This is a genomic window from Comamonas sp. 7D-2, assembly GCF_022749555.1.
GTDB classification, from domain to species: Bacteria; Pseudomonadota; Gammaproteobacteria; order Burkholderiales; family Burkholderiaceae_C; genus Comamonas; species Comamonas thiooxydans.
On record NZ_CP094238.1, the window covers coordinates 3,600,438 to 3,658,108 of the forward strand.

The following is a 57,671-nucleotide window of genomic DNA, read 5'->3' on the forward strand; positions in this document are numbered from 1 at the left end:
CGGATGCGCGGGGCGGGGCAAAAATTCGCCCTCGGCGAAACAGCTACGCAAAACGCACGCGAATTTGCGATCACTCGACATTATCAAGTTCCATTCTGCGCGCAGCACAAGCAAGTTTTCCGCGGCTGATGTACTGATTCACCATGCTCAGCGACACCCCCATCCGCTCTGCAATTTCCTTGTTGGGCAACTCATCGAAGATGTACATGCAGAAGGCATCACGACACCGAGGCGGCAGTCCCTCGATAGTGTCAAGATATGCTTGAATGCTCTGAGACGATGCATAGGCATGCTCGGGCTGCAGATGCAGAGGACTCGCAGGCTGATCCCGCTCCTCCAAAGAATCGATATTTTGATGCTGGCGCACATCAGCCCGTCTGTCCATATCGATTTTGGCGCGCAAGGCTACCTGCCTCAGCAATGCACCTGGCTCAAGAATGACCTGCCCCTTCTGCTGCATGGAAAGCACACGGGCATAGCTTTCCTGCGCCAAGTCAGCCGCAGTATCGCGGTCTCTCACTTTGCGCAGGCAGAAATTCAACAGGTCTCTGTAGTAGCGGGTCAGCACGATCCAAAAAGCCAGTAGCAATGAGTGAGGTCGAACGTGCGCGGCGATAAGACAGCCTTGGAGCCCTGGCGCAAAGAGTTGCGATCAACTACACGGCAAAAATTATAAATTGATAATGCGACTTATTCTCAATCAATGTATCCGATGTGATGCGAACTGCGGGTACTGGTCGGTCGTGCCCCCTGTTCGGCTCAATGTCGACCGGCATGCCTGATGAGCACCGACAGCAAACCGCCTCAACCCGCCGTTTGGAGATCTGCGGTGGCCGACTGCTACTGGCCGATGTTGCCAACCGACAGAGACCCGGAACCAGGCTGGTGCCGCGTCAACTACTCCCAAGGTGTCAATGTCAGCAGCCGCTCCACCTCTTTCACTCTTTCATTTACCCAGCCTGCCACTGCTCGATACACAACTTTCAGCCTCTGCGCACCACACGTTTCGATTGCGTGGACGATTGAACAAAAGACCGTTGCATGTCTTGATCCAGACAGAGCACATCCAGGCTGGAGGCGTGTACAGAGCGCAGCGACTTGATGGCTGTGCCTCCAAAAAAAGCAAAGCACAAAGTTGGACTGATCTGAAAAAGCTGGCTCCTGAAGGCAGACGTTCACTAACCGGTAATGAATGAACTACGTGGCCATCAGCTCGGATTACCGATCTGCCGCCATGAAGTTTGACGGCTTGCTCCCGAGCCTCTTGCGAAACATCGTGGAGAAGGCACCCGGGCTGTCATAGCCCAGTTGAAGCGCCACCGTTGTCACCGAATCACCGGTCCCCAGTTTGGACATTGCAAAAAGAAGGCATGCCTGGCTTCTCCACTCTGAAAACGATATTCCGGTTTGCGAGCGAAAGAACCGGCTGAAGGTGCGTTCACTCTGGTGTAGCTGCTGCGCCCAGGCCAGCGGCGACAAGCGCACGTCGGGCTGGTGAAGGAAAGCAATGCATAGAGTCGCCAGTCGTTCATCCCGCGGTAGCGGCGCAAAGAAAGGCAGTGTTTCTGCGCGGCCGACCTCCAGCAGCAAAAGCGACATCAGCACGCCATCGCGACCGCGCTCGTCATACAGCGCTGGCAAGTCGATGGCTTCGATGAGCAGCTGCCGTAGCAGCGGGGACACGGCCAGCACCTCGCAATGCGATTGGCTCCGTGGTACCTCTTCAGGCTCGATGTAGAGGCTTCGAGTGTTGACTCCCACCATCTTCACCCTGTGCGGCTTGCCTGCTGGAATCCACACGCCACAGTGGGGAGGTATCACCCAGGCGCCATCGTCAGTACCGACCTCCATCAATCCGGTCGCGCCATAGAGGAACTGTGCACGGCGATGGCTATGGGTATCCAGAACGGTGCCAGGCGCGTAGTCGGTGCCAATGGCCACAACGGCACGAGGCGTGGCATCGAGGGAGTTCAGTGATTGATTGCGCACAGCAAGACTGCAAAGAGCGAATGGCCGAAATGCAAATATTGTTGACCAAACATCGAAAGCGCGCCACTCCAGAGCAATCTACTGTGATGGCTCCTGCATCAATGGAGTTTTTCGTGTCCTTGTATTTGTTGTTGGCGGTCTGCGGATGTGTGACGGGCGTCACTACCGTTCTCTTTGGTTTCGGTGGCGGATTCGTGGTGGTTCCGCTGCTATACCGCTTGCTGTCTACACCGAACGCCCCAGGCAGCGCAGTGGGGCAGTCAGCCATGCAGATTGCCGTTGCAACATCCACCTGCGTGATGGTCTTCGGTGCGCTCCTCGCAACGTGGCGTCACCAACGGGCAGGAACAGTGGATTGGACGAATGTCAGACCTTTGCTGGGTCCCATTGGCGCGGGGGCCGTACTTGGCGCACTTGCGGCAACCGTTGTTCAAAGCGAATGGCTGCGTTGGGCCTTTGCGGCATATCTGGTGCTGACCATCCTGGACTGCTGGTTGAGGCCTGGGTTTCTTGCTCAGCCCTCAAGAATGCAGCACCGCCCTGGGCCGCTGGCGAATGCACTGTCCGGACTGGTGATCGGCTGGGTTGCTGCACTGCTGGGGGTTGGCGGCAGCGTGATGACCGTTCCCCTGATGCGCCGCCGTGGAATCGAAATGACACAAGCAACCGCCATGGCGAATCCGCTATCACTGCCGGTCGCGCTGGCAGGAACTGGGACTTACATCGTCCTGTCCGCTCAATCTCCTTTACCTCTTGGAGAGTGGCACCTGGGCTATATCGACATACGAGCTGCTGCTGTGCTCGTGGCTGGCTCCTGGATCGGCATCCGTGCAGCATCGCTGTGGATCGGGCGCATTCCAGACCGAGTTCACGCAAAGGTCTATTTAGGACTGTTGATCGCCGTTTTTTTGGCTATGGTGACAACATGACCGTGAGCTACTCTGCCTGCACCCCGAACGTCGGCTTGTGAACGAAAGCTCTATTTCGCCAGAGCCCCTGAAGCAGTCTTCAGCCGACTTGCTGCGCGCATCGAACGTCTGCTGACACAGGCGTCTATAGAACCCGCACTAGCGGCCATTGGCATTCGTTCGGGTGAGAAGCCTGAACGATCTACCAAGAGCCGCATGGGTGATATGGCCTGATGAGGCTTCTGATAGAGGTATGGCTCAGGCAGTAAATCGCTTCAGAATCAACGACGCATTTACACCACCGAAACCAAATCCGTTGAGCATTGCGTGCTCTATTGCATGAGCACGCGCACTCCCGGCGATCAGGTCCAGGCCGTCCGCCAGAGGATCTGGATGCTCCAGATTGAGCACGGGTGGCGCGATCTGGTCGCGCAAGGCCAATACGGTGAAGATCGCAGCAGCTCCGCCAGCAGCACCCAGCATGTGGCCCACGGCTGCTTTGGTAGCCGTGATGGAGGGTCCGTGGCCTGCTCCAAACACTTGACGAATGGCTGCCAGCTCTCCCCGGTCACCCACGGGAGTAGAGGTTGCGTGAGCATTCAGGTGTTGAATATCACGAGCTTGCAACTGTGCCTGTCGCAACGCGGCGCACATCGATCGCGCGGCGCCTGATCCATCCTCGGGCCCGGAGGTGACATGGTATGCATCGGCAGAGGTGCCATAGCCCACGACCTCGGCCAGCGGCCTGACGCCGCGCGCCAATGCATGATCCAGTGCCTCCAGCACCAGCAGGCCTGCACCTTCAGCCATGACAAAGCCGTCCCGTGCCTGATCGAAAGGTCGGGAAGCCTTCGCGGGATCGCCGCCGCAGAAAGTGGTCACTGCTTTTGCCGCAGCAAAACTGCCGAGCGCAACTCGATCAATCGTGGCTTCGCTACCACCGCAGAGCGCCATGTCCGCTTCGTCATTGCGAATCAGACGTGCCGCATCGCCAATGGCCTGGATGCTGGCTGCGCAAGCCGTCACCGGAGCACCCAACGGCCCCTTGAGCTGGTGCCTGATCGACACCTGTCCCGAAGCCAGATTGGCCAGGAACGCCGGTACGGTGAAAGGCGACAAGCGCTGTGGCCCTTTGCCGTCCGTGGTTCGCACCGCTTCAACAATGGTACTGAAGCCGCCCACACCGGAGCCGATGATAGTCGCCGCACGCTCCTGTTGCTCGACGCTTGGATGAAGCCATTGCGCGTGTGCCAGAGCCTGGTCTGCCGCCCCCAATGCAAATGCGATGAAGCGATCCATGCGGCGTAGCTCCTTGGCCGAGATCACGGCTTCAGGGCTCCACCCGGCTTGCGGATCCTGCTCCAGGCCTGGCACCTGCCCGGCGATGGAGACGCCTGTGCCTTCACCCACACCGGCGCTCAAGGCACGTACCCCGGACTGGCCGGCCAGCAGGCGTTGCCAGGCCAGCTCCACATTGCACCCTAGAGGAGAGACCAAGCCCAAACCGGTGATGACTACCCGACGACCCATGCTGCACCTTCCGCTATTGAACCCAGGAACTGAGCCCAACTTTATTGATGATGATCGCAATCATAAATGAGTTTTGATGATGAGTATCATCTAACGTATGAAAGTGAGCAAAGCACAGGCCGCCGAGAACCGCGAAGGAATCGTGGATGCCGCTGCGCGCCTTTATCGAGAAAAGGGCCTGGATGGCGTGGGCGTGGCAGAGATCACACGCGATGCGGGCTTGACACATGGCGGGCTGTACCGACACTTCGAGTCCAAGGATGCTCTCGCACGCGAGGCCTGCCTGCGTGCATTTGAGTGGACCATCACGCCGCTAGACGGACTGGAATCCTCGAAGGCGGATGACGCGCCTGCAACCAGGCTCCGCGCGCTGGTGCATGGCTATCTTTCTGCGACGCATCGCGATCACCCCGGAGAGGGCTGCCCCGCTGCGGCATTGGCAGCAGATGCCGCAAGAGCGGGGCCTGAGATGTCGGAGGTTTTTGCCCAGGGAGTGGAACGCAATATCCAGCGCTTTATGAGCGTGCTCCAAGGTGATGATGCAGCCAAACGTACTCAGACTATCGTGACCCTCAGCAGCATGGTTGGAGCCTTGGTTCTCGCTCGTGCCACGGCAGCGGGCAATCCGGCGCTTTCTGAAGAAATATTGGCAAGCTTGCGGGAGCAGTTAGCCCCGTAGTCGCCCGAATTAGGCATGCGCTCGCACATCTGATGCGCATCTCAATTCAGAGCGTGGTGGCTGTCACGGTCTGGCCCGGGTCACACTGGATATCCAGACCGTTGTAGCACCAGCGCAGGTCGCAGTGCACCACGTCAACACTGCCTTCCTGTGAGCGGGCCGACTGGCGCCGGTGCGGCGCCCTGGGCCATAGCAGAGAGCGGCTTGTGCTGCCGCTGTCATTCAGAGAGCGCCGTATTCGCTCAACTTCTTGCTGAACCTGAAGGTCCACAGTCGCTGCGCGCGATCATTGACCTCATTGGTGGTAAAGCGCAGGCTCGCCGAGCCCTTGGCGCACTTGCCATCGTTCACGATCTTGCCGTCGGCATCCACCATGCACTTGGTGACGTCCGAGCCTTCGATCTCCTTGCCGCTGGCGTCCAGCACGGCCAGCGAGACACCGAAGTCGGTGTCGTTGGTAAGCGCCAAGGTGTAGTCATCGACCAGTGCCAGCCCCTCGGCCTTCTCGGCCACCCAGCCGGTGGCGTTCAAGTTGAAGAGGCGAGTTTTCTTGAGCGCCACTACCTTGGAATAGTCCGAGCCATTGACCGGTTTGCCAGTCAGGCTGCTCTTTTCCAGGTCGGAGCCCAGCGCGGTGATGTCGGTAACGTTGGCCGGAAACTCGATCAGCACCAGATCGTTAAAGACTTTTTTGTCTTTGCCCGTTCCTTGCTCGATGGCGATGAACTTCCCATTGCCCAGCGAGACCACATCACCCAGCTTGGCGTTGCCGGTCTTACCCTGGCTGTACCAGCTGCCGTCCACGGGCAATGCAAACAAACGGGTTTTCTCGGTAGTCGGGTCAAACTCCACCCAGCGCACAAAGCGGGCGTAGTCGCGCACGTTTTCCGACGTGCCGGTCGCATCGGGAACGGCAGCAGTGGTGTAGTCGGCCTTGCCGTCGTTCAGCGGACTTTGCAGGAAACCGTGCAACTTGCCGCTGGCCACATCGATGCTCAGCCCCTCCATGCCACGGTTGGCGCGGCGTTTGGCGAGGATGGCAGGCAGATCGGCCGCGTCAGTACCGGGCTTGTATTTCTTCAGGATGATGCCGGTAGCCGGGTCGATCTTCACGATGAAGGGGCCGTATTCGTCAGAAACCCACAGCACCTTGCGTGCTGCATCCACCACCACGGATTCGGTGTCCAGGCCGAATTCACTGTAGCCCTTGGCCTTGCCAGGATAGGTGAAGGAGTCGTCCAGAACTTGCTCGCCTGTGTTGCCTGTGATGCCCCGTGGCTGCACACGACCATTGGCGTTCTGCGCAGCGCTGAACTTGACCGGCAAGGTCGAGACGAGCCTGGCCCCCTCCTTGTCGAGGGTGATCACGCCGATGGACGGCGTGAAATTGGGCGAAGGAAACACCGTGGAACTGGCGAAGCCCGTGGAGTTGGAGCCGTCGGTGATCTGCGTGACCGGACCGGTGGTGGCGTTCGGGCCGCGATCGGTGATGGCGTAGAACTCAAGCGTGCCGTCGGCGCGCCGGCCCTTCAAGGCCAGGCCCGAGCCATAGGCCGGCAGAAAGCCTTTGGGGAAATCGGCCTTGGTGCCAGGATGGCGGCCTTCGTAGGGGAAATAGAACTTGTCGTCGAACTGCACGTCCTGACGCGTGACGACGGCGCTGATGCTGCCGACGCCGGTGGTCTGCATGACCGCCTCGGAGTTGGCGACCTGGAGCGGGCGGGTATCGGCACAAGCGCTCAGCAAGGCAACCGCGGCGGCGGTCGCAGCCATCAGGCAGGATGAAGAAGTGAGGTGGCGCATGGCGGGTATGGCTTGAGAGGAAAATGGAAGTCCCCAAAAAGCAAGCCCGGCGAGGCGGAGGCCTGCTCGACCTTGGAGACTTCTTTGCGCAAAGAGGCGTCGTGCAGCTCAGAACGAGTGGCTGATGCCGATATCCACGCCAGTCGACCCGGTGTTGGCTACACCTGCAGGGCCGCCGATCAGGCCAATGCTGGCGCCATTCTTGTTGTTGACACGCGCAACCCCGGCGTACATGGAGGTGCGCTTGGAGAAGTCGTAGACATATCCGATCGAATACTTGTCGGTCTTGCCACCGCTGCGCGTGAGGGCCGTGGCGTTACCGCTGAACTTGGCGCTGGCGTACTTGATGCGGAAGCTGCCAGACCCCGCGGGGATGGTTGCGCCCAGGTAGAGGCCGTCCACCTTCCCGGAGGTCGCGCCGCTGACGGGTTTCCACTTCAGGCTGTTGTATCCGCCATTGAGCACGAAACTGCCGAAGTTGTATGAAGCGCCCAGCGCCAAGTCTTCCAGGTCGCTGGTTGCGGCGATGGCGCTGGGCGAAGTCACGGCCGCAGTGCCGTCGATCTTGCCGTAGCCGATACCCACGTTCAGCGGGCCAGAGCGATAGCCCAGGTTACCGCCTATGTATCTGCGGGCCTTGCTTGCGCCAGAGTTGGAGGCATTTTCATCACCAAAGGAAACCGAGAACTGACCGTAGACACCGCCCAGGTTGCGCGGCAGGAAGTAGCCCACGGAGTTGCTGATGCGCGTGCGGTCCACCGTGCCGCTTTGGCTGGCGGCGTTATACGCAGTCTGGCGGATCGTCTGGAACAGGTTGGCCTGCACGCCGGTGGTGGTGTCGGGGCCCCCGAACGCGGTGAAGATGTTGTAGCTGGGGGTGTAGTCGCGACCCAGGCGGATTTCACCCCAGGAATTGTTGATCAGTCCGATAGTGGAACGGCGCTCGAAACCCAGAGAGCCGCTGCTGCCGCCACTACCGGCGTCAGGGCTGAGGCCACCTTCGAGCCAGAACTGAGCCTGGTTGCCGCCGCCGAGGTCTTCAGTGCCGCGAAAGCCGATCAGGCTGGTCTTGCCTTGGCTGGAGTTCAGAGCATTGAGCCTGTTGCTGCCGGACTTGGCACTGGTGATGCCGACGTCCACTACGCCAAAAATGGTGATGGAAGACTGTGCCAGGGCCAGGCTGGAAGAAGAGGCTAGGAATGAGCCAACCACGACTGCCAGAGTACGCGAGCACGTTTTATGATTTTTCATTGGCGAAATACGAACGGAACTTGTCAGAGGAAATGGCGGTGGCTTTCTTGCAACCGCTGCCGGAACTTTAGGCAACACATAAGTACGTTTTGTGACATTTGTACTCTGTGACATGAAAGTAACAGCAGCGGTGCATGCGGAGCGTTAGCTACCGGCAGCTCCTGGCCGGACTGCGACAGTCGCAGATCAACCCGTGGAGGTCGTTCAAGTGTCAATGACCATGCCTGCTATGCAGCGCTTACCGGCTGGTGCCCACATGCACGCTAGCCGGGTGCATAGCAAGAGGCGTCTGAATAAAAACCGACGAGGCACATCCAGCACCTGGAAAGCTCAGCCGGCCGCGCGACTCCCGTCACTGCAGACATGGCTTTCTATCCGCGTGGAATCCAGCGCCCGTCATTCAATGCGGTACAGGCTGCCGAAGCCACCCCCTTGCGCCGGCATGCCGTCGGTGCAGCCAGGCATTGGCAGGCCCTGTCCCCATCCAGCTGCCAAGACCTGCACGTCATGCATAGGATTGGACGCCCTGGCACGCTCATTGCGGATGCGGCAGGTTTCAGGATCAGTGGCGAACAGCCCGCGTGCGAAGACCCGGCCTTGTTCCGCCAGCCTTGCGGTTTTCGAGGCTCGGATTTTCGCAAACGCCTGGAAGACATCGTCCAAGCCGCCACTTGCGCCATCCAGGCACCGGGCCAAATGCCACGCATCTTCCAGTGCCTGGCAGGCACCCTGCCCCGACGTCGGCAACGGCGCATGCGCGGCATCGCCAACCAGCAGCACATTCGCCCTGCTCCATGTATGCAGCGGCTCCAGGTCATGCACCGCAATCAGCCGGATAGCATTTTCGGGCGTGGCACGGACGATTGCCAAGATCGGCTCAGGCCATTGCGCGAACAGCTTCTCGACCTCCTTGCGCAGATCTGCGGTGGGCGTAACCTCGCTGAAGGGCCGTGCCTGCGCCGCAGCCCAATACACCAGCTCGGGGCGAATCGGCACGCAACCAAAGCGCTCGCCCGCCCCCCAGAAATCCTGAATCGCAATATCGTCCACCAGCGCATGCTGCCCCTGCGCCACGCCGATCCAGTTCACGAAGCCCTGATAGACAGGTGTGTTGTCACCCGCGACAAACTTGCGCGCCACTGACCCCATGCGACCGTCGGCGCCAATGAGCAGATCCGGGCGGATGCTCGCACCGTTCTCGAAATAGGCCACGGCCCTGCCATTGGCATCCAGCTCGACGGCCACCGCCCGGTGTCCGAACTCCACCGGTATCCCGGCCCGGGCTGCGTGATCCAGCAGCACCTCCTGCAAGTGCCTGCGCAGCACCGTGTAGGTCGGGTAGCCCATCGTCCGGTCCAGCAAGGCGATATCGAGGCCTCCCAATGCATTGCCCATGGCATCCTTGCGGCGCATTGTCAGCGGCCGACCGCCAATGGCCGCTATGTCTTGCAGCAGCCCCAACTCTTCCAGCACAAAGCTCGCATTGGGCCAGAGCGTCACGCCTGCCCCCATGGTTGCCGGCTCCGTTCGACGCTCATAGACCCGAGGGTTGTAACCCTGCTTGCGCAAAGCCAGCGCCACGCTCAAGCCCGCAATGCCACCGCCAAGTATTCCAATTTCCACGCTGAATCTCTCCTGTCCATACGATGCCCGATATACGGCGCACTGCGTTGTATCGAGCAAAAGGGCATCTTAGATTTCGCCATTGAAGAGAACTAGCATGCAAAATTGGGACGTTTTCATACCTCAAACGGGATAATCAATGCGCGATGCACTCGACCTGAATGCCGTACGCGTTTATACGGCGGTTGTTGATGAGCAAAGCTTTGCCGGCGCATCGCGTCTTTTGGTCATGCCCTCGTCCAACGTCAGTCGCCACGTCGCGTCACTGGAGCGCAGACTCGGTACACGGCTGCTGGAGCGAAGCACCCGCCACCTGCGCATGACGGAAGCCGGTCGATTGCTCTACGAACGTGCCAAGCCCTTGCTCGACACCCTGCTCTCTACGCAGGAAGAGCTTGGCGCGGTGCAGCGCGAACTGCGTGGACCTCTGAAGATCTGCATGCCTGGCGAAGCACCAAAACTGCTGGCCCCCATCCTCGCCGAATTCTGTAGCCTCCATCCGGGGATCGAGCTCGAATGCGATACCCGGATGACCGGACTGGAAGTGCTTCGAGAAGACGTGGACCTTTCCATCGTTTTCCACCGGGGCCATCAGGAGGACAGTGCTTTCATCACCCGCGAACTCGCCACACTGCCCAGCATCGTGGTTGCCGCCCCCTCCTTGCTGGCCAGGACCGGTATGCCACGCCATGTGCGTGAGTTGAAATCCCTGCCCTGCATCACCACCCTCAGCGCGCTGAAGGGCCAACCCTGGCAGTTTCAGGACGCCGCGGGGGAAATCGTCAAGGTGCCGGTCCGCAGCCGCTACCGCGTCAACAGCGGAGAGCTGGCCGTGGCAGGTGCACGGCAAGGCATCGGCTTCGCGATTGTGGCGGCCTATCCCTGCCAGGAAGACCTTGCAACGGGTCGATTGCAGGAAGTGCCATTGGACCTCTGCCCTGCCCGCTGCAATTGCTTGGGGCATACAGCCATCGACATTCCGTGACTGCGCGTGTCCGGGCACTGCTGGAATTGATACAGCTACGGTTAGCCGGATCGGGGAACCCTTCCACGGACCCCAGACCACGTGGGACGGACTAGGACCAAAGTGGCGCACCGGACTCAAAGTCGAGTCTTTCCGAGTGCAAGCAGTCGCTTGGCATGATTTTTTCAATGCCCGCTTCTGCCCAATAGTGTAAGCACACGGATATGCCACGAAGCGGACACCCCGATATGCAGTCCCAGCCGGAGAAATCAGGCTGTCAGCGAAGTCTACAGACTGATGCTACCAGCCTGAGCAGGCTGGCCTGCATCATTGCCACGCAGGCAGTCTAAAAAAGACTATATGCAGTCGTTGCCGATGGTCGAGATTGCTTCAGCCTTGAGGCATCTGGCTCATGTCCATGAACATGATAGATGTGGCCGTCTACGTCCTCGAAGCTGCGGCCATACATGAAGCCGTGGTCTTGCAAGGGGTTCACGTCAGCCTTGCCGCCGTGAGCAGAAGCGGCCTCAACCATGCTGTCGACGGCCGCGCGGTCACCGGCGCTCAGGCACAACATGACTTCGCTGGCAGCATGGGCGTCGACGATAGGTTTCTGGGTGAACGTGGCCCACTTCGAGTGGGTGAGCAGCATCACGTAGATGCTGTCGGAGACGACCATACAGGCGGCGGTATTGTCACTGAACTGCGGGTTGTTGACGGCGCCGATTGCTTCATAGAAGGACTTGGCCTTCGACAGGTCAGCGACGGGCAGGTTGACGAAGATTTTCTGGGACATTTGAGACTTTCAAGGTCTGTGTTGAGAGGGAATCTTCAGGCGTTGGCGAGCGACGCCAACAGCTCGTCCAGGAGCTGCATGCTGGATGTGAGGCCGTCTTCCTGCCCAGAGTGGCGATGGCGTGGCAACCACAGCTTCCCAGTTTCGGAGCGAGTGAACAAGCTATTGATACATCATATCTAGCTGCACCAGTGTCAGCTAACTGCGTTAGCCGTCGTTCATGCCGCAGGCTGACAGTGGCCGCAACCGAGAGTCGCCAGTGATCCAAGGCAGCTATCGACTGTGGATTCAACCGATCGATGCAACGTGCTGGACGACTGCTTCTAACCAGCAAGCGACCGTCTCAGAACCACTCAATGCGGAAATCTGTCCGGCGCCACCTCTCAAGTGAGGCATCCGCTTGTGCTTGTATTAGTCCCGCGAATTGGTGACTGCCGTATTTGCACAGCATCTGTATCGGGAAAATAGGGTAATTCGATTCGTACGCGACCTTGCTGCCATACCGCGATAGGCACCCTGCAAAAAGTGGGCAACCACGGAGGGTAAAGCACAGCAGGTTTGGATAAATCGCCTGCGACTACCCGCCCCAGGGGCCCTGCATCGCAGCGAAGACACTACCCCGTTCAAGTACTTCACCGCGTCTTCAGCAAAGGCATCAATGCAGGAGTAATTGCTCGCGCCTGCACCGAGCTCAGCGGGTCGTACGAGACAACAATATAGGCACCCTCCTCCAGTACATCCGCACGGGCGACGTGGTCGCTGAGTATGCCTACCACCTGCTCAGGTGTAAGTCCGAAGTAGTTGTTGCACTGTTCTCCGGCCCAGTAGTTCACTTGCCTGATGTGAAGGCACTCTTGTCTACGTGGACCGGCTTGAGCCCGGACTTGCATACGCTCTTCATCACTTGATTTCCAGAATTCATCTTCCTCTTCAGCCAGCACATCCATGTCCTCCACCGCAGCGAAGAACGCACCAAAGCTGCGTATGTAGAGGGTAGAGGGGGATCACCTGATCGAAAACATACTGCAGGTCGGCTTCATTTTTTGCAGAATTGAATTCGACAGTCATGTAGTCTTCAAGGTATGGAAGCACCTCTGAATGTCGCCGATACCCCCGGCTTAAAAGTCCAATCTCAAGGCGACTGACCTCCTCGTGAAGTCGATAGCTCACTTCATGGATAGGCCAATCGGGCCGGTCTTCAAATGTGATGACATCCACATTCGCCAGCCCCCAAGATGCAGGAAGCAAAGACAAACTCTGGCATAGCTTTGCGTAGATTTCAGAAGGACTTTCGTCAAAGTCAAATACTCTGCAAACTCTGACGACGTTGGACGTGCTTTTCATTTACTCCGCTGCCGGACATTCATTCCGCTCTGATAGACCGAGTGGCTTCCGAAATTCAATCTACGCTTTTCTGCCGCTCTTTTTGCTCTGGCATCTGCAGGCAAGCACCACTGGGCATACACACCATTGGGGTGCAGCACAGTCGCGGAACGATTCATGCAATGCCTTCTCCGAATTCGGATCGCTGAATCGGAGGGACCGGAACGAAAAACCTCTTCTGTCAGACCGTCTCGAATGAGCCAATACACATTCCCGCAAAGAGTACTGCTGAAGCCCATGGTTCTTTATAAGAAAAATCTGATTTCCCGCAGACAGTTGCCGTGAAAAGCGTGTCTATCTGCTCCCAAGTGGAGGCATCGACGGCATCTGCTAGGGCGCTGTCGCACAACAAGACCCTCTCATCAATGCAGCAACTCTGCAAGAATAAAGAGATATCGCTGCCAATGGTATTAACCACTCCAGAGAAATCCATCACCCGCAAAAAATAGCATTATTCATCAATTAATAAATTAACTTACAAGATATTTCATTTATTTAAAATCATTTAATTATCAATCAATATTCAAAATATCTAAAAATAAGCATTTTCACTGAAAAACACAATATAAATTCTTTTTGAATAATTTCAAAACCACAAAAAAATGGCATCGAAATATTCACATCTGCACCGGTTATAAAAATCAACTTCCATCTCTCTCAGATCTGCTGTCTTCATGGTAGATGCCTTGACCACCATTACCCACGGAAGATACAAATTCCGTATCCGATTCAACTGTGCTCTTTTTTTTCGCATTAACTGATCTCTTGCCTGGAGCAATTATTTCAATACATTGATTAGCGTCAATTCAGAGAACTGCGCAATGCGCTATGGACCATGGAGGCTCTAATGACTGCCAAACGAGAAGTACCGGGTATCCGCAAATATGACGCTCCTGCAGGCGGATGGGGAGCCTTAAAAGCAACAGCGCTAGCTGTACACCAGCAAATGGACGCCGTAGAGGCTCCTATTGTGTTGATGCGAACCAACCAGCCCACGGGCTTCGACTGCCCCGGTTGCGCCTGGCCAGACAAGGAGCACCGCTCAACTTTCCAGTTTTGCGAGAACGGCGCGAAGGCCGTCACCTGGGAAGCGACCAGCAAGCGGGTGACGCCTGAATTCTTCGACCAGCACACTGTGACAGAGCTGCTCAAGCTCAGCGATTACGAACTCGAGAATTTCGGCCGTCTCACGCACCCGATGACCTATAACCCGGCCAAAGACAAGTTCGAGGAGGTAAGTTGGGATACCGCTTTTGAACGGATAGGCCAAGTGCTGCGAGAACTAAGTACGCCAGATCAGGCTGAGTTCTATACATCGGGCCGTGCCTCAAATGAGGCTGCCTACCTATTCCAACTCTTTGCGCGCGAGTTCGGCACCAACAACTTTCCCGATTGCTCCAACATGTGCCATGAAGCCACCAGCGTTGGGCTACCACAGTCCATTGGCATCGGCAAGGGCACGGTCTCGCTAGATGACTTCGAAAAAACCGAGCTCATTATTTCGATGGGCCACAACCCTGGAACAAACCACCCGCGCATGATGGGAACCTTGCACGAGGCCGCACGTCGTGGCGTACCCATCATTGTGTTCAATCCACTGCGCGAACGGGCGCTGGAGCGCTTTGCAGACCCTCAGAACATGATCGAGATGGCCACGTTCAGTTCGACGGCGATTGCATCAACATACTTTCAAGTCAAGGCTGGTGGCGATGCAGCTGCGCTTAAAGGAATCATGAAGGCATTGCTGGAATTGGAAGCAAGCCAAGGCAACGTCATCGACCAAGACTTTATTGCCGAGCACACAGAAAACTTTGATGCACTGGTCGCGGACTTGACCGAAACCAAATGGGAGCTGATTGAAAAGGAGTCGGGCCTCACACAATCTCAGCTTGAGCAGGTCGCGGAAGCCTACGCAAAGTCAAACTCGACGATCATCACCTACGGCATGGGCCTCACTCAGCACAACACCGGCACCTGGAACGTGCGCCTGATCGCCGACTTGCTGCTGATGCGAGGCAATTTTGGCAAGCCTGGCGCAGGCATCTGCCCATTACGTGGACACTCCAACGTGCAGGGAAACCGCACAGTTGGCATCACAGAGAAACCGTCCGAAGAGTTCCTCGGCAAACTCGAGGAAGTCTTTGGCTTCCAACCTCCCCGAGAACATGGGCATGACGCCGTCAAGACCATGCAAGCCATGGTCAGCGGGCATTCAAAGGTATTGATCTGCTTGGGTGGTAATTTCGCGGTTGCCATGCCTGATCCCATACAGGCTTTTCCGGCGATGAAGCAGCTTGACCTCAGCGTTCATCTCGGCACAAAGCTCAACCGCTCCCATCTACTCGTGGGAAAAGAAACTTTCATCTTCCCTGTGATCGGTCGAACCGAGCTGGATGTACAGGCCAGTGGTGGTCAAGCCATCACGGTGGAAGACTCAATGTCGATGGTGCACGCGTCAGCCGGCAAGCTCCGCCCAGCCTCTCAGTTCCTGCGCTCCGAGCCTGCCATCGTAGCTGGTATGGCTGCAGCCACACTCCCTGACAGCAAGGTGGAGTGGCAGAGGCTAGTGGATGATTACGACCGGATCCGCGACTTGATAGAGCGCACCATTCCTGGCTTCGATGACTACAACGAGCGCATCCGCGTCCCAGGCGGCTTTCGTATGCCCTTGCCTCCGACCGAGCGCAAATGGCCGACCCCTTCGGGCAAAGCCATGTTCTCGGTTTTTCCAGGGGTGCGTGAAAACTATCTCCCCTGGGACGACGACGTGCTTCGCCTTATCACGATCCGCAGTCATGACCAGTACAACACCACCATCTACGGCCTCGATGACCGCTATCGAGGCGTCTTTGGGCGGCGTGATGTGCTGTTCATGAATCCAGCTGACATGGCCGCACGTGGCCTCGAGCACGGCGATCTCGTGGAAATCGAAACCATCTCCAAGGATCGCTCACTGCGACTAGGTGGAATTACGGTGATCGAGTATGGCATCGCGCCAGGATCAGTTGCTGCCTACTACCCGGAGGCTAACGTGCTGGTCCCATTGGACTACATCGATGAAGAGTGCGGAACGCCTTCCTACAAGTCGATTCCCGTACGAGTCCTTCGCCAGGAACAGGCACAAGCAGCCTGAGCAGGCTGGAATTAAGTTGAGAACTGCAGTCCTTCCTGAGCGAAGGACTCGGGATGATTTTGCCCTGCATAAGTCAGGAGACCCACCATGGAAATGTTTGACGCCCTTCTGTTGGCCCGACTTCAGTTTGCGTTTACTGTTGCCATTCACATTATTTTTCCCGCAATCAGTATTGGATTAGCCAGTTTTCTGGCGGTCCTTGAGTGGCGCTGGCTGGCCAACGGAAACCGTGTCTACCAAGACATGTTTTTCTTCTGGTCGAAGATCTTCGCAATCAATTTCGGCTTGGGAGTTGTCTCAGGTGTCGTGATGGCCTATGAGTTCGGAACGAACTGGGGTGGCTTCTCGCGCTTTGCCGGCAATATCACCGGGCCGCTCCTGACCTATGAAGTACTCACGGCATTTTTCCTAGAAGCAGGCTTCTTGGGAATCATGCTGTTTGGTTGGCGGCGTGTGAGTCCCCGAGCACACTTCTTCGCCACGCTGATGGTCGCTGTTGGCACTCTGATCTCCACCTTCTGGATTCTGTCGTCGAACAGCTTCATGCATACACCACAAGGTTATGCCATTCGCGACGGCCGGCTGGTGCCTGTTGACTGGTGGTTGGTTATCTTCAATCCATCATTTCCCTATCGCCTTGCACATATGACCATCGCGGCTTTCATCGTTGCCGCATTGATCGTGGTGGCCTGTGGGGCATGGCATCTGCTGCGTGGCCGTCGTGATGATCCCGTCAAACGCAGTTTTTCGATGGGGCTTTGGATCTTGTTGGCGCTCGTCCCTTTTCAAATTCTTGTAGGCGATGCACATGGCCTCAATACACGCGAGCACCAGCCTGCAAAAATTGCCGCAATTGAAGGACTGTGGGAAACCGAAAAAGGCGGCACCTCACTGAACCTCTTCGGCATACCCGACATGCAAGCAGAGGAAACGAAGTACGCCCTCAAGGTACCTCATCTGGGCAGCCTCATCCTCACTCATTCATGGGATGGAGAAATCCGCGGTCTCAAGGAATTCCCACGTGAAGACAGGCCGAACTCACTCATCGTTTTCTGGTCGTTCCGTGTCATGGCAGGGCTGGGAACGCTGATGCTTCTGATGGCCGTGCTGGGGGCAGCACTACGCCGTGGTGGACGCCTGTATGAGTCGAAGGCCTTCCAGCGCTTCACATTCTGCATGGGCCCCTCAGGCTTGATCGCCTTGATCGCTGGCTGGGTCACGACCGAAGTGGGCCGCCAACCCTGGACAGTTTATGGCCTGTTGCGCACTGTCGACTCCGTGTCGCCCATCAGTAGCCAGCAGGTTGGCGTTTCCTTGTTGATCCTGGTGGTCGTGTATTTCCTGGTCTTTGGAGTGGGCGTGTATTACATGCTCAAGCTGATGGCTCAAGGACCACAACCACATGTGGAGCACCTTGACGCCTCCGTGCGCCCAAGCTTGAGCAACCGCGACCAATTCCAGTCCTTCAACTGATCTGGAGCCACATCATGATTGATTTACCCATTGTCTGGGCCGCCATCATTGGCCTGGGTGTTTTCCTTTACGTGGTGCTCGACGGTTTCGACCTTGGCATCGGACTGCTGTTTCCCTTTTTCGAAAAAAAGGAAGAACGACAGGTCATGCTCAACACCGTCGCTCCAGTTTGGGATGGCAATGAGACTTTTCTTGTGCTGGGCGGAGCAGGCCTGTATGGCGCCTTTCCGATCGCCTATTCGGTCTTGCTGCCTGCCAACTACCTGCCATTGATCATGATGGTGGTCGGTTTGCTGTTCCGTGGAGCAGCTTTCGAGCTGCGCTCCAAAGCACGCCGCACCCAACATGCCTGGGACCTCGCCTTCATGGGCGGCTCAGCAATAGCAGCGTTTTGTCAGGGCGTGGTGCTAGGGTCTTTGCTGCAAGGAACCCGCGTCGTTGATGAGCAGTTCGCAGGAGGCCCGTTCGACTGGCTCTCGTCATTCAGTATCTTTTGCGGATTGGGCGTACTCGTGACCTACGCCACACTGGGCTGCGGCTGGCTGATTTACAAGACCGACGGTGAGTTGCAGCGTCGCATGCGCGTTCTCATGCGCCCGCTCGTCGTCGTATTGCTTGTTGTGATGGCGATAGTCAGCATCTGGACGGTTCTCGGCCTTCCTGCGGTGGCAAATCGCTGGCTCGGAAGTGGAATGCTGGGGTGGTTCCTACCAGTTCCAGTGCTTGTCATTGCTTGTACTGCAGGAATTTTCATCTCCATAAAGCGCAGTCATGAGGCACGTCCTTTTCTGTTCACTCTGGCGCTGTGCTTTCTGGGCTACACCGGCTTGATCATCAGCATCTGGCCCAACATCGTTCCTCCGTCACTGAGCATCTGGGCCGCCTCGTCTAGCCCGGAAAGCCAGATATTTGCGCTGGTTGGAACTCTGATCGTGCTGCCCATCATCCTGATCTACAACGCGATGCAGTATCGAGTGTTCCGCGGCAAAGTTCGCCATGGCGATGCTGGATACCACTAAGGATTTTGGAGTCAATGCGCCATGATCGTTCGCCCACCACAAAGCTGGCTGAGGTTGCTGTTCGTCTGGGATCGCTCGGTGCTGCAGTCCATCGTCCCTCAGTTGGCCTTCATCGGCACGGTCAGCTGCGTGGCGGTACTGACGCATGGGCGTATTTTTGGCGAAAAAATTCCGCTAAATACGACGCTGCTGACCTTGTTCGGACTGACTTTGGCGATCTTCCTTAGCTTTCGGAACACGGCCAGCTACGACAGATTCAAAGAGGCGCGCTATTTATGGGGCAACCTTTTGATTGCAGCGCGTCAGTTCACATCGCAGACTCTTTGCTACATCCAAGATCGCGATCAAGTAATCCAGGTAAGCAACCTGCTTTTTGCAGCGGTCTATGCACTCAAGCATGAGCTCAGAAAAACGGATCCATCGGAAGACCTGCGCCGCTTCCTTGACCCGGAGCAGTTCGAAAAATTTTCTGTCAAGGTTTACAAACCCAGCGATCTTCTACACGTGATACGTGCACGCCTGGTTCGACTAAATGCGGCTAAAGAAGTATCGGACACTCAATTCTGGACATTGGATGCTCAGCTCGTCGAGATGGGCAAAGCTGTTGGAGGGTGCGAGCGCATTGCGTCTACACCAATCCCCTTTGCTTACAGCGTGCTTCTGCACCGCACCGTCTACACGTACTGCATTTTGCTGCCATTCGGTCTGGTCGATGCCACGGAGCTGTTCACCCCATTACTGTGCCTTTTTCTCTCCTACACCCTGATCGCATTGGAGGCGATTGCAGGTGAAGTGGCGGAACCCTTTGGCCTGGCTCCGAACGCTTTAGCCCTAGATGCTCTGGCTCGCAATATTGAGCGCTCCGTATGTGAATTGTGTGAGCTTCCATTACCGGAACCAGTCAAGCCTCATCGGGCGTATCAGATAACTTGAACTGCACTCCTGCTCCGGCAGCCAACAGTCATTCCACCGAGATGAATGCGTGATGAATGCCTGACGCAACTTGCAAATTTATGGAGGCGTCATGAATACCCCAATGCTACGAGCACCGACAAACAAAGCAGCCACCGCAGTGACTGATGCGGCAGGACGTCCGCTGCACGATCTGCGTCTATCAGTGATAGACCAATGCAACTTTCGCTGCACATATTGCATGCCTCGCGAAACATTTGGCTCTGACTACCAATTTCTCCCTGCTGACCAACGACTATCCCTCGATGAGATGTTCTCTCTCGCGGAGGCATTTACCGAGCTGGGCATTAAAAAAATCCGGCTGACTGGTGGTGAGCCTTTGTTGCGGCGCGGCATCGAATCACTGATCGAGCGACTAGCTGGATTAAGAACCCTGGATGGTCAACCCATGGAAATTGCACTCACCACAAACGGCGTGCTTCTTTCCGAAAAGGCCCGTGCTCTGCGTGATGCAGGACTCAATCGCGTGACTGTCAGTCTAGATGCGCTCAACGACACCATCTTTCGTCGGATGAGCGACGCAAACATGCCTGTTGCACGTGTCCTGGAAGGTATTGCTGCAGCAAGTGCTGCGGGGCTAGCGCCTGTGAAGGTCAATATGGTGGTCGAGAGGGGCGTGAACGATAGCCAGATCCTGCCGCTGGTGCAATTCTTCAAGGGAACCGGCATCACGCTGCGGTTTATCGAATATATGGACGTAGGAGGAGCATCCGCATGGGCGACAGACAGAGTCGTAACGGCACAAGAAATACGGGCCATCGTGGAGTCCAGATATCCACTTGAGCCATGCAACCAAGGACAGATTAATGGAACCTCCACGAATTTTCAGCATACAGACGGCGGAGGAGAACTGGGCTTCATTGCCAGCGTCTCCCAGCCATTTTGTGGAGACTGCTCCAGAGCACGAGTTTCTTCGGATGGTCAGCTCTATACCTGTCTTTTTGCGACGCAGGGGCTCGACCTGAAACCATGGCTGAAGAACGCCGACAAGGCCGAGAGTTTGCCGGACGTTTTGCGCAAACACTGGAGCTCACGTGACGATCGGTACTCAGAGCTTCGATCAAAACGAGCATCCGGTACACGCGCCTACCCGATTGTTCGCATGTCATTGGTCGGAGGATAAATATGTCTCGAATTCAAATCTGGGTACGCCGACTGTCACAACATCAGTCCGTATGGTTCGTCCTGCTGTGGATCGCTGGTGTAGCCGGCATGGCGTTGCTCGCCTTGCCATTTCATCTACTGGTGATGGCAGCGAAGTCATGAAGAGCGGCAAGGCAGTTTCTCAGCGCATGCAATTGGAGACGATCTTGCTGATGGTCATCAACGCTTGTTCAATTTCACGCGACCATGGACTGCTGTAATTGAGTCGTATGAAGTTTTTATAGCTATTCGTGACCGAGAACATATAGCCAGGTCCGAGGGTGATGTTGCACTCAAGAGCCCGCTGATAGAGGTCCATGCTATCAATCGACGGAGGCAGCTCCACCCAGAGTACGTAGCCGCCTTCCGGATTTGAAGTTCGAGTTCCTTCAGGAAAGAAGCGGTTCACTGCGTGACGCATCAGGCTGGCTTGCTGGGCGTATGTCTTGCGAATGCGCCTGAGGCGGTGATCATAGCCATCGCGCTCCAGGTACTTAGCTATTGCCACCTGGGGGATGGATGCCGTGGTCAACGTATTAAGAAATTTCAGCTTCTCGACCTGGTCACGATAGCGCCCAGGCAAGGCCCAACCAATTCGATAAACCGAGGTAAGAGTCTTGGAAAACGAAGAACAGTGCAGAACCAGACCCTCGGTATCAAATGCCTTGAGCGTACTGGGCGGCTTGTCTCCATAGTAGAGCTCGTTGTACACGCCGTTCTCGATAATGGGCATGTCGAGCTCGGTTGCCAGACGAACCAGCGCTTGCTTCCGCTCGTCAGGCATTCGATAGCCAAGCGGATTCTGAAAATTGGGCATCACCATACATGCGGCGATGGGCAACTCCCGAGCGAGCTGACCTAGTATGTCGACATTGATGCCTTGAACCGGGTCCGTTGGAATTTCCACTACCTTCATGCCCATGCGTTCAATCGCATGCAGCATTGCATAGAAGGTTGGGCTCTCCACCGCGATCAAGTCACCAGGCTTAGCCACGGCTTGCAGGCACAAGTTGATTGCTTCAGTTGCGCCAACAGTAATGATGGCCTCGGTCGGGTCAACAACCAGACCTTGCTCCAAATGTCGACGAACAATCTGCCTCAACAGATGAGGGTGACCGGGAGGCAGAGCATTCTTGAGCTCTCTCAGAGACGCATCTTTTCCCGCCGCAAATGCGTAGCGACTGAGCTTGTCAAAAGGAAAATCTCCCGGGTCTGGGTAGGGTGAGCCCAATGGAACTGCATTGCCCTCAGAGATCGTTCGCAACGTGGACAGAACAAGCCTGCTGACATCAACTGAAGCCGAGATTGCAATTGGCTTGGGACGCTCGAGAGCTTCGGGAATTGTTGTCCCCGAGCCGTGGCGCAGGCTCACGAAAAAACCTGACTGGGGACGGCTCGTGATGAGCCCACGACTCTCAAGCAGCAAATAGGCTCTCAAAACCGTGGTGATGCTGACTTGGCGCAGCTTGCTGGTTTCTCGCACGGACTTGAGACGATCTCCTTCGCGATAGACACCTTTGTGAATCTGCTGCTCTATATCCTTTGCTAGCTTCTCATAGAGCTTCATAGGCTACCTTGAGGTCGTGGGGCATTCGCACTTGCATTGACGCAAAGCCGGCGAATATATCGCGCAACTGTGCTCTTGGATTTGAGCTAATTGTGTGCACTCCTCAGGTCCTACACCAGTGGCATTCTTCTAACCCGCGAAGTAAGAAAAGTGCGCCTACCACCCCTCTTCTGCCGTGCAAGAGGTTCACTGAGCCTGACCTTAAAGCAGCCTTCCCCAACAACAACTGTTCACATGCCTTGAAGCGCTGGACTACACCCTCCAGCAGCTCCTGCTGAGCTCTCGGCGCCACAAGCAAGCCGTCCGAGATCAAGACTGTATGCATGCAGTCTTGGCAACTTGCTCAGAACGCAACCCACAGTCTTATGTTTATTGAACTCGTTAAGAGCATCGCTCTACTGCTGGCGATGTGTTACTTATATGGCCTCGGTGATCGCCTGCATCAACCCATCGCAAAAAAGACCTTCTCCGGGCTGCTTTTTGGAGGAATTTGCGTTGTCGGCATGCATACCCCCCTGGTGCTAGGGCCTGGCGTAGTTATCGACGCTCGCTCGGTAGTACTTGGCATGGCAGGACTCTTCGGCGGCCCCTTTGTGGCAGGTGTCGCGGCAACCATGGCCTCTGTCGCTCGTGTATGGATTGGTGGCGTTGGAGTACCAGTCGGTGTCTCAGTCATTGTTTTGTGCACTGCAATGGGACTCATCTACCGCCGAGTTCACAACGAAGCTCTGCTCAATGTGACACCGCTTAACTTGGCAGGCTTTGGACTATTTATACATTTGGCGTCAGTAGTTGTTCTGCAGTTTCTGCCTCAAGAAACTGCTCAATACTTCAATAAACACTTGGCTGCGCTCTATGTCATTACATTCACCATGGCCACGATCCTTTTTGGACTGCTGCTTCGTGACCTAGAAATCCACCTTTCGGCCCAGCGATCCCTTAAGGAAACCGCGGCACGCCTAAATGCAATTACTCACGCGATCCCTGATGTGCTATTGATATTGGATGAGCAAGGGCGTTATATCGAAGTCATCACGCCGGAAAATACTCCGTCAATGACTGTGTCTGCTCAGATAATTGGCAAACGCATGCATGATGTCATACCCACTCCACAAGCAGACCGCCTGCTGACATTGATTCGTGACACGCTGGTATCTGGTCACATGCACTGTGTCGAATATGAAATTCAGACTAGCCGAGGAAGCCGTCATTTTGAGGGACGCACTCAACCTCTTGGTATTTTGGTCAATGGTTTTAGTACTGTGATCTTCCTCGCACGCGACATCACCGAGCGAAAGCAATCAGAAACGGCGTTGCGTGAATCAGAACTACGCTTCCGATCACTGCTACGTCATGTTCCATCAATCTCTGTGCAAGGATATCGGGATGATGGAACCACAACCTACTGGAACAAGGCTTCAGAACGGCTTTATGGATACTTAGAGCAAGAGGCTCTAGGACGAAATATGCTGGATTTGATCATCCCCACCTCTATGCATGAAGTGGTACGCCAGAACATGCAGCAGATTTTCTCATTCGGACAACCAATCCCTTCCGGGGAGTTTCAATTACAGCATAAAGATGGATCACGAGTTGACGTGTTCTCAAGCCATACGTTAATTGAAGTTCCAGGACAGCCATCGGAGATTTTCTGCATCGATATTGATATAACCAGAAGCAAGGCTGCAGAGAATGAGGCCCGGTATCTGGCATTTTATGATGCGCTCACTGGCCTTCCAAATCGACGTCTGCTAATGGAGCGACTTCAGCAAGCTATCGTCAACAACACAGAGTCAGGACATTCATTAGCCGTGATGTTTGTGGACCTGGACAACTTCAAGACACTCAACGACACACGGGGACATGCGGTGGGTGATTTACTGCTGCAGCACGTAGCCGAGCGTTTGCGCAATGGTGTGCGAGAGCAGGACATCGTGGCTCGTCTTGGTGGCGATGAGTTCGTTGTAATTCTCGAAGACCTCACCGGCAACGCAATTGAAGCTGCAGCCGATGTTCGTCAACTTGGGGAGACCATCCTTGCACAGCTACGCCAGCCTTACTCTCTTGCCAAGCAGAATCATTATTTCTCTGCCAGCATCGGTGCTTCGATACTTGATAATCCCAAAGTATCTCCAGATGAGGTACTTCAGCAAGCCGACATGGCTATGTATCGTGCAAAAGATAAAGGGCGCAATACCTTGTGCTTTTTCAATCCGGAAATGCAACAGGCCATGAATCGACGAGCACTATTAGAGACTGAATTGCATAACGGTTTACGAGAAAGACAATTCAGACTTCTTTATCAGGCGCAGGTTGATAGAGATGGACATGTCATCGGGGCTGAAGTTCTCGTACGCTGGCATCATCCCACCCACGGCCTTGTGGCCCCATCGGAGTTCATTCCAGTCGCAGAAGAATCCGGCCTGATTTTGTCTCTCGGCAACTGGATCATGGAAGAGGCATTGCATCAGCAGGCTCGTTGGCGTCTGGACCCGCAACTTCGGACGTTGAACTTGTCGATCAATGTCAGCTCTCGACAGTTGCTACATGAAAATTTCATCCCTCAAACTATCGCTTTGCTGGAAAAAACAGGGGCCGATCCCAAGCGCATAAAACTAGAAATAACAGAGAGCTTTTTGCTGCAAAGCGTAGATGGGTAATCCCCCCGTAAAACCAACGTCTTGAGAAGTAGAGACCTCCCAAGGAGAATCTCTACTATGAAGAAGTCACGTTTTACAGACAGCCAAATCATCGATGCGCTCAAGCGTGCAGAAGCTGGCTTGGCAGTGCCCGAGCTGTGCCGTGAGCTGGGCATCAGCGCAGCCACGTTCTACAAGTGGCGTGCCAAGTTTGGTGGCATGGATGCATCTTTGATGGCCCGCATGAAGGAGCTCGAAGAAGAGAACCGCCGGCTGCGCAAGATGTACATCGAAGAAAAGCTCAAGGCGGAGGTCGTCTCGGAGGCGCTCGCAAAAAAGTGGTGAGGCCATCTCGCAGACGCGAGATGGCTCAACAAGCAGTGCAACACCGGGGCCTGACGATTCGTGCAGCGTGTCAGGCGTTTCAAATTAGCCAAGCCTGCTACCGCTACAAGGCGCAACGCAACACAGACAATGATGAGATTGCCCAGTGGCTGCTGCGCCTGACGGATAACAATCGCAGTTGGGGCTTTGGGCTGTGCTTTCTTTATTTGCGTAACGTCAGAGGTTTCAAATGGAACCACAAACGGGTCTACCGGATTTACCGCGAGTTGGAGCTCAATCTGCGTATCAAGCCGCGAAAGCGTTTGGAGCGAGCAAAACCTCAGCCATTGGCCGTACCAGAGCGCCCTGGTGCAGTTTGGTCTGCGGACTTCATGCACGACCAGCTTGAAGACGGTCGCAGCTTCAGGCTGCTGAACATCATTGATGACTTCAACCGAGAGGCGCTGGGCATTGAAGTGGACTTCTCGCTGCCTGCGCTGCGTGTCATTAGGGCATTGGAGCAAATCATCCAGTGGCGTGGCAAACCCCAAGTCATTCGCTGTGACAACGGCCCCGAATACATCAGCGCAGTCCTGCAAAACTGGGCGATTGCCAAAGGCATCCGATTGGAATACATCCAGCCTGGCAAGCCTGCACAAAACGCCTATGTCGAACGTTTCAATAGAACGGTTCGCTATGAATGGCTGTCACAGTACCATTGGCGCAATCTTGATGAAGTTCGAGATTACGCCACGCAATGGATGTGGCGGTATAACCATGAACGCCCAAATATGGCATTGGGCGGCATCACCCCCAAACAGCGGCTTGCCATGGCCGCATAGCTCTACTTCTCAGAGCAATGGTTTAAGGGGGGATTACCGATGGAGCTGCGACAACCATGAGCGCGCTTCAAGCCTATGGTCTTGAGTTTTCCCTGGATGATTTTGGCACTGGCTACTCCTCGCTGAGCTATCTCAAACGATTACCACTGTTCGAAATAAAGATCGACCAAGATTTTGTACGCGGAATACTACAAGATGCCAATGATGCGCTGATTGCTCAATCCATCATCAAGCTGGCAATAAGTCTAGGATTGCACGTAATAGCAGAAGGCGTGGAGACCAGTGAACACTATTTAGCCTTGCTCGACTATGGCTGCCCTGCCTTTCAAGGGTATTTTTTTGCACGGCCCATGGCACTGCAAGACTTTGAACTTCATGTTGCAGCAAGCAACGCGAAGCATGTGTGCTGATCCCGGTTGAGTTGACCAACTGTGCTGGTTGCTGCTGACCAGTCTGCTGGTCGTGAACGGCTGAGTTCAGCCAAAAGCGGACTGCAAAACGAAGGACAAGCGGCCACATGAAGCACCTTACATCTCATCCGACTGGCAACCGCACGGTGACATTTTCCTCGATACGCTCATTTTGAAAATGACTCATACCGCAGGCAACACGCGTAACGCTTCGTGTTCAGGGCTCACTCACGTTACCCCAACATCAGGTGCAATTTGCTCTCCCTCCCTTGAAGCCATTGAGGATTTCGCTGGCGATCAACTCCTTGACTGGTAGCTGCCGCAAAGCATTGAGCGCGCCAACAAGGGCCGAGAGCTGTGAGCTCGATATGTGCACTGGCTCATGGAACGCATTTCGTTTCATTTAGCCACTGTTAGCCAAATTTCATGCACTAAAGTCGCCCGTTTAGCTAATTATCGAGAGTCAACTGAGGGTCGATCTGAGCTGGTGCAACCAGCTAGAAGCACTCACACCCTACCCTTGCCGCGCCTCGATTCATATTGATCCAAGTGAAAAAATTCATTGAACCCTTCATTGGGGGATACCGCATGAAAGCGTTTATCCCATTCTGCATTGCCTCGCTGTGCTCCGTAGTATCTGCTCAAACCAGCGTGCCCTCGGGCCGCATAGTCCCGACTCCGATCTACGGCGTCACCGTGGACGATGTGAGCAGGCTTGGCGACATCACGCGCAGCCTATCGTCGCTGGCCTACCGGCCAACCACGCGCATCGTCTTCGATGAGTTCGTGAACCCGGACTACTACCGCAAGCCAGCAGTGGAAATCTCCAAAGTTTCCTATGTGATGGGTGAGATATTGGACTCGTACTACGTCAAGCAGTACAGCGTGGATGCGTACATACAGCGGACTAATCAATACCTCAATGCGTTGTCGGATGTAGTGGATATTTGGGAAGTAGCCAACGAGGTCAACGGCGAGTGGCTGGGGGCCAATGCCGATGTGGTGGCGAAGATGACCAACGCCTACAACATCGTGAAGGCACAGAACAAAACGGCCGCGATCACGCTCTACTACAACCAGGGCTGCTGGTCTCAAGCCTCCAATGAAATGTTCAAGTGGGCCGAGACCAATGTCCCTGCCTACATGAAGCAGGGTCTGGATTACGTCTGGATTTCCTACTATGAGGATGACTGCAATGGACTCAAGCCCAGCTGGCAGCAGGTGTTCGACAAGCTGCGCGTGATGTTCCCCAATTCCAAGATCGGGTTCGGGGAAGTGGGCACCTCACGCAAAACCAAGAAGGCCGAGTACCTGACCCGCTATTACACGATGAAGATCACTACCCCGAATTACGTGGGCGGTCATTTCTGGTGGTACTTCAGGCAGGACATGGTGCCCGTCACCAAGGAGCTGTGGACTACCCTGAATGCGGCGATCAAGGCGGAGCCCCGGTAGGTCAGTGAAGCATCCTCGTTTTCCTGCGCCGCCTAAAAGCAGAGGCCGGGGAAACGTTTGACACGATACGCGGCCGGAGGAATCCGGCCTGGCGATTCATGTGGGCGCTGGTGCTTGTAGCGATGCAGCCAGCCCACGGTCATTGGGCGCACTTCCCGCAACGATTCAAAGACATGGCAGTCGAGCACCTCGGCTCTGCTGGTTCGGTTGAAATGGATGTGCCGGCAACATTGATCATCTGCACCAAATGCTCGCTATCAATGCGCCGACAGCTTCGATCAGGGATTCACTGAGAAGATGATCATCCCTGGCTACCGAGGTCGCTCCCTGGCAGGCTCCTTTCGGCCAGGAGCAGCCGTCCTGCGCGTCGCCGCGAGCGGACGGTCCAGGCTGGTATCAGCCTTTCAAGTACAAAATGCCAATGACTGCAGTTGCCAAATGCTGTCATTGCACCAAGGCTTCCGGGAGGCCTGATCTACACCTCAAAGCTGCCACTCGCGTCTGAAGCATTCCGAGTATCCACTTTTGCATGCATTGAAGTAGAGCTATCGCCAGAGCGGATGTTCATAACAATGCTCTTGTGCATGGACGCCGGGGCTGTCGGCAGCAGATCTGCGAGCCGACGGCAGATAGCCAAAGCGCGCGCGGAAAGTTCGGCAAATCAGGCACGTGATCAGTATCCACATGCCTGGGCAATCTCCGGAACACATCAACGATGTGATGTGCACTAGTCTCATGGCGTAATGCATGCGCACGTCTTTCAGCACACTGCGTCGACGAGCAGCCTGCTATCTGCACCACTGCGGCCTCTGTCGCCAACTTTGCCAAAAACACAATGGGCTCGAATGAGCCCATTGCTTATCTGTCAAAACATATTGAATCAGGGCGCAATTGTGATGCCTTCCAAGCTCAGGACATCAAATCTCAACAAGCCCCATAGCGAAAGGGCCACAGAGCGGAAGCTTCTCACATTGGCCGACAAACATAGTTACTCGCCAATGCGCCGCCTTGAGGCGTACTGCCAATGTAGTGAGGATACGATCCAAGGCGGCACATGGGCTTGGAAGACACAAGGTCAAAGGGCGGCAATGGCTTGCGGCTAGTCAGAAGCAAATCATTAGCCGGCCTCTTATCCTTTTCCACCCAGTCATCAAGCAGACCAATGAAGTCAATGGCACCCGGCGTTCCATAGGACGGTGCATTGGCAGATCCTGCTGGCAAACCTGCCGATGTATGGGGCAATCCAGGCACGGCATAAGCCATGAAGAACTGATCGACTTTCTCCTGTCCCATTTTTGCCACCACTGCATCGTAGTAATCGATGCCAGTCTGGGGACTGTTACCCTTATCCGACAGGTTCTCGCGCATGATCAACTTGCCTCCTCGCGCACGGAACGCGCTGAGACCGGGATCCGTCATATCCATCCATTGCGAAAGCTGCTGCAGTCGGGCTTTATGGTCTTCGGCTTTGAAGTCAAGCGGGTTGTATTGCGCGTCTTTTGTCACGAAGTAGCGAACCAAGCTCCCCCCTACAGAGTAGCTGCGCCCTCCACCCACTGCGTCGGGGTTTGTACCGGGAGCAACCGTGCCTGTAACCCATCGCTCAAATGCACCGTCAACGGCTTCACTACCGTACAGGTATCCTGGATAAGACTGCAGCTGATTGGCCAACGTGAAGGGATAGCGTTGCCCGCCATATGTCCAACGCAGGGTCGCTAGCTGTGCATCTGAAAAGCAGGAATTTCCTTCATCGTTGCCACTGGAACATCTGAGGGATGCAATTGCTGTCTCCGCAAGGGGCCGGCAGGCCTTGTAGTTGCTGACAATCTGATCCTCAATGCCGTCAATAGCATCGCAAGCCTTTCGGACCGTGTCGTGCAAGAGCTGGACCTTGCCACCCAGCCAAGCTCCAGGCGAGCTTTGCACCTGGCCCATGCTTAACTGGAATTGCCATAAGCCCATCAACCGAATAACCGGATCTATGACAACGATTCCATCAAAGTCTGCTGGATAGCGCTGTGCCATCAGCATGCCTTCGCGGCCGCCTTCAGAGCCTCCGATGTAGTAGGCTTTGAGTGCTCTGTGTCCATAGAACCGTTCCGACAACTGCACGCCCACATCACGCGTTTTCTTGTACGCGGCATAGGCATAGTTTGTCAACGCTTCATCATTGAGAGCGAAGGCTCCGGCATCCACGCCGGCTGAAACTTGGTGCCCCGAATCTGTGCCAAGAGTCATATAGCCCCTTGTAAGCGGCAGCGGCGTCTCGGGGCCATCTGCACGGCCTGGCCCAAGCCCGGTCACCAAGGTCCCGTTGAGTCCGCCACCGCCCATTTGCACGCTCTTGCCGTTCCACGAAACGGGCAGGTTAACCTGGGATGTGATCAACGGTGCCGTAGTATCTACAGGACGAATATCGATCAACAACTCACAGTAATCTGGCGTTGCTGCAACCATCGCCGTTCCGGCCGCATTAGGAGCTGCAGACACTGCAGCGCGATACGTTGCCTTAGTGACAACCGCTCCTTGAGTCGGCTCGGCAATACGTGCTGCATCAATCTGAGCACTCTGCAATGCCGCACAGGTCTTGGCTGCGTCCTTTACAACCAGTGGCGTGGGAAATCCCGAACTACTGTCGTCGCCGCCACAGCCCGTCAGCAACAAACTTGCGGCAAGGGAAATCGAGCCCAAGTAAAAGCTGTGAGTTGTTTTCAAAGAAGGCATGTTTTTGATTCGTTGCATGGTGTGTGTCCTGTTCGGCCCGAGACTTAGAACGAATGCTTCAAACCCAGCATCACACCAGTTTGAGAATCTCCCGCGAGTGGGTTGCCTCCCACAGCAGCCGAACTGACGGAAATAGCCAAACGTTTTCCATTGTTTATATGTGCGACCTGGGCATACGCAGCCGTTCGCTTGGAGAGCTTGTAAGTGCCGCGTAGTGCAGTCAGAGTCGAATGATCGCCGCCCTGCGAATAGCGCAGCTGCTGTATTTGCCCGTCAACGGTAACGGCTGTAGACGGACTCCAGGAAAGTCCCACCCAGGCCAGGTTGCTACGTCGAGTGGCGCCATTGGTGAGCGATGCTGCCGCAGCCGCATCGTTGTCACGGCGGATCACACCAGCCCCCAATTTGAGCGAAGGAGTCAGCGAGGCATAGCCATTGACCATGATGCGGCGGTCCTTCATGTCCGAACGCACCAGCCCCGCAAAAGCGCCTGCACCGCCGCGCATCTCGTCAACAGCTAGCGCAGCTCCCCAAGGAGCTGTGTCGTACTTGAGCATGGCAGACCACTGGCGGCAAGCTTGCCTGGCCGTGCTCGATTCCCCTGCGCAATTGGCCCCTGATGGACTGGGACCGGCATTGACCGTATCACGTCCGAAACTATAGGAGCCCCCCAAACTCCAAGCTCCAAAACGGCCGCGGTAGGCCAGCGAATTGTCGGTGCGTGTATTGGGAATGTAGCTGTCCAGGCTGCTGAGTCCGAAGGCATTGGGCCCCAGCAGATCAGCATCGAACAGCGCCCAGTACAGCATGGTGTAGTTCCGTCCCACCGAGGCACTCCCCCAGCCTCCACTCAAGCCGACCCAGGCTTGACGCCCGAAGCCACGACCACCCTGATTGAGGGTTCCGGAATCCACGCCAAATCCCGACTCCAGTGCAAATTCGGCATTCAGGCCACCGCCCAGATCCTCCTTGCCGCGAACGCCCCAGCGCGAGGGCGCCGTACCGGTCAACCCAGGCATTCTCGTCAACGAGCCTCCGCCCTGCACATTGCTCAGGTGCTCAATTCCGGTATCCAGGTGCCCATATAGCGTGACCGAAGAACCGGTCTGTGCCTGCGCCCCCATGGCTGCAGCCAACGATAGCGACGCTAACAACACTGGGCTGAAATGACGGTCCATTTTTTTGTCTCCTGTTGATGTAGTAATAAAAATCAGCACGCCGCAACGTCACACCCGTTTGAGGGGGCTAGATACAGACGTTTGGGAAATGGGAGAAGCCCGCCCGGCTCAGGCGGCGGGACTTCCACAGAACATGACAAAGCGTGCCTCGCGCCGGGCAATCAACCAATGGCCGTCGGCAGTGCGGCAAAAGTGGTCGTTGAACTCACCCAGAAGTTGTCGCTCATGCGCCTTACGACCATGTTCTGTCACTGGCTCCGAGTCGTCGCAAGACCAAAGCAGCACCTGACTATGCGCGCTTGCGGTGTCTGCTCCATGCATTTCGACCAGGATATTGGTGAACAAATGTCGTGTCATGCGGCCGCTTGGGCGCTGCTGATAGGCAGCAGCGATGGCAGTACGTCCATGCAGTGGCTCACCACGGGGGCGCTGCAACACGGCTTCTTCGGCAAACAGCTGTGAGAAGCGCAGGGCATCTCCAGCGTCGGCATAGGCCGCTGCACGTAAAACCAGGTCAATGCAAGCCTGTCGGTTCAACTGCTGCAGGTCGTTGTTCATCACTTGTCTCCTCGGATCGGCCGTCTAAGTTATGCCGTTTTTATTTGGTACCCAAGGATTCCACGAGCCAGCAATTAGAGCCAATGCCACCATCCATTCAATCAATGCGTTTTACTTATGAGGCAATGACACCAAGGACTGTCGTTACGCTAATCTAGGCGGGCCATGAACCTTCCATCTCTATACCCGCCTAGCGTCATTACGCATGAGTCATCGCATTTTCCGGATTTGGCCAGCCAGTTGCGATCCCTGCGAGCCGCACTGACTGTCGTGCGTCAAGGCAGCACCATTCGCGCAGCGCAGGCGATGCACCTATCCCAACCAGCTGTTGCAAGGTCAGTGCTGCAGCTTGAGGAGGCCTGCAGGCTTCCGCTTTTCATTCGCGGTGCACGCGGCATGATGCCGACCGCGCTGGGAAACCAGATGGCTGCACGTATCGAGACAATGCTCCAGCATCTTGGCAGCGGAGCCGCCGAAGCTCAGGCAGCATCCGCCCTCACGGCGCGGCGTTCTTCATTGCCTCACCGCTTCGCAGAAGTGGTGCCACCCGGACATTTGCGAGCCTTGCTCGCTATCGCTCACTGCGGCAGCGAGTCGCAGGCTGCCCAGAAGATTGGCGTCACGCAGCCGTCCATTCATGCCGCGCTGCAAGGGCTGGAGGCCAGCCTTGGCCTGCAGCTGTTTTACAAACTCACCTTCGGAACTCGGCTCACACCGTCGGGAGAAGCTCTGCTGCGGCGTGTCAAGCTGGCCTTGGCGGAAATCAGGGATATGGAAAGCGATATCTCGGCCTGGCATGGCCAGATCAAAGGGCGTGTGGTAGTTGGAGTATTGCCGCTGTCCGTGGGTATTTTCTTGCCCGCTGCCGTGGACAGACTCTCCTCAAGCCACCCCGACATTGAGATCAGCATTGTGGACGGCACCTACGAAAGCCTGATGCAAGGCCTTATGAGTGCAGATATTGATGTCATTGCCGGCGCGCTGCGCGCACAAGTGCCAGAGGATGAGGTTCAGCAGCTTGAGCTGTTCGACGACGACCTGGTTGTCGTCGCCCCCAGCGATCACGACAGCCTGCAGCGTGAGCATCTGACGCTTGAGGATCTGCTGCAATGGCAATGGGTCACGCCATTGCCCAACACGCCGGCAGATAGCGCAATGGTCAGGCTGTTCCGCTCGCACGGACTGGAGCCGCCGCGCAGCAATCTGCGAGCGAGCAGCCCGACCATGACGCTGGCCTTCGTGCTGCAGACCGGCAGGCTGGCCCTGGCCTCGCGTGGACAGGCCATGCGGGACAATCATGGTGGCTTGCTGTCCATCTTGCCCGTGGAGCTGCCCTCTACGCGTCGAGGCATAGGCCTGGCGATACGTGCGCAGGGAACCGCCTCACAGAATCTAGATCTGTTCATTCGGGCCTGCCACCAGACCATGGCGGACCTGCCCGCCTAATTGCTTCCCGCTAGCGGAGCATCCAGTCGGCCAGGGCTTTGGACACTTGCTCAGGCTGCTCCATGGTGCTCATGTGACCACTATCCTCGATCACGACCAGCTCTGCTCCGGGGCATAGCTGCTGCATGCGTTCGTGCCGGGACAAAGGACTCCAGAGGTCCTGCCGCCCACAGACCAGCAAGGTCGGACAGTTCAGCGCCTGCAGGACCGCTGTTGCATCGGGCCGACCCAGCAGAGCATCGATCTGTGCAGCAAAGATGGACGGGGTGAAGCGCGCCACCATGTCCAGGACTTCTTCGAACAGCGGAGTGTCAAGACGGCCGGTGTGAACCATGCCTCGCGCCCATTGGGCGCCCATCTCCCGCATGCCGTTCTCGAGCGCCTTGTCCAGCAACGCCTTTCGTTTGGCACGCTCGCTGGCACCAGCCTCGCCAGCCGCTATGGGCTCCATGCCGGTGTCCAGCAAAGCCAGACGCTCCACACGCTGCGGAGCCATCCTGGCGATTTCCAGTGCCACGCGCCCCCCCATCGAATGTCCGGCCAAGGAAAAGCGCTCTGCGCCTACCTCGCTCAGCACCAGGCGCGCCATTTCCTCAATGGAAGCAGCATGGCCATAGGAAGGGCTGATGCTGTCGGCAAAGGAAAGCGCCTTTCTCTGCTCCTGCCAAACCACTTCGTCACAAAGCAAGCCGGGCAAAAATACGATGCAGGGTTTGCTCATGCAGCGCTCTCCAGAATCAGATGGCCGACGGCCGTGTTCGATGCAGGCACATGGTAGAAACGGTGCGCCGCCTTGGGCAGCGGTGCGGGGCCGCCCACATCGGACATGGCGCCGCGCGCAATCAGCCACATCACCAGCTCGATGCCTTCCGAGCCGGCTTCGCGCACGTAGTCGATATGCGGCATCTGCGCCAGACCGTGGGGGTTCTCGATCAGCAGATCCAGGAACTGGTTGTCCCATTCCTTGTTGATCAGGCCCGCGCGCGCACCCTGCAGCTGGTGGCTCATGCCGCCCGTGCCCCAGATATGGACGTTGATGTCCTGGTCGTAGCTCTCCACGGCCTTGCGGATGGCGCGGCCCAGGTTGAAGCAGCGCTGGCCGGTGGGCACGGGATACTGCACCACGTTCACGGCGAAGGGGATCACCGGGCAGGGCCAGGAGCCGGTCTTGGGGTCCTGCTCGCCGCACATCAGCGACAGAGGCACCGTGAGGCCGTGGTCCACGTCCATCTTGTTGACGATGGTCAGGTCGAAGTCCTGCTGGATCACGGACTGGGCAATGTGGCTGGCCAGGTCGGGATGGCCGACCACCTTGGGCACGGGGCGCGGGCCCCAGCCTTCGTCGGCGGGCTGGAATTCCGCAGCCGTGCCGATGGCGAAGGTTGGAATGCAGTCCAGGCTGAAGGCCGTGGCGTGGTCGTTGTAGACCAGGAAGATCACATCGGGCTTGTTGTCCTTCATCCACTGGCGCGAGAAGTCATAGCCCTTGAACAGGGGCGCCCAATAGGCTTCCTGGGTCTTACCCATGTCCATGGCGGCGCCGATGGCAGGCACATGCGAGGTGAAAATGGATGCGGTGATGCGTGCCATCAGGCTTGCCTCCCTGTTTCATTCAGGAATCTGTTGCCCTCTATGCCGCGCCCGCCTGCAAGCATCATCTGGCGGTAATCTTCTTCGCTCATGCCCGTCATGGTCGACACCATGTTCTGTACGCTGATGCCGTCAGTGGCGCCTATCTTTACGAGAAAGTAAATGTTCCCGCCCAGGTCTATGCAGCGATTGAGATCGCGCGCCAGCACGGCCTGCTTCTGCTCCTCAGTCATCGACCACTCGTCGAGATAGGCTCGCTCGTTGGCGCGAAAGCGCTCGCGGTTCTCCGCCTTCATCAGGCTCATGCAGAACTGGTTGAGCCAATAGCCCCTACGGGACTGCTCTGCGTCAAACACCGTGGTACCAGGCACATCAAGATAAGGTTTGTTCAAAGCCATAGATATCAATTTCTGCAGATTCAAAGATCCAGTACCAGCCGTTCACAGCGGGCCCGTGAGCAGCAAGGAGTGAACTGATCGTCAGCGGCTTGCTCCTCAGCGGTCAGATAAGAATCACGGTGATCAATTTGTCCTGATAGAACGCGCGTCAGGCAAGTGCCGCAAACCCCCTGCTCACAGGAAACCATGATCTCCACACCAACGTCCTGCAAAGCCTGTGTCACGCTCTGACCTACCGCGACAGACACGACACGCCCCGAACTTGCGAGTTGCACTTCGAAAGCAGTGTCCTCGCCGCGAGGGCCAACATTGGCTGCCGCAAAAAACTCCCAATGCAATCGCTTTTCGCTCCAGCGCTGCTGGCGCGCAGCGTCCAGCACTGCGTCGATAAACCCCTGGGGACCGCAAACATAGAGATGCGTGTCCGGCAAGGCATCGGCAAGCACGGCTTCTATGTTCAGGCGCCGGGAAGCATCGCCCTCGTCAAAGTACAGTTGCACCTGGTCAGCGAAGGCAGAGTCCACAATACGCTGCTGAAAAGCCATGCGCTGCCTGGAACGACCTGCGTAGTGCATGCGAAAGGAGGCACCAAGTACCGAAAGCCGCTCCGCCATGCACAGGATGGGCGTCACGCCTATGCCCCCGGCCAAGAGCAAGTGGTGCGGCGCATCAGGTTCCAGCGCGAAATGATTTCTAGGCGCGCTGATCTGCAGCACGTCGCCTTCGGCCACAACTTCGTGCACAGCCGATGAGCCTCCACGTGAGGCTGGATCGCGCAACACGGCGATCTGGTAACGATGCGCTTCCGAAGGATCGTTGCACAGCGAATATTGACGAACGATTCCACCGGGAAGGTGTACGTCTATATGTGAGCCAGCCACAAAAGATGGCAAGGTACCGCCATCGATAGCCACCAGCTCAAGGCCACAGATGTCCTGTGCCTCCTGCGTTCGCCGAGCGACTCGAACTTGCAAAAAGCTGCCAGCAGTCATACAGCCTCCGCGCGCTCACGCGTCAGCAAGCGCTCGATGACACGGCGGGACTGGACACCACCTGCATCGATGTTGAGCATCAGCAGCTTACGGTCAGGCCAGCGAATCAGGTTTTCCTGCTGCAGCTCCAGCACCTCCGTGTCCTCGCTGAAGACCTTGCCCTGCCCCTCGCGAATAGAGGCCGTCAAAGCCGCATCCTGTGGCTTGAACTGGCGCGCCATACCCCAGAAATAATGATGCGTGGTTTCGGTTTCCGGGGTAATGAAGTCCACAACGATGGACGAAACCTTTTTGTCTGCTGGCGCACCATGACCGCCATGCCCGGCCAGAGCCACGCCCACCTCGATCATCACGTGGCTGGGTGGCTCGAAATGACAGATCTGCCAACGATCCACGGGCTGGTCATCGGGCAGTCCATTGCCGCGCAAAGCCATGCGCCAAAATGGCGGAGCCTCAGGCAAGCCTTCCATGAAGCGGCTGGTGGTGACATGGTCGCCATCCACCTTGGTCACGCAAGGCGTCTCGTCGATTTCCTTTTGTCCAATCGAGCTGGCATGCACATAAGTTTCGTGCGTCAGATCCATCAGGTTATCAATCATGAGCAAATGACTGGCCTTGATGTGGTAGTAGCCGCCGCCATAGGCCCATTGCGGATTGTCCGCCCAGTAAAGCTCTGGAATCAGCCCGGGGTCGGCCTCCTCCTTGCGGCCTGGCCAGACCCAGACAAAGCTATACCGCTCCACGACTGGAAAGCTGCGGATCTCTGGAAATCCCCGCACGCGCTGGCCTGGCATGGCAATCGTTTTTCCCTCGCAACCCATCTCCAGGCCGTGGTAGCCACAGATCAGCTTTCCCTCGCAGACAAAGCCCAGCGATAGCGGTGCACCGCGGTGAGGACAAAAGTCCTCCACCGCAGCAATTCCCTGCGGGCCACGGTAAAAAGCAATGCGCTCATTGCAAATGGTGCGGCCCAAAGGCTTGTCTTGAGGGATTTCATCAGCCTTGCAGGCGACATACCAAGTGTTCAACAAAAACATAACGGGGTCGTTATCAATAGAGTGGGGAAATACGTGCTTTGAAAGTCAGTGCGCCGCAGCCACCGAACCCCGAAGAACCGCGACTCGGCCCGCGCCTGTGGCGAAAACGGCCATCGCAGCGACAATCAGGGGGACAGCGAAGACGTAGTAGAGCGAAGCAGGCTGCCAGCCGCCATCCAGCAGCAGTCCCGCCATGGTTGGCGCCACGATGGCGCCAATGCGGCCAATACCGATGGCCCACCCCATGCCGGTAGCGCGGACCTGGGCGGGATAGGTGGCAGGCACCAGGCCATAGAGACCAGCCATGGATGCAAACAGAAAAATACCTACACCGACTGCAGCAACAAATGCCCACGCCAGGCTGGTCGAAGCAAGGCCGAACAATGCGGTAAACAGCGCATTGAGCAACAGGCTGCCAATCGCCAGATTGCGCAACTTCGCCCTCACAGCCAGCAGACCGAACAAGCTACCGCCAGCAATGCCCCCCAGGTTCAGCAGCACTCCGCCCGTCACGCCCTGCTGGGCCGACAAACCGGCTTGCACCAGCAATTTGGGTGTCCAGCTCAGCGAGAAATAGACACTGAACATGAGCAGGAAAAAGCCTGCCCACAGCATCAGGGTAGGACGTGCCAAACCATTCTTGAACAGCGCCGCCACCGTATTGCCTTGAACGGCATCGCCGGCCACCGGAGCAGGCAGCTGCGCAAGCGGTGCATGGCCCATGAGCACCATCAAACGATTGAGCTTCTCGAGCGCGTGAACCGGACGGCGGCCCAGCAGGAAATCCACGGATTCGGGCAGACGCCACAGCACGATGGGCAACATCAAGGCTGTCGTCAGGCCGCCAAAAACAAAGACCGAGCGCCAGCCGTAATGTGTCAGCAGCCAAGCGGCCATGAGTCCACCCAGAGTGGCACCGATCGGATAGCCGGTGGCTTGCAACGCGATCGCAGTGCTGCGCCACTTTTGGGACGAGAACTCGGAAGTGATGACCCCCACGCTTGCCAGCATGCCGCCGATGCCGACGCCGGTGATGGCCCGCAGGGCAGCCAGCTCGATATAGCTTCGGGCCATGGCTGACATCAGCATTCCAGCCGAAACCACGACGAGGCACAGCACAATGACAGGCTGCCGACCGCGTCTATCGGCCACGGGGGCGACAAACAGCGAGCCAATGGCCATACCAATCAGCCCGGCACTGAACAACACGCCCAGCTGAGCGCCATTGAGCTTCCATTCAGCCGCAACTGATGATGCAGTAAAAGCCATCACGAGCACATCGAAGCCATCAAGCATGATGAGCAAAATGCAGATGCTTACGGCCAGCCATTGAAACGAGGTCATGGCACCTTCGTCCATGGTCTTGCGAATGTCTTTCATACAGGTCCTTATCAGGAACAGGTTGTCTCCGGAGCTTCGTTATGTCTGCAGCTGTCACGCCGCAGTAACCAGCTTTCTAGTTAGAGCGCCACTGTCTAACTTGCTAAAACAGCGTGGTGAGGCTCGACTGAAAAGTATCTCTATCAGAGTCTGTCAACGCCAATGCACACATTGCGGCAAGCTATGCGTTTTAATGATGACTTTTCTCGCCAACGCAGAAGATCTGACGAGAGATAGTGGGACAGCCTAATGAATCCCCGGGCATGGTCCATTGCTTGTCTTTCACATAAACATGGGGCGTAGGCATACCAAGACCCTGGGAACAGCGCCGCAGGCGTAGGTCTGCCACCGAGAAAGCGGACCTGGTTCGTCAAACCTATGAGCCTGGGATGAGCGTGTCACTCGTGGCTCACCAAGAAGGTGTATCGGCAAGCTTGCTCTTTACCTCGCGAAAGCTTGAGCATGAAGGGCCTCCGACACCAACGCCCTAATGAGTGCTGCCGCTCACACCACCAACTGGAAGCAGTACAACGCAGCACTCAAGGCTCGCGGCTCCTTGACCATCTGGCTGGACAAGACCATGTCTTGGCTTGCCGCTGACAGCGGCAAACGCGGGCACAGCCCGCAGTTCTCGGATGCAGCGATTCAGTTCTGCCTGACCATCAAGAACCTCTTTGGATTAGTCTTGCGGCAGACCACAGGCTTTGTTCCGTCACTACTGGCGCTGTCTGGATTGCTGTGGCCAATTCCCGACTTCAGTACATTGTGTCGCCGCCAACGCCGTCTGGATGTGCAAGTGGCATACCGCTCTAGCGCAGCCGGCCTGCACCGACTGGTTGACTCCACAGGCATCAAGTTCCTTGGCGAAGGCGAGTGGAAGTGCAAAAAGCATCGCCGCCAATGGCGCAAGCTGCACATCGGTATTGATGCGCAAACGCTGCAGTGTTGCCGCAGTTGCGGAGCAAGTTCCTGCCGAGGAGCCGCTGCTGACAGTGACAGGCGATGGGGCTTATGACACGCAGTACGTGCATGCGGCGGTCATTCAGCGCAATGCCACGCCCATCATTCCCCCAAGAAAGAATGCCAAGGTGCGCAAAGGCGATGGCTTTGCGCACCGCAACGCAGCTATCGCCGCATGCAGACGGTTGGGGTGAAGTATCTGGAAACGCTGGAGCGGTTACCAGCGGCGCAGCCCGGTAGAGACCAAGATGAACTGCATCAAACGCCTGGGTGAACGAGTAATGTCACGCACGTTCGAGCGCCAAGTTAACGAACTGCACATTCGAGCCGCCATCCTCAATCGGTCTACTGAACCGGTCTGCCCGCAGACGGTGGCTGTGGCCTAGCCACACCTGGGGTTGGGAAATCTGGCCCTGGGGGTGATATATGCAACAACGCCCTCTCGCTGTCGCGCGTATGAGTTTTTATGGCGGGCGGCTTCACAGACGAAAACGCGGGCTTGCGCGAGCCATGGCGGATTCAGACCGCCCTTCCGCACCCCGAGCTGGCAGCCGCAGAAACACACCAATACAGGTATTAACCCGAATAAAGTCGCTGAAACTAGCTAGAATCGCGCCCATCCCGCGGGAGAGCGGAGCCTTTCGAGGGTTCCCGCCGAAGGCGCAAACTCCCATAATCGCTCAGGCAATAAGTACCGCAGGTGGGTCTGACAGGACCCGGATATCGCCAACTGGAGAGCAGCCCGCAACCACAAGCTGCAGGGCTCACCGAAGGGGCAAGCATGTCCACCGCGAAGGTGCTCATGCGCAACTCTCAGGTAAAAGGACAGCGGGAGAGGCAAGCCGGACACTCCCGCCGATGTGAGTGGCTGGTCTATTTTCAAGTGCCTTCATGCTTCCTTCCGTCTCTTTGCTGGACTCGTTCCAGGCCTCCAACTTCACCGTCATGCTGGTCATCTATCTGGTGGCCATTACCGCCGAAGCCATGTCCGGCGCACTCGCCGCAGGCCGGCGCAATATGGATATCTTCGGCGTCGTCGTCATCGCCTTTGTCACTGCCCTGGGAGGCGGCACCATCCGCGACATGGTGCTGGGCCACTACCCCATCGGCTGGACCCAGCACCCTGAATATGTGTATCTGGTCATCAGCTTCGGTCTGCTGACCACTGTGATTGCACGCCATATGCACAGGCTCAAGCAGGTGTTTTTGCTGCTGGACGCCATGGGACTGATCGCCTTTTCGCTGATCGGCTGCAATACCGCGCTGGAGCTGGGCTACCCCACCATCGTCATCATCATGGCCGGCATGATTACCGGCATCAGCGGCGGCATCTTGCGCGATGTGCTCTGCAACCAGGTCCCCGTGGTGTTCCGCCGCGAGCTGTATGCCAGCGTGTCGCTGTCGGTATGCCTGATGTTCCTGGGCCTGCGCTATCTGGATGTCAGCCCCAATATCAGCACCATCGTGTGTTTTGCCGGCGGTCTGGCCTTCCGTCTGGCCGCCATTCGTTTCAAATGGCGCCTGCCGGTTTTTTCGTACCAGCAGCGCTGGGAGTGATAGAGACTCCCCCTGTGGCGCTGCGCGCCTTCCCCCTCTCTTGCTACGCAGGAGGGAGACGCAGCCATCGCTGCGGGGCGGCCCTTGCTTGGCTGCTCTAACCTAGACTGCGCCATGCATTACCCATGTAGTTTCACTTTCCATGTCTGAACCGATCACATGGATGCCGGATGGCACCCCCTACAACACCCGATTTGGTGATCGCTATCACAGCGAGCTGGGCGGCCTTGACCAGGCCCGCCAGGTTTTTCTCGGTGGCTGCGATCTTCCAGCTGCCTGGGCCGATGCAGCGCAGTGGCGCATTCTGGAAACCGGCTTTGGCTTCGGCCTGAATTTCCTGGTCACCTGGGCGGCATGGAAAGCCGACCTCAGACGCCCGCGCATTCTGCATTTTGTCTCGGTGGAGGCCTACCCTGTCTCGCGCGAGGATCTGCTCGCGTTTTTACCGACCGATGGGGAACTGCGCCCGCTTGGCGAACAACTGGCCGAGCAATGGTGGGGACTGCTGCCCGGCGTGCATCGCCTTTCCTTTGATGACGGCCAGGTGCTGCTGACGCTCCATATAGGCGATGCCAGGACCATGCTGCGCAAGCAGCAGATGACGGCTGACAGCGTATATCTGGATGGCTTCTCTCCCCAGCTCAACCCCGAGATGTGGGATGAAGATGCCATGAAGAACATCGCCCGCCATTGCCGCCGTGGCACGCAGCTTGCCACTTGGTGCGTGGCCGGCCATGTGCGCCAAGCGCTCAAGGCTCAGGGTTTTGACGTCAAGAAGCGCGTTGGCGTGCCGCCCAAGCGCCATAACCTGCATGCAGCCTACAACCCGGCCTGGGAGCCGCGCCATCGCCCTGACGGCCTGCCTGCGCCCGTGGGCCAGGCCGGCCGCTGCCTGGTGCTGGGTGCAGGCCTGGCTGGTGCCGCCGCTGCCGCCAGCCTGGCAAGACGCGGCTGGGAAGTGACGGTGCTGGATGCGGCGGCCGAGCCTGCGGCAGGAGCTTCAGGCCTGCCGGCCGGCTTGTTTTGCCCGCATATTTCGCCCGATGACAGTGTTCTATCGCGCCTGTCCAGAAGCGGCGTACGCACAACGCTACAAAATCTGCAGCAACTGAGCCAAGCGCAAAAGTTGCATCCAGCCCAGGACTGGGCCCATGGCGGCGTGCTGGAGCATGACCTGAACGAGCCCTCCCATCTGCCCAGGTCATGGCTGCAACCCGGCAGCGAGACATTCCCCTGGGGCCTGCACTGGAGTGCGCCTGCGCTGCCGGCTCAGCTGGCTGCGGCAAAGCTGCCTGCAGACAGCCACGCCGTCTGGCATGAGCAGGCTGGCTGGGTACGCCCCGCACAACTGGTGCGCGCGCTGCTGCAAGCCCCCGGGATTCATTGGCAGGGCCATGCCCGAGCTTCACGGCTGGTGCGCGATGAAGTGCGCAACATCTGGCAAGTGCTGGATGCCCGGGGCCAGACCCTGGCCCAAGCCCCCATGCTGGTGCTGGCCCTGGGCCCGGACACCAAGCCCTTGTTGCAAGCCAGCGGCCTGGCAGCAGGGGAGTGGGAGCTGCAAGCCATACGCGGCCAGGTCAGCGTGGCCGAGCATGATGCCGGGACGCTGGCGGCCATGCCGCCCTTCCCCGTCAACGGTCATGGCAACCTGGTGCCGGACTTTCCCTCGGCCAACCAGGCCGGCGCACACCAGTGGATCATGGGATCGACCTTTGAGCGCAATGTGACCGAGCTGCCGCCCACCGCTGCCGACCAGCAGGCCGCCCATGCCAGCAATGGCGAAAAACTGGGCGCTTTGCTGCCCGGATGCAGGCAGGCGCTGAGCTCCTTCTTCGATACGGACCAGCGGCCCGCCACCTGGGCGCGCCTGCGTTGCGCGGCCTATGATCGTCTGCCGCTGGCAGGTCCCGCCGGGCAGTCAGCCACCGATCTACCGGGCCTGTGGGTGCTGACGGGGCTAGGCTCACGCGGGCTGACGCTGTCCATGCTTTGCGGCGAACTGCTGGCGGCACGCCTGCATGGAGAGCCGCTGCCGCTGGATGCCAGGCTGGCTCAGGCCCTGGGTACGCAGCGCCTGTGGAGCCGCGCCCTGCAACAGCCCAGGTAAGCCACTCGCAAAAAAAGCACACAGCGCTTACGGAGAAGCGCTGTGTGCTGTTTCAGGCCTGATTCCGAAGCCGGGTTTATTCGCTGCTTAACGATGCCACGGTGACCAGGGGCTCCAGTTTGGTCGCCAGCACCTTGTCCAGCGTCTTGCCGTCCATGTCCACGACTTCAAAGCGCCAGTCTTCCCACTCCACCACGTCGGCTTCGGTAGGCACGCGGCCCAGCAGCAGCATGATCATGCCGCTCAAGGTGTGATAGCGGCCGCGCTCTTCCTCGGGCACGGTATGCAGGCTCAGGCGGTCCTTGAGTTCGGGCACGGGAATATGGCCGTCCAGCAGCCAGCTGCCGTCTTCGCGCTGCACGGCCCAGCTGGTTTCGGGATCACGCGGCTGGAATTCGCCGGTAATCGCCTCGATCAGGTCCTGCAGCGTGACAATGCCCTGCACCTCGCCGTACTCGTCGATCACAAAGGCCATATGCAGATCGGAGGTACGGAAGTTGTCCAGCAACTCCATGCCGGTAATGGTCTCGGGCACATAGAGGGCAGCCTGCAGAGGCTGGTCCTTGAGCGCCTGCTTGCCCTTGTTGCGCACGGCCTGCGTCAGCCACTGGCGGGCATTGAGCACGCCCACGATATTGTTCATATCGCCACGCACGACCGGGAAGCGCGCGTGGTCGGCCTGTTCGACACGGGCCAGGGTCTCTTCCAGGCTCTCGTCGATATCGAGACAGATGACATCGCTGCGCGGCACCATCAGCGAGCCAATCTGGCGATCGTCCAGACGGAACACATTGCGCACCATGGTGTGCTCCTGCGACTCGATCACGCCGGCCGTGTGGCCTTCCACCAAAATGGCCTGGATTTCCTCTTCGGTCACCACGCTGCCATTGCTTTCCTTGACGCCCAGGACCTTTAGCAGGCCGCGCGTCGATGCCGACAGCAACCAGACAAAGGGTTTGGTGGCCAGGGCCAGAAAGTTGATGGGACGCGAGATCAGGCGCGCCAGGGCCTCGGGATGGGTCTGGCCCAGGCGCTTGGGAACCAGCTCGCCCACGACGATGGAGAAGTAGGTGATCAGCACCACCACCAGGCCGGTGGAGAGGTAGTCGGCATATTTCTGGGTCATGCCCAGGGTGATCAGCCAGTTCTCCAGCGGGCCGGCCAGAGCCGCCTCGCCGACGATGCCGTTGAGCACGCCGATGGAGGTGATACCGATCTGGATGGTGGAGAGGAAACGCGTCGGGTCCTCTCCCAATTTAATAGCAGCTGCCGCGCCGCTGTCGCCCTCATCCACCAGTTTCTGCATGCGGGTCTTGCGGGCGGTAACCAGCGCAATTTCCGACATGGCGAAGACGCCGTTCAGACAGATGAGAGCGAAAAGTATGGCTATTTCCATAGTCAGGCACCCGCTTTCTATCCAGGCGCCTCAATCATTGAACAAGCCTTGATTCTAGAGAATGCCCGGCACAGGGGCGCTCACAAAATGCAAGCGCGCAGAAAGGAAATTGGTTCAGGTGCTCCGTAAGAGCGTTCTGGCAGCCCTTCACATATTCATTCAGATATATATGAAGCACTAAATAATCGTTTGTTTTTATATAAAGCCTCTCTACAGTTCTGACCAACGATCAAAGTGCAATGCCACCCGAGGCAAGGCATCCGCTCCACGGAAGAACTGAAGACATGTATCAATACACCGATTTCGACAAAGCGTTCGTCAAGCAACGCGCCGACCAGTTCCGTGACCAGCTCCAACGCTGGCAGGCAGGCAAGCTCACGGAAGACGACTTCCGCCCGCTGCGTCTGCAAAACGGCTGGTATGTGCAGCGCTACGCCCCCATGCTGCGCGTGGCCGTGCCCTACGGCGAAATCAACTCGGCCCAGATCCGCGTGCTGGCCAAGGTGGCCCGTGAGTACGACGAGCCCGAGGCCGAAGTCTTCAAGCAGGCTCTGGAAGGCCAGGGCAAGCTGGGCACGACCTATCTGCCCAAGAACTGCGCCCACTTCACCACCCGCACCAATGTGCAGTTCAACTGGATTCCGCTGAGCAAGTCCGCCGACGTGATGGATCTGCTGGCCTCCGTGAACCTGCACGGCATCCAGACCAGCGGCAACTGCATCCGCAACACCACCACCGATGCGCTGGCCGGTATCGCACCCGACGAGATCATCGACCCCCGCCCCTACGCAGAAATCCTGCGTCAGTGGACCACGCTGCACCCCGAGTTCGCGTTTCTGCCACGCAAGTTCAAGATCGCCATCACCGGCGCCAGCGAGGACCGCGCCGCCACGGGCTGGCATGACGTGGGCCTGCACATGGTCAAGAACGAAGCCGGCGAGATCGGCTTCAAGGTCTTCGTGGGCGGCGGCATGGGCCGCACGCCCGTGATCGGCACCGTGATCCGCGAGTTCCTGCCCTGGAACCAGATCATGAATTACATCGAGGCCATCGTCCGCGTCTACAACGAGCTGGGCCGCCGCGACAACAAGTACAAGGCCCGTATCAAGATATTGGTCAAGGCCGAAGGCCAGGCCTATATCGACGCCGTGGAAGAAGAATTCCGCCAGATCGTCGAAGTGGACGGTGGCCCTCACACCGTGCCCCAGGCCGAGTTCGATCGCGTGGCCGCCATGTTCACCACGCCCGCTCTGCCCGTGGTGGCCGATGCCGCAGTCGATGAGCAGGCCCTGATTGCCCAGACCGCCAAGGAACCCGCTTTTGCACGCTGGATTGCCCGCAACGTCCACGCCCACCGCGTGGCCGGTTTGCGCGCCGTGACCCTGTCCTTCAAGCGTGTCGGCCAAGCCCCCGGCGATGCGCAAAGCGAACAGCTCGACGCACTGGCTCATCTGGTGGACAAGTTCTCTGCCGGCGAAGCCCGCGTGACGCACGACCAGAACGTGATGCTGCCCTGGGTGCAGGTCGGCCAGCTGCATGCACTGTGGACCGAGGCCAAGGCCCTGGGTCTGGCCAGCACCAATGTGGCGCTGCTCACCGACATGATCGCCTGCCCCGGCGGCGACTTCTGCGCGCTGGCCAATGCCCGCAGCCTGCCGATTGCCGACGCCATCACGGCCCGCTACCAGGATCTGGACGAACTGGACGACATCGGCGAAATCGATCTGCATATCAGCGGTTGCATCAACAGCTGCGGCCACCACCACAGCGGCCATATCGGCATTCTGGGCGTGGATAAGGACGGCAAGGAGTGGTATCAGGTCACGCTGGGCGGCTCCGACGGCTCGACCCTGTCCGGCCAGGCCGTGGCCGGCAAGGTCATCGGCCCCTCGTTCAGCGCAGCCGAAGTGCCCGATGTGATCGAAGCCGTGCTGAGCACCTATCGCGACCTGCGCCAGCCCGGCGAGCACTTCATCGACGCCGTGCGCCGCATCGGCCTGGATCCCTTCAAGGAGGCCGGCAAGGCAGCCCGCCACCCTGTGGAAGCCGAAGAAGAAGCGCTGGCCTGAAGCCATAAGAACAAGGATAGAGTCATGAAAATTCTGGCAAGCAACGAATACCAGGCCCCCACCGAAAGCACCGGCAATGTGCTGGTGCTGGCTAACGATGTGAACGCCCTCGAGGTGAATCTGGACGGCATCGCACAGGTGGATCTGTATTTCCCCAACTTCACCGATGGCCGCGCCTTCAGCCAGGCCTATCTGCTGCGTCGCCGTCTGAAGTTTGCAGGCGACATCCGTGCCACCGGCGATGTGCTGATCGACCAGCTGGTTCAGATGGAGCGCACGGGCTTCAGTAGCGCCGTGCTGCGCGAAGGCGTGGACGCCGCCGATGCCCAGCGCCAGTTCGAGCGCTTTGGCGGTTTCTACCAGGCCGATGCCGTGCACACACAACCCCATTTCGTAGAGGTGCAAGCATGAGCCAGCTCGCCCCCGTAAGCACCCTCGACCTGGATCTGGCACAAATCAATGCCGAACTGGGCCGCGACGCCCAGGCGCTGGTGAACTGGGCCGTGGGCCTGGGTCAGCCCACCATAGTCACAACCAACTTCCGCCCCTTCGAGGCGGTGATCCTGCACATGGTCACGCGCGCCAACCCCGACGTGCCTGTGGTCTGGATGGACAACGGCTACAACACCGAAGCCACCTATCGGTTTGCCGATGCGGTGACCAAGCAGCTTGGGCTCAAGCTCAAGATCTACCTGCCGCTGCGCTCACGTGCCCACCGCGAAGCCGTGGAAGGAGCCACGCCGGCGCTGGACGATCCGCGCCATGCGGCCTTCACAGAAGAAGTGAAGCTGGAGCCCTTTGTCCGCGCCCTGCGCGAAACCGCACCCAAGGTCTGGTTCACCGCCCTGCGCGCCACCGACACCGCTGTGCGAGCACAGATGGAGCCCGTCAGCATCAATCCCGACGGACTGATCAAGGTTGCGCCGCTGCTGCACTGGTCGTCCAAGGAGCTGTACGAATACTGCGAAAAGCACGGCCTGCCCAACAACTTTGACTATGTGGACCCGACCAAGGGTGAGGACAACCGCGAATGCGGACTTCATTTGAGTCACTGACGTGCTCCCCCTGGGCCGCTTTGCGGCTTCCCCCTCTCTCTTCGGGAGGGGGACGGCAGCCTCGCCGCAAGGCGGCTCTTGCTTGCTGCCCCTGGAATTGCAGCGCGCCCGTTTTGTAAGCCGTCGATTTAAAAAGATAGCTGATAGCCCAATATCTATAAGCGCTACAGCATTATTTGATTGGATAAAAAATGAACGCTCGTGTGGATACTTCCGTGTTGAGCCATCTCAGCAACCGCCACCTGGATGCACTGGAAGAAGAAACCATTTTCATCCTGCGCGAAGTGGCCGCCACCTTTGAACGCCCCACCCTGCTGTTTTCGGGCGGCAAGGATTCGCTGGTCATGCTGCGCTGCGCCGAAAAGGCCTTCGGCGCAGGCCGCATTCCCTATCCCTTGCTGATGATCGACACCGGCCACAACTTCCCCGAAGTGACCGATTTCCGCGACCAGCGAGCCAAGGAACTGGGCGCCGAGCTGATCGTGCGCAGCGTGGAAGACTCCATGGCACGCGGCACCGTGCGTCTGGCACACCCCGGCGAATCGCGCAATGTGCACCAGTCGGTGACGCTGCTGGAGGCGATTGACGAGTTCCGCTTCGACGCCCTGATCGGCGGCGCGCGCCGCGACGAGGAAAAGGCCCGCGCCAAGGAGCGCATCTTCAGCCACCGCGACAGCTTCGGCCAGTGGCAGCCCAAGGCCCAGCGCCCCGAACTGTGGACGCTGTTCAACACCCGCATTGCACAGGGCGAGCATTTCCGCGTCTTCCCCATCAGCAACTGGACCGAGCTGGACGTGTGGCAGTACATCGCCCGTGAAAACATCGCCCTGCCATCGATCTACTACACCCACAAGCGCGATGTGGTGGAGCGCAAGGGCCTGCTGGTGCCCGTGACCGAACTGACCCCGCCGCGTGACGGCGAGGAAGTCGTGCAGCGCGATGTGCGCTTCCGTACCGTGGGCGACATCACCTGCACCTGCCCCGTGGAAAGCACGGCAGCAACGGCCGAAGACATCGTGATCGAGACTCTGGCCGCCGAGGTCAGCGAACGTGGCGCGACGCGCATGGACGACAAGACCAGCGAAGCGTCCATGGAAAAGCGCAAGAAAGACGGGTACTTCTAAGGCATCCCCTGAGGCGCTACGCGCCTTCCCCTTCTCTGGAGCTTCGCTCCGGAAGGGGACGACACCCTCGGTGCGCGGCGGCGCTTCCTCGGTGTCTCTGAGTTGGGACATGTCGGTTTTTAGAAAGAATGCGATGACTGAGACTATTAATTCCGTAGCTGCTAGCGCAAACCCATCAAGCGCTTCAGGCCAATTTGATGCACATAACAGCAGCGCGCTGCGCTTTATCACCTGCGGCTCGGTCGATGACGGCAAGAGCACGCTGATCGGTCGCCTGCTGGTGGACACCCGCGCCGTGCTGCAGGATCAGCTGGCCGGCGTCACCAAGTCCGGCGAAACGGATCTGGCACTGCTGACCGACGGCCTGGCCGCCGAGCGCGAGCAAGGCATCACGATCGATGTGGCCTACCGCTACTTCGCCACCGAGTCGCGCAAGTTCATCATTGGCGACGCTCCCGGTCACGAGCAGTACACACGCAATATGGTGACGGCAGCATCGAGCGCCGATGCCGCCGTGGTATTGGTCGATGCCACCAAGCTGGACTGGAAGAATGCCGATCTGGAGCTGCTGCCCCAGACCCGCCGCCACAGCCTGCTGGCCCATCTGCTGCGCGTGAATTCGCTGGTGTTTGCCGTCAACAAGCTCGACGCCGTGCAGGACCCGGCCCTGGCCTTTGCCCATATCAGCGCCGCGCTCCAGAAGTTCACAGCCTCCGCAGACATCAAGATCACGGCCACCGTGCCCGTGTCCGCGCTCAAGGGCTACAACGTGGTCAACAGCACCGACGGCTGGGCCGGCTACCACGGCCCCAGCCTGCTGCAACTGCTGGAACAACTGCCCAACACGCCCACCGACAGCGATCTGGCGCTGGCCTTCCCCGTGCAGTGGGTGGAGAAATTCTCTTCTTCGTCCGACACCAGCCAGGGCCGCCGCGTGTTCTGGGGCCGTGTCGCCACGGGCGTGGCCCGGGTCGGTGCCCAGGTGCAGATTCTGCCCAGCGGCCAGCTCGCGACCGTGGCCCAGGTCATAGACCACGCCCGCGCGCCCAAGGAAGTGGCTGCCGGCCTGTCCGCCGGCATCACGCTGGACCGCGAGGTCGATGTCTCGCGCGGCGACTGGATCATTGCCGCCCCCGTGCAAGCCGAAGTCGCCGAGGATGACTTTGATGCCCCTGCTGCCGCAAGCCCCTGGCCCAGCAGCCGCGAGATCACCGCCACCGTGGCCTGGATGGACACCGAACCCCTGGTGCCCGGTCGCGTTTACTGGGCGCTGCATGGCCATCGCTGGGTCAAGGCCAAGGCGCGCCGCTTGGTGCACCGCCTCAATATCAATACACTGGACAAGGAAGACGCCCAGCAGCTCGAGGCCAATGCCATCGGCCAGGTGGAGCTGGTGCTGCAGGAAGCCATTCCGGCCGCCCCCTTCTCCCAAGCCCGCCAGCTGGGCTCGCTGATTCTGGTGGACACCGCCAGCAATGCAACGGCCGGTGCCGCGCTGGTGAACTGAAGCCAATGAAGACAGGGCCGCAACCGCGATCTGGCCGCCAAACCAGATCTCCATACGGCCTTATCCAGCCAGGCACTGGCGCTGCGCGGGAAAAAACCTAAAATCACGGGGTTTTACCAATCCCCACCCAAGAAGAAGATTCTCAATGACTCACGTCGTTACCGAAAACTGCATCAAGTGCAAGTACACCGATTGCGTGGACGTTTGCCCCGTGGACTGCTTCCGTGAAGGCCCCAACTTTCTGGTGATCGATCCCGATGAGTGCATCGACTGTGCCGTCTGCATTCCCGAGTGCCCGGCCAATGCCATCTTTGCCGAAGAAGATGTGCCAGCCGATCAACTGGCCTTCATCAAGCTGAACGTGGATCTGTCCCAGCTCAAGAGCTGGAAGAGCATCACCAAGCGCAAGGCTTCGCTGCCCGACGCCGACGAGTGGAATGGCAAGCCGAACAAAGTGGATTTGCTGGAGCGCTAAGCCGGTCAGGGCGCGGACTGCGCTACGCTTGCCTGCATGAGCCCGTCCAACGCAACGACCAACGCTTCCCTCTCACTACAACCCGCCGTGGAAACCGACGCCATCATCATTGGCGCAGGTCCGGCGGGTTTGTTTCAGGCCTTCCAGCTTGGCCTGCAGGGCATTCAAGCCCATTTGATCGATGCCCTGCCCCATGTGGGCGGCCAGTGCAGCCAGCTCTACGCGCACAAGCCCATCTACGACATTCCCGGCATTCCCGTCTGCACGGGCCTGGAGCTGGTGCAACTGCTGGAAAAGCAGATCGCGCCCATGCAGGTGACCCGCCATCTGTCCCAGCAAGTACAGACCCTGCAAACCCTCGACGACGGACGCTGGCAGGTCGGAACCACGGCAGGCGCAATGTTCCACACCCGTACCGTCTTTATCGCCGCAGGCGTCGGCGCGTTCGTGCCCAAGGCCCTCAAGGCGCCAGGAGTGGATGAGCTCGGCACGGGTCAGCTGCACTATCACCCGCAGCAGCTGGATATGGCTGCAGGCCGCCAGGCGCTGGTCTATGGCGGCGATGAGGAAGCCGTAGCAGCAGCCATTGACTGCAGTTCAAGCGCGGCCAGAACCGTTCTCATGCACCGCCGTGACAGCTTCAATGCCGAGCCAGCGCAACTGACCCGGCTGCAGCAGCTGCGCGAGTCTGGCGCTGTCGAAGTGCTGATCGGCCAGATCACCGAAGTGCGGCACGGCGATGGCCTACTGGAGTCCGTGCAATGGATGGACGGTGAGGGCAATGAACATCTGCAGCCTGTCGAACAGTTGCTGGTCTACCAGGGCATTTCACCCAAGCTGGGCCCTTTGACGGACTGGGGACTGGCGCTGGAGCGCAAGCAACTGGCCGTGGATCCGGCAACGCTTGCCACCAGCGCCCCGGGGATTTATGCCATTGGCGACATCGTCAGCTACAGCGGCAAGAAACGGCTGATCCTCTGCGCCTTCCACGAGGCCACCATGGCCGCGTTCGCGGCAGCCGAATACCTGCAAGGCAGCAAGCCTTTGCTGGAATACACGACGACCAGCGCTCGCCTGCATGCCATCTTGGGCGTGTCCCACTGAAAAGCCGCCAGTGTCCTGCCTCGGACTCCTTGGAGTCCGCTGCTTCTGAGGCTGGCATAAAAAAACCGCTATCCCTCGGGATAGCGGTGTAAATCACGACGGGGTCAGACCCCACCGCGCGCACTTTGATCTCGGCTCAATGGCCATGTGCCGGCTTGACCGGAATGATGGGCACTTCCTTGCCTTCCTTGTCGTAGACCTTGCCACCTTCGACGCGGTCCCCATCGGCCAGGGCTTCAAGCACATGCTGGCTCAGGGCGCGGCCATAGCCGGCTTCAAAGACAGAAGGCTGATCGGAATTGCCTTGCTTGAAGTGGTTGTAGAGCAGGTTCAGGGTCACGGCAACCAGGGCCGTTGCGCTGATGCCCGAGTGGAAGATCGTGGCAAACCATGCAGGGAACTGGTCATAGAACTTGGGAGCCACCACCGGCAGCAGGCCCGCGCTCACCGAGGTGGCAACAATGATCAGATTCATATTGTTGTTGTATTCCACCTTGGCCAGGGTACGGATGCCGCTGGCAGCCACGGTACCGAACAGCACCAGACCGGCACCGCCCAGCACGGAGGGAGGCACACAGGCCACGATGCGGCCCATCACCGGCAACACACCAAACACGATCAGGATCAGGCCGGAGAAAGCCACCACGAAGCGGCTCTTGATTCCGGTCACAGCCACCAGGCCCACGTTCTGTGCAAAAGCGCTTTGCGTGAAGCCGCCGAAGATGGGGGCCACGATGCTGGAGAGCATGTCGGCGCGCAGACCATCACCCAGACGGCGACCGTCCACGGGGCTGTCCACGATTTCGCCCACGGCCAGCACGTCGGCCGAGGTTTCCACCAGGATCACCAGAATCACGATGAACATGGAGATGGTGGCCGCCATGTCGAAAGTGGGCCAGCCGAAGTGCAAAGGCGTAGGCACCGCAAAAATGGGGCCGTTGAACACCTGCGAGAAATCGGCCTTGCCGATGAAGACGGCCGTGATGGTGCCCACCACGATCGCCACCAGAATCGACAGGCGCGACAGCATGGCATTGCCCAGCTTGCTGAACAGCAGCACCATGAACAGCGACAGACCGGCCAGACCGATATTGCCCATGCTGCCGTAATCAGCAGACTTGGCATTGCCGCCCATGGCCCAATGCGCAGCCACAGGCATCAGCGACATGCCGATCACCGTGATCACGCAGCCATTGACCAGCGGCGGAAAGAACTTGGTGATGCGCGAAAAAACCGGCGCAATGATCAGGCCCAGTACCGAGGCGTACATGACGGCTCCCAGCACGCCCTGCATGCCGCCCCCGGTGTGCAGAATGCTGACCATGGTGGCCACGCCTGCGAATGAAACACCTTGAACCAGAGGCAGACGGCAGCCGAAGAAAGGGATGCCCAGGGTCTGCAGCAAGGTTGCCACACCACCCATGAACAGGCAGGCGGTCACCAGCAGACCGGCATCGGCAGCGGACATGCCAGCCGCTTCAGCGACGATCAGAGGCACCGCCACGATGCCGCCGTACATGGTCAACACATGTTGCAAGCCATACATGAGGTTGGCTGTGACGCCAAGATTCTCATCTTCGGGGCGCTTGACGGCCGCATCCCTGGATGCTCCGGTCTGATCGTTCATCTTTGTCTCCTAAATTACCTACTCACCAAGGCTCTAGAGGCCTTTCGCTCTGTCCGGTCGACTTGCAGCATCTCTTTCGGCAGCGATCTTTTCCGATCACCCCGGCGAGGCCTTGTGCTGCAGCCAGTCGCTCTTCTTCGAGAGCGATCCGACCTATAGAAAAGAGCAAACCACTCTTTCATTCACCCAAGTCAGTCTTTCAATCTCCCTTGATTGCAGGACATCCGCCGGACGGACTATTCCATTACGCAATCAAAGCCATACCCAGAAGGGCATGAGTCGAGACTGTACGTTGCCAGGACACCAAAATTGTCTACAGTTTTGTATACAAAGTGCTGACCAGAACCTTTCCAAAGCAAAAAAGCACACTCATTGGCTGCGATCGGGCACTGGAAATTGACACAGATCATGCCCAACCAGGCATTCATGCCCTCTATAAAGAACAAAAGGATGCAAGACACATTCCCAGTTGTGTCTTGCATCCAGCAGAGAAGAGAAAAGAGAGATCTGGAGCGCTTGTCAGTGGCCGCTCAGTCTTCCTCGGCCTGAGCGATGCCGGGAAACAGCACATCGGTAAAACCGAAACGGCTGAAATCGCGCACCCTCATCGGATAGAGCTTGCCCCAGAGGTGGTCGCACTCATGCTGGACCACGCGCGCGTGAAAGCCCTCCACCGTGCGGTCAATCGGGTCGCCGTAGATATCAAAGCCGGTGTATCGCACCTTGTTCCAGCGTGGCACCATGGCTCGCAGACCGGGAACAGACAGACAGCCTTCCCAATCCAGCTGCTCCTCTTCACCGATGGGTGTGATGACTGGATTGATCAGCACGGTACGGGGCACTATGGGGGCATCCGGATAACGGGGATTGGGCTCGCCCGAGCCAAACACCACCATCTGCAAATCCTCGCCGATCTGCGGCGCCGCCAGGCCGGCACCGTTGGCAGCATGCATGGTATCCAGCAAATCCTTGAGGAGCAGATGCAGCGCATCCGTATCAAATTCAGTCACCGGCTTGGCAAGCCTCAGCAGACGGGGATCACCCATCTTCAAAATGGTACGTACAGTCATATATCAATACGGCGTGCAGCAACCACCGGGCCACCGCACTGTTCAATCATCAAAAGCATAGCGCCGCCGCCAATCCACGTGAACGATGCGGCCTGTTCAGGTATCAGGCACAGAGAATTTAATGAAATTGTGATGAACTTCCTGCGAGCTCATTTTTACACCCTATAATCTAGGTCTTCTTCCTCAATAGCTCAGTCGGTAGAGCGCCGGACTGTTAATCCGTAGGTCCCTGGTTCGAGCCCAGGTTGAGGAGCCAAGAATTTCGATGCTTTGCGGATATCAAAGCATCACACCGACACATTCCTCAATAGCTCAGTCGGTAGAGCGCCGGACTGTTAATCCGTAGGTCCCTGGTTCGAGCCCAGGTTGAGGAGCCAAAATTTAGTTGCCTTGCAATCGCTCAAGGCATGTCACACCGACACATTCCTCAATAGCTCAGTCGGTAGAGCGCCGGACTGTTAATCCGTAGGTCCCTGGTTCGAGCCCAGGTTGAGGAGCCAAAACTTAGTCGCCTTGCAATCGTTCAAGGCATGTCACACCGACACATTCCTCAATAGCTCAGTCGGTAGAGCGCCGGACTGTTAATCCGTAGGTCCCTGGTTCGAGCCCAGGTTGAGGAGCCAAAATTTAGTTGCCTTGCAATCGCTCAAGGCATGTCACACCGACACATTCCTCAATAGCTCAGTCGGTAGAGCGCCGGACTGTTAATCCGTAGGTCCCTGGTTCGAGCCCAGGTTGAGGAGCCATTCAAAAGCCTGTATGCATTCATACAGGCTTTTTCTTTTCTCCGCTCAGGCAGCTCTCACCACGCCCACCGAAGCACCCACGGGCGGCGCATCTACGGCGACAGCCTTGTGTGCAGAGTGAGGGACATAGGGATAGTGATGCGGCACCACGGGAATATGCTGCTCGCCCTGCTCCCAGGCTCGCAATTCATCTTCCAGTCGCGCAGCACGTTCGGCGTACATCTGAGCGGAGGACTGGTAGTACTCCGCCGCGATAGTGTGCTCCAGAACAGCCATGCGCGCCTCTTGCAGATAGGCACGCGTACGGCGGATATAGCGCGGTTCGGAACGTCCAAAACCGAAGATCTTGCCGAAAAACATGTCCAACCTCCTTTTCCGGTAACAACGCAAATCCGTCACGACTCCTCAACCGATGGAGCAATGTTGCCAGCGTAATGTCTCCGGTTCAAGACATCTGTCCCACAGCAAGAGTTCGCCTCGTAGGAGGGGCGCCCGCCACTTGCGGCCGCCCACCCAAAGCCGGCCCCATGCAGGGCTTGAGACACTGCCATCCTGTCACAAAGCCCAACTCAAGAGTCAATCAGACACATGTCCGGGTATTTCCGGGAGCTCCTGCATCGCCCGGTGGGCAAGGACCTTCCCCTCGGATTGAAGATCTTCATGGCAGCCATGCTCCGGGGCCCAGCTCGATGCCTGCCCAAATAGCAACAGCAATGCCGAGTTGCCGCCAACCCTAGCCTGCCTATGCGCTGCGGCAGGCAAGAGCACCAGCCATCAGGACAGGATCGCCCCAGAGTTCAATGCTGCGCCCTCCGCCGCACAGACAAGCACAAGCTCGCGAGTCAGTTGCCCTGCAGGAAGTTCTGCACCCCTTCGGCCACATGAACACCAGAGGACATACAGGCCGTGAGCAGATAACCGCCCGTGGGGGCCTCCCAGTCCAGCATTTCTCCCGCACAGAAGACGCCAGGCAGAGCGGCACACATACCCCGCGCATCCAGAGCCTCCAGACGAACTCCGCCTGCAGTGCTGATGGCCTCATCGATGGGACGCGGCGCGATCACCGTCAAAGGCACCGCCTTGATCGTGGATGCCAAGCGCTTCATGTCCGCCATGCCATCCTTGCCGAGCACCTCATACAGCAAACCCGCCTTGATGCCATCAAGCCCCAGACGCCCTTTGAGATGACTGCTGAGACTGCGCGAGCCGCGCGGCCGCATCACCTCCTGCTGCACACGCTCCGCACTCCACTGCGGCAACAGATCCAGCTCGAAGCACGCAGCGCCCTGGCGGGCAATGCAGTCCCGCAACAGGGAGGAGACAGCATAGATCAGACTCCCCTCCACCCCGGTCTGCGTCGCAACAAATTCACCCTGACGCTCAAAGCCGGCACCTTGCTCGTCCGCAAACTTCAAAACCACCGACTTGAACGGCTGCCCGGCAAAGCGCTGAGCAAAGACCTCGCTCCAGCCGGCTTCAGGCCCTTGCGGCCAGCCCACATCAAAGCCACAGTTGGCCGCCTGCAACGGGGCAATGCCCACCCCCTTGTCCTGCAGCAGCGAAACCCAAGCGCCGTCCGAGCCCAGACGCGCCCAGCTGCCGCCGCCCGTCGCCAGCACCAAAGCCTTGCAGCCAATCTTGACCCTGGCACTTTCTGTCTGAAGA

General features: G+C 58.0%; 45 protein-coding genes, 5 tRNA genes, 5 pseudogenes and 2 riboswitches (1 of these 57 only partly in view). Of the genes and pseudogenes, 29 read left to right on the plus strand and 26 right to left on the minus strand.

Annotated features, from left to right (window positions below):
* Nucleotides 1–70: 70 nt before the first annotated feature.
* Both MPZ60_RS16545 and MPZ60_RS16550 read right to left on the minus strand, forming a co-directional pair.
* Nucleotides 71–568: an RNA polymerase sigma factor gene (locus MPZ60_RS16545; RefSeq protein WP_034356407.1), complete on the minus strand. Its 498-nt coding sequence runs from the start codon at nt 566–568 to the stop codon at nt 71–73.
* 650 nt (nt 569–1,218) lie between these two features.
* Nucleotides 1,219–1,989 (minus strand): helix-turn-helix domain-containing protein, encoded by a 771-nt coding sequence (locus MPZ60_RS16550; RefSeq protein WP_034356338.1) that lies wholly within the window; start codon nt 1,987–1,989, stop codon nt 1,219–1,221.
* Between the two features lie 20 nt (nt 1,990–2,009).
* Here MPZ60_RS16550 and MPZ60_RS16555 point away from each other — a divergent pair, with 20 nt between their 5' ends.
* Nucleotides 2,010–2,918 (plus strand): sulfite exporter TauE/SafE family protein, encoded by a 909-nt coding sequence (locus MPZ60_RS16555; protein ID WP_034356341.1) that lies wholly within the window; start codon nt 2,010–2,012, stop codon nt 2,916–2,918.
* Between the two features lie 237 nt (nt 2,919–3,155).
* Here the strand turns inward: MPZ60_RS16555 and fabF are convergent, their stop codons facing one another.
* Entirely contained in the window at nt 3,156–4,427 is a 1,272-nt protein-coding gene (fabF, locus tag MPZ60_RS16560) for a beta-ketoacyl-ACP synthase II (RefSeq protein WP_080746128.1), read from the minus strand.
* Nucleotides 4,428–4,524: 97 nt separating this feature from the next.
* Between fabF and MPZ60_RS16565 the strand changes: the two genes are divergently transcribed.
* Entirely contained in the window at nt 4,525–5,106 is a 582-nt protein-coding gene (locus MPZ60_RS16565) for a TetR/AcrR family transcriptional regulator (protein ID WP_034356347.1), read from the plus strand.
* A 55-nt stretch (nt 5,107–5,161) separates the two neighbouring features.
* Here the strand turns inward: MPZ60_RS16565 and MPZ60_RS16570 are convergent.
* The 4 genes and pseudogenes from MPZ60_RS16570 to MPZ60_RS16585 form a co-directional block, all read right to left on the minus strand.
* Nucleotides 5,162–5,305 (minus strand): annotated as a pseudogene (locus MPZ60_RS16570) (IS3 family transposase); the annotation flags it as partial.
* A 23-nt stretch (nt 5,306–5,328) separates the two neighbouring features.
* Nucleotides 5,329–6,909 carry an esterase-like activity of phytase family protein gene (locus MPZ60_RS16575; protein ID WP_034356349.1) on the minus strand — a complete coding sequence of 527 codons (1,581 nt, stop codon included), beginning with the start codon at nt 6,907–6,909 and terminating at the stop codon, nt 5,329–5,331.
* Nucleotides 6,910–7,017: 108 nt separating this feature from the next.
* Entirely contained in the window at nt 7,018–8,160 is a 1,143-nt protein-coding gene (locus MPZ60_RS16580; protein WP_052057622.1) for a porin, read from the minus strand.
* Between the two features lie 396 nt (nt 8,161–8,556).
* Nucleotides 8,557–9,783 (minus strand): FAD-dependent monooxygenase, encoded by a 1,227-nt coding sequence (locus MPZ60_RS16585; protein WP_034356355.1) that lies wholly within the window; start codon nt 9,781–9,783, stop codon nt 8,557–8,559.
* A gap of 139 nt (nt 9,784–9,922) precedes the next feature.
* On the opposite strand from MPZ60_RS16585, the pseudogene MPZ60_RS16590 reads away from it, so the two are divergent.
* Nucleotides 9,923–10,863: pseudogene (locus MPZ60_RS16590) on the plus strand (LysR family transcriptional regulator).
* A 230-nt stretch (nt 10,864–11,093) separates the two neighbouring features.
* Here MPZ60_RS16590 and MPZ60_RS16595 read toward each other — a convergent pair.
* From MPZ60_RS16595 to MPZ60_RS16605, 3 genes are all read right to left on the minus strand, one after another.
* A complete protein-coding gene (locus tag MPZ60_RS16595) occupies nt 11,094–11,543 on the minus strand; it encodes a VOC family protein (protein ID WP_052057623.1) in 450 nt (149 codons plus the stop codon).
* A gap of 632 nt (nt 11,544–12,175) precedes the next feature.
* Nucleotides 12,176–12,490, minus strand: coding sequence for a hypothetical protein (locus tag MPZ60_RS16600; RefSeq protein WP_034356358.1), 315 nt, complete (start codon nt 12,488–12,490; stop codon nt 12,176–12,178).
* Nucleotides 12,474–12,887, minus strand: a complete 414-nt coding sequence (locus tag MPZ60_RS16605; protein WP_131324679.1) for a hypothetical protein — start codon at nt 12,885–12,887, stop codon at nt 12,474–12,476. Before MPZ60_RS16605 ends, MPZ60_RS16600 begins: the two co-directional genes overlap by 17 nt.
* Nucleotides 12,888–13,773: 886 nt before the next feature.
* Between MPZ60_RS16605 and MPZ60_RS16610 the strand changes: the two genes are divergently transcribed.
* The 5 genes from MPZ60_RS16610 to moaA all read left to right on the plus strand — a co-directional run bounded on the left by MPZ60_RS16610 (nt 13,774) and on the right by moaA (nt 20,646).
* Nucleotides 13,774–16,059: an FdhF/YdeP family oxidoreductase gene (locus MPZ60_RS16610; RefSeq protein WP_034356413.1), complete on the plus strand. Its 2,286-nt coding sequence runs from the start codon at nt 13,774–13,776 to the stop codon at nt 16,057–16,059.
* Nucleotides 16,060–16,146: 87 nt separating this feature from the next.
* Nucleotides 16,147–17,532 carry a cytochrome ubiquinol oxidase subunit I gene (locus MPZ60_RS16615; RefSeq protein WP_034356364.1) on the plus strand — a complete coding sequence of 462 codons (1,386 nt, stop codon included), beginning with the start codon at nt 16,147–16,149 and terminating at the stop codon, nt 17,530–17,532.
* Between the two features lie 11 nt (nt 17,533–17,543).
* Entirely contained in the window at nt 17,544–18,551 is a 1,008-nt protein-coding gene (cydB, locus tag MPZ60_RS16620; RefSeq protein ID WP_034356367.1) for a cytochrome d ubiquinol oxidase subunit II, read from the plus strand.
* A gap of 21 nt (nt 18,552–18,572) precedes the next feature.
* Nucleotides 18,573–19,484 carry a bestrophin family protein gene (locus tag MPZ60_RS16625; RefSeq protein ID WP_034356370.1) on the plus strand — a complete coding sequence of 304 codons (912 nt, stop codon included), beginning with the start codon at nt 18,573–18,575 and terminating at the stop codon, nt 19,482–19,484.
* Nucleotides 19,485–19,575: 91 nt separating this feature from the next.
* Nucleotides 19,576–20,646, plus strand: a complete 1,071-nt coding sequence (moaA, locus tag MPZ60_RS16630; protein WP_034356372.1) for a GTP 3',8-cyclase MoaA — start codon at nt 19,576–19,578, stop codon at nt 20,644–20,646.
* Nucleotides 20,647–20,808: 162 nt separating this feature from the next.
* Here the strand turns inward: moaA and MPZ60_RS16635 are convergent, their stop codons facing one another.
* Nucleotides 20,809–22,233, minus strand: a complete 1,425-nt coding sequence (locus MPZ60_RS16635) for a PLP-dependent aminotransferase family protein (protein WP_034356375.1) — start codon at nt 22,231–22,233, stop codon at nt 20,809–20,811.
* Nucleotides 22,234–22,556: 323 nt separating this feature from the next.
* Between MPZ60_RS16635 and MPZ60_RS16640 the strand changes: the two genes are divergently transcribed.
* The 4 genes and pseudogenes from MPZ60_RS16640 (at nt 22,557) to MPZ60_RS16655 (ending at nt 27,903) form a co-directional block, all read left to right on the plus strand.
* On the plus strand, nt 22,557–24,893 hold the full coding sequence (locus tag MPZ60_RS16640; protein ID WP_242882041.1) for a diguanylate cyclase domain-containing protein: 2,337 nt from the start codon (nt 22,557–22,559) through the stop codon (nt 24,891–24,893).
* A gap of 57 nt (nt 24,894–24,950) precedes the next feature.
* Nucleotides 24,951–26,038, plus strand: a protein-coding gene (locus MPZ60_RS16645; RefSeq protein ID WP_122974783.1) for an IS3 family transposase whose coding sequence is annotated in 2 segments (ribosomal slippage) — nt 24,951–25,203 and nt 25,203–26,038 — 1,089 coding nt in all. Because the reading frame shifts where the segments join, the coding sequence is not laid out codon by codon here.
* Between the two features lie 56 nt (nt 26,039–26,094).
* Nucleotides 26,095–26,448 (plus strand): annotated as a pseudogene (locus MPZ60_RS16650) (EAL domain-containing protein); the annotation flags it as partial.
* Nucleotides 26,449–27,036: 588 nt separating this feature from the next.
* Nucleotides 27,037–27,903, plus strand: a complete 867-nt coding sequence (locus MPZ60_RS16655) for a hypothetical protein (protein WP_034356381.1) — start codon at nt 27,037–27,039, stop codon at nt 27,901–27,903.
* A 32-nt stretch (nt 27,904–27,935) separates the two neighbouring features.
* Here the strand turns inward: MPZ60_RS16655 and MPZ60_RS25265 are convergent, their stop codons facing one another.
* From MPZ60_RS25265 to MPZ60_RS16670, 4 genes are all read right to left on the minus strand, one after another.
* Complete coding sequence (locus MPZ60_RS25265) at nt 27,936–28,121, minus strand: integrase core domain-containing protein (protein ID WP_080746129.1); 186 nt, start codon at nt 28,119–28,121, stop codon at nt 27,936–27,938.
* 748 nt (nt 28,122–28,869) lie between these two features.
* A complete protein-coding gene (locus tag MPZ60_RS16660; protein WP_080746130.1) occupies nt 28,870–30,645 on the minus strand; it encodes a tannase/feruloyl esterase family alpha/beta hydrolase in 1,776 nt (591 codons plus the stop codon).
* Nucleotides 30,646–30,671: 26 nt separating this feature from the next.
* Nucleotides 30,672–31,805 (minus strand): porin, encoded by a 1,134-nt coding sequence (locus MPZ60_RS16665; RefSeq protein WP_034356387.1) that lies wholly within the window; start codon nt 31,803–31,805, stop codon nt 30,672–30,674.
* Nucleotides 31,806–31,913: 108 nt separating this feature from the next.
* A complete protein-coding gene (locus MPZ60_RS16670; RefSeq protein ID WP_034356390.1) occupies nt 31,914–32,363 on the minus strand; it encodes a nuclear transport factor 2 family protein in 450 nt (149 codons plus the stop codon).
* A 165-nt stretch (nt 32,364–32,528) separates the two neighbouring features.
* Here MPZ60_RS16670 and MPZ60_RS16675 point away from each other — a divergent pair, with 165 nt between their 5' ends.
* Nucleotides 32,529–33,809 (plus strand): LysR family transcriptional regulator, encoded by a 1,281-nt coding sequence (locus MPZ60_RS16675; protein WP_034356393.1) that lies wholly within the window; start codon nt 32,529–32,531, stop codon nt 33,807–33,809.
* A 10-nt stretch (nt 33,810–33,819) separates the two neighbouring features.
* Here the strand turns inward: MPZ60_RS16675 and MPZ60_RS16680 are convergent, their stop codons facing one another.
* The 6 genes from MPZ60_RS16680 to MPZ60_RS16705 are packed head-to-tail and all read right to left on the minus strand — an operon-like array spanning nt 33,820 to nt 39,206.
* Complete coding sequence (locus MPZ60_RS16680) at nt 33,820–34,530, minus strand: alpha/beta fold hydrolase (protein ID WP_034356396.1); 711 nt, start codon at nt 34,528–34,530, stop codon at nt 33,820–33,822.
* Entirely contained in the window at nt 34,527–35,399 is an 873-nt protein-coding gene (locus MPZ60_RS16685) for a class III extradiol dioxygenase subunit beta (protein ID WP_034410850.1), read from the minus strand. The genes MPZ60_RS16680 and MPZ60_RS16685 overlap by 4 nt, the downstream gene beginning before the upstream one ends.
* Nucleotides 35,399–35,797 carry a protocatechuate 4,5-dioxygenase subunit alpha gene (gene ligA, locus MPZ60_RS16690; protein ID WP_034358671.1) on the minus strand — a complete coding sequence of 133 codons (399 nt, stop codon included), beginning with the start codon at nt 35,795–35,797 and terminating at the stop codon, nt 35,399–35,401. Before ligA ends, MPZ60_RS16685 begins: the two co-directional genes overlap by 1 nt.
* 20 nt (nt 35,798–35,817) lie before the next feature.
* Entirely contained in the window at nt 35,818–36,789 is a 972-nt protein-coding gene (locus tag MPZ60_RS16695; protein WP_034358673.1) for a PDR/VanB family oxidoreductase, read from the minus strand.
* Entirely contained in the window at nt 36,786–37,826 is a 1,041-nt protein-coding gene (locus MPZ60_RS16700) for an aromatic ring-hydroxylating dioxygenase subunit alpha (protein WP_034358675.1), read from the minus strand. The genes MPZ60_RS16695 and MPZ60_RS16700 overlap by 4 nt, the downstream gene beginning before the upstream one ends.
* Before the next feature lie 45 nt (nt 37,827–37,871).
* Nucleotides 37,872–39,206, minus strand: a complete 1,335-nt coding sequence (locus MPZ60_RS16705; protein ID WP_034358677.1) for an MFS transporter — start codon at nt 39,204–39,206, stop codon at nt 37,872–37,874.
* A gap of 305 nt (nt 39,207–39,511) precedes the next feature.
* Here MPZ60_RS16705 and MPZ60_RS16710 point away from each other — a divergent pair.
* From MPZ60_RS16710 to mnmC, 4 genes and pseudogenes are all read left to right on the plus strand, one after another.
* A pseudogene (locus tag MPZ60_RS16710) lies at nt 39,512–39,685 on the plus strand (transposase); the annotation flags it as partial.
* An 11-nt stretch (nt 39,686–39,696) separates the two neighbouring features.
* Nucleotides 39,697–40,552: pseudogene (locus tag MPZ60_RS16715) on the plus strand (IS5 family transposase).
* A gap of 228 nt (nt 40,553–40,780) precedes the next feature.
* A riboswitch (glycine riboswitch) is annotated at nt 40,781–40,873 on the plus strand.
* A 13-nt stretch (nt 40,874–40,886) separates the two neighbouring features.
* A riboswitch (glycine riboswitch) is annotated at nt 40,887–41,005 on the plus strand.
* 52 nt (nt 41,006–41,057) lie between these two features.
* Nucleotides 41,058–41,723: a trimeric intracellular cation channel family protein gene (locus tag MPZ60_RS16720; protein ID WP_003069687.1), complete on the plus strand. Its 666-nt coding sequence runs from the start codon at nt 41,058–41,060 to the stop codon at nt 41,721–41,723.
* Between the two features lie 163 nt (nt 41,724–41,886).
* Entirely contained in the window at nt 41,887–43,833 is a 1,947-nt protein-coding gene (gene mnmC / locus MPZ60_RS16725; protein WP_080746226.1) for an FAD-dependent 5-carboxymethylaminomethyl-2-thiouridine(34) oxidoreductase MnmC, read from the plus strand.
* A 76-nt stretch (nt 43,834–43,909) separates the two neighbouring features.
* Here mnmC and MPZ60_RS16730 read toward each other — a convergent pair whose 3' ends face one another.
* Entirely contained in the window at nt 43,910–45,229 is a 1,320-nt protein-coding gene (locus tag MPZ60_RS16730) for a hemolysin family protein (protein WP_034358682.1), read from the minus strand.
* A 284-nt stretch (nt 45,230–45,513) separates the two neighbouring features.
* Between MPZ60_RS16730 and MPZ60_RS16735 the strand changes: the two genes are divergently transcribed.
* The 7 genes from MPZ60_RS16735 to MPZ60_RS16765 all read left to right on the plus strand — a co-directional run bounded on the left by MPZ60_RS16735 (nt 45,514) and on the right by MPZ60_RS16765 (nt 52,563).
* Nucleotides 45,514–47,298 carry a nitrite/sulfite reductase gene (locus tag MPZ60_RS16735; RefSeq protein ID WP_034358685.1) on the plus strand — a complete coding sequence of 595 codons (1,785 nt, stop codon included), beginning with the start codon at nt 45,514–45,516 and terminating at the stop codon, nt 47,296–47,298.
* Between the two features lie 24 nt (nt 47,299–47,322).
* Entirely contained in the window at nt 47,323–47,709 is a 387-nt protein-coding gene (locus MPZ60_RS16740; RefSeq protein ID WP_034358687.1) for a DUF934 domain-containing protein, read from the plus strand.
* Complete coding sequence (locus tag MPZ60_RS16745) at nt 47,706–48,353, plus strand: phosphoadenosine phosphosulfate reductase family protein (RefSeq protein WP_034358689.1); 648 nt, start codon at nt 47,706–47,708, stop codon at nt 48,351–48,353. The genes MPZ60_RS16740 and MPZ60_RS16745 overlap by 4 nt, the downstream gene beginning before the upstream one ends.
* Nucleotides 48,354–48,544: 191 nt before the next feature.
* Complete coding sequence (cysD, locus tag MPZ60_RS16750; protein WP_003080167.1) at nt 48,545–49,477, plus strand: sulfate adenylyltransferase subunit CysD; 933 nt, start codon at nt 48,545–48,547, stop codon at nt 49,475–49,477.
* Between the two features lie 133 nt (nt 49,478–49,610).
* Nucleotides 49,611–50,984, plus strand: coding sequence for a sulfate adenylyltransferase subunit 1 (locus MPZ60_RS16755; RefSeq protein ID WP_034358690.1), 1,374 nt, complete (start codon nt 49,611–49,613; stop codon nt 50,982–50,984).
* 145 nt (nt 50,985–51,129) lie between these two features.
* Nucleotides 51,130–51,459: a ferredoxin FdxA gene (fdxA, locus tag MPZ60_RS16760; protein WP_003053491.1), complete on the plus strand. Its 330-nt coding sequence runs from the start codon at nt 51,130–51,132 to the stop codon at nt 51,457–51,459.
* 36 nt (nt 51,460–51,495) lie between these two features.
* On the plus strand, nt 51,496–52,563 hold the full coding sequence (locus MPZ60_RS16765; protein ID WP_052057669.1) for an NAD(P)/FAD-dependent oxidoreductase: 1,068 nt from the start codon (nt 51,496–51,498) through the stop codon (nt 52,561–52,563).
* Nucleotides 52,564–52,699: 136 nt separating this feature from the next.
* Here MPZ60_RS16765 and MPZ60_RS16770 read toward each other — a convergent pair whose 3' ends face one another.
* Nucleotides 52,700–54,190 carry a nucleobase:cation symporter-2 family protein gene (locus MPZ60_RS16770; protein ID WP_003069706.1) on the minus strand — a complete coding sequence of 497 codons (1,491 nt, stop codon included), beginning with the start codon at nt 54,188–54,190 and terminating at the stop codon, nt 52,700–52,702.
* A gap of 530 nt (nt 54,191–54,720) precedes the next feature.
* Nucleotides 54,721–55,260, minus strand: a complete 540-nt coding sequence (gene def / locus MPZ60_RS16775; protein WP_034358695.1) for a peptide deformylase — start codon at nt 55,258–55,260, stop codon at nt 54,721–54,723.
* Nucleotides 55,261–55,440: 180 nt separating this feature from the next.
* Between def and MPZ60_RS16780 the strand changes: the two genes are divergently transcribed.
* The 5 genes from MPZ60_RS16780 to MPZ60_RS16800 all read left to right on the plus strand — a co-directional run bounded on the left by MPZ60_RS16780 (nt 55,441) and on the right by MPZ60_RS16800 (nt 56,006).
* Nucleotides 55,441–55,516, plus strand: a tRNA-Asn gene (locus tag MPZ60_RS16780).
* A gap of 45 nt (nt 55,517–55,561) precedes the next feature.
* Nucleotides 55,562–55,637: transfer RNA gene (locus tag MPZ60_RS16785), tRNA-Asn, on the plus strand.
* 47 nt (nt 55,638–55,684) lie between these two features.
* Nucleotides 55,685–55,760: transfer RNA gene (locus MPZ60_RS16790), tRNA-Asn, on the plus strand.
* Nucleotides 55,761–55,807: 47 nt separating this feature from the next.
* A tRNA-Asn gene (locus tag MPZ60_RS16795) sits at nt 55,808–55,883 on the plus strand.
* Nucleotides 55,884–55,930: 47 nt separating this feature from the next.
* Nucleotides 55,931–56,006 (plus strand) — tRNA-Asn (locus tag MPZ60_RS16800).
* Between the two features lie 45 nt (nt 56,007–56,051).
* Here the strand turns inward: MPZ60_RS16800 and MPZ60_RS16805 are convergent.
* Both MPZ60_RS16805 and MPZ60_RS16810 read right to left on the minus strand, forming a co-directional pair.
* Nucleotides 56,052–56,366 carry a hypothetical protein gene (locus tag MPZ60_RS16805; RefSeq protein WP_003067300.1) on the minus strand — a complete coding sequence of 105 codons (315 nt, stop codon included), beginning with the start codon at nt 56,364–56,366 and terminating at the stop codon, nt 56,052–56,054.
* 482 nt (nt 56,367–56,848) lie between these two features.
* Nucleotides 56,849–57,671: the 3' portion of a TIGR03862 family flavoprotein gene (locus tag MPZ60_RS16810; protein ID WP_242882040.1), read on the minus strand. It continues 464 nt past the right edge of the window; only the last 823 of its 1,287 coding nucleotides appear in the window; the start codon falls outside the window, past its right edge — the gene reads right to left on this strand; the stop codon is at nt 56,849–56,851.

Coding starts and splice junctions, on each gene's coding strand:
- MPZ60_RS16635 (WP_034356375.1), bottom strand. CDS start 22,233: ATGAAGCTCTATGAGAAGCTAGCAAAGGATATAGAGCAGCAGATTCAC.
- MPZ60_RS16610 (WP_034356413.1), top strand. CDS start 13,774: ATGACTGCCAAACGAGAAGTACCGGGTATCCGCAAATATGACGCTCCT.
- MPZ60_RS16685 (WP_034410850.1), bottom strand. CDS start 35,399: ATGGCACGCATCACCGCATCCATTTTCACCTCGCATGTGCCTGCCATC.
- cysD (WP_003080167.1), top strand. CDS start 48,545: ATGAACGCTCGTGTGGATACTTCCGTGTTGAGCCATCTCAGCAACCGC.
- MPZ60_RS16700 (WP_034358675.1), bottom strand. CDS start 37,826: ATGTTTTTGTTGAACACTTGGTATGTCGCCTGCAAGGCTGATGAAATC.
- MPZ60_RS16605 (WP_131324679.1), bottom strand. CDS start 12,887: ATGAAAAGCACGTCCAACGTCGTCAGAGTTTGCAGAGTATTTGACTTT.
- MPZ60_RS16745 (WP_034358689.1), top strand. CDS start 47,706: ATGAGCCAGCTCGCCCCCGTAAGCACCCTCGACCTGGATCTGGCACAA.
- MPZ60_RS16660 (WP_080746130.1), bottom strand. CDS start 30,645: ATGCAACGAATCAAAAACATGCCTTCTTTGAAAACAACTCACAGCTTT.
- MPZ60_RS16695 (WP_034358673.1), bottom strand. CDS start 36,789: ATGACTGCTGGCAGCTTTTTGCAAGTTCGAGTCGCTCGGCGAACGCAG.
- mnmC (WP_080746226.1), top strand. CDS start 41,887: ATGCCGGATGGCACCCCCTACAACACCCGATTTGGTGATCGCTATCAC.
- MPZ60_RS16675 (WP_034356393.1), top strand. CDS start 32,529: ATGAACCTTCCATCTCTATACCCGCCTAGCGTCATTACGCATGAGTCA.
- MPZ60_RS16665 (WP_034356387.1), bottom strand. CDS start 31,805: ATGGACCGTCATTTCAGCCCAGTGTTGTTAGCGTCGCTATCGTTGGCT.
- MPZ60_RS16770 (WP_003069706.1), bottom strand. CDS start 54,190: ATGAACGATCAGACCGGAGCATCCAGGGATGCGGCCGTCAAGCGCCCC.
- MPZ60_RS16670 (WP_034356390.1), bottom strand. CDS start 32,363: ATGAACAACGACCTGCAGCAGTTGAACCGACAGGCTTGCATTGACCTG.
- MPZ60_RS16555 (WP_034356341.1), top strand. CDS start 2,010: ATGGCCGAAATGCAAATATTGTTGACCAAACATCGAAAGCGCGCCACT.
- MPZ60_RS16615 (WP_034356364.1), top strand. CDS start 16,147: ATGGAAATGTTTGACGCCCTTCTGTTGGCCCGACTTCAGTTTGCGTTT.
- MPZ60_RS16755 (WP_034358690.1), top strand. CDS start 49,611: ATGACTGAGACTATTAATTCCGTAGCTGCTAGCGCAAACCCATCAAGC.
- MPZ60_RS16740 (WP_034358687.1), top strand. CDS start 47,323: ATGAAAATTCTGGCAAGCAACGAATACCAGGCCCCCACCGAAAGCACC.
- MPZ60_RS16805 (WP_003067300.1), bottom strand. CDS start 56,366: ATGTTTTTCGGCAAGATCTTCGGTTTTGGACGTTCCGAACCGCGCTAT.
- MPZ60_RS16640 (WP_242882041.1), top strand. CDS start 22,557: ATGCAGTCTTGGCAACTTGCTCAGAACGCAACCCACAGTCTTATGTTT.
- MPZ60_RS16595 (WP_052057623.1), bottom strand. CDS start 11,543: ATGTCCCAGAAAATCTTCGTCAACCTGCCCGTCGCTGACCTGTCGAAG.
- ligA (WP_034358671.1), bottom strand. CDS start 35,797: ATGGCTTTGAACAAACCTTATCTTGATGTGCCTGGTACCACGGTGTTT.
- MPZ60_RS16655 (WP_034356381.1), top strand. CDS start 27,037: ATGAAAGCGTTTATCCCATTCTGCATTGCCTCGCTGTGCTCCGTAGTA.
- MPZ60_RS16735 (WP_034358685.1), top strand. CDS start 45,514: ATGTATCAATACACCGATTTCGACAAAGCGTTCGTCAAGCAACGCGCC.
- MPZ60_RS16600 (WP_034356358.1), bottom strand. CDS start 12,490: ATGGATGTGCTGGCTGAAGAGGAAGATGAATTCTGGAAATCAAGTGAT.
- MPZ60_RS16680 (WP_034356396.1), bottom strand. CDS start 34,530: ATGAGCAAACCCTGCATCGTATTTTTGCCCGGCTTGCTTTGTGACGAA.
- fabF (WP_080746128.1), bottom strand. CDS start 4,427: ATGGGTCGTCGGGTAGTCATCACCGGTTTGGGCTTGGTCTCTCCTCTA.
- MPZ60_RS16575 (WP_034356349.1), bottom strand. CDS start 6,909: ATGCGCCACCTCACTTCTTCATCCTGCCTGATGGCTGCGACCGCCGCC.
- MPZ60_RS16720 (WP_003069687.1), top strand. CDS start 41,058: ATGCTTCCTTCCGTCTCTTTGCTGGACTCGTTCCAGGCCTCCAACTTC.
- MPZ60_RS16565 (WP_034356347.1), top strand. CDS start 4,525: ATGAAAGTGAGCAAAGCACAGGCCGCCGAGAACCGCGAAGGAATCGTG.
- MPZ60_RS16730 (WP_034358682.1), bottom strand. CDS start 45,229: ATGGAAATAGCCATACTTTTCGCTCTCATCTGTCTGAACGGCGTCTTC.
- moaA (WP_034356372.1), top strand. CDS start 19,576: ATGAATACCCCAATGCTACGAGCACCGACAAACAAAGCAGCCACCGCA.
- def (WP_034358695.1), bottom strand. CDS start 55,260: ATGACTGTACGTACCATTTTGAAGATGGGTGATCCCCGTCTGCTGAGG.
- MPZ60_RS16625 (WP_034356370.1), top strand. CDS start 18,573: ATGATCGTTCGCCCACCACAAAGCTGGCTGAGGTTGCTGTTCGTCTGG.
- fdxA (WP_003053491.1), top strand. CDS start 51,130: ATGACTCACGTCGTTACCGAAAACTGCATCAAGTGCAAGTACACCGAT.
- MPZ60_RS16765 (WP_052057669.1), top strand. CDS start 51,496: ATGAGCCCGTCCAACGCAACGACCAACGCTTCCCTCTCACTACAACCC.
- MPZ60_RS16705 (WP_034358677.1), bottom strand. CDS start 39,206: ATGAAAGACATTCGCAAGACCATGGACGAAGGTGCCATGACCTCGTTT.
- MPZ60_RS16580 (WP_052057622.1), bottom strand. CDS start 8,160: ATGAAAAATCATAAAACGTGCTCGCGTACTCTGGCAGTCGTGGTTGGC.